This window comes from Myxococcus sp. AS-1-15, assembly GCF_020037055.1.
Lineage (GTDB): Bacteria > Myxococcota > Myxococcia > Myxococcales > Myxococcaceae > Myxococcus > Myxococcus fulvus.
Map to the genome: position 1 here is coordinate 1 of NZ_JAIQDF010000011.1, position 57,671 is coordinate 57,671.

A 57,671-nucleotide genomic window follows, 5' to 3' on the forward strand; every position below is an offset into this window, starting at 1 on the left:
GGCCTGGGCCTCGAAGAGGGAGTGGAGGGTGGCGTCCTCGGGGTAGCGGACGTGCTCGCCCTGGAAGTCGGAGAGCAACTGGACGTGCTCATCCTGGGTGAGCAACGGCAGCTCGGACAGACGGGTGTCCGGGTTGGCGGCCACCGCGCCGAGCAGCGTGTAGAAGTGCCCACGCAGCCGCTGGACCGTCGTCACGTCGAAGAGGTCGGTGTTGTACTCGAGCCAACCGAAGATCTCGTCCGGCCGGTCCTCGCGCAGCTCCAGCAGCAGGTCGAACTTGGCCGAGCCGGGGTCCACGAGCAGATACGTGGACTGGAGCCCCGGCATGGACAGGTCCTGGCGCGGGGTGTTCTGGAAGCTGAACATCACCTGGAACAGCGGGTGACGGCTCAGGTCGCGCGGAGGCTGCAGCTCCTCGACGAGCTTCTCGAACGGCAGCTCCTGGTGCGCGTACGCCGCCATGCACACGTCCTTCGCGCGGCGCAGCAGCTCGCGGAAGGTGGGGTTGCCGCCCAGGTTGTTGCGCAGCACCAGCGTGTTGACGAAGAAGCCGATCAACGACTCCAGCTCCGGCACGTTGCGGCCGGCGATGGGAGAGCCGACGGTGATGTCCGTCTGCCGCGAGTGACGGTGCATCAGCGTCTGGAACGTCGCCAGCAACGTCATGAAGAGGGTGGCGCCCTCCTGCTGGCTCACTTCCTTCAGCGCGCGCGTGAGCGCCACCGGGAGCGTGACGAACTGACGCGAGCCCCGGTACGTCTGGCGCACGGGACGCGGCCTGTCGGTGGGCAGCTCCAGCGGCGCGGGCAGCGTCTTCAGGTGCTGCTTCCAGAAGTCGAGCTCGACGCGCAGCCGCTCGCCCTGCATCCGCTCGCGCTGCCACTCCGCGAAGTCCGAGTACTGGATGGCGAGCTCGGGAATCGCGGGCGATTGTCCCGTGACCTCCGCGGCGTAGAACGCCATCAGCTCGCGCACGAAGACGCCCAGCGACCAGCGGTCCGTCACCAGGTGGTGCATGGTGACGAGCGCCACGTGGTTGTCGGGCCCCAGGCGCAGTACCTTGCCGCGCAGCAGCGGACCCTTCGCCAGGTCGAACAGGCGCTGGGACTCCTCGCTGGTACGGCGCTCCACCTCCGCGTCCTGCTCCTCCTTGGCCAGCGCGGAGATGTCCTCCACGGGGATGCTCAGCGTCAGCTCCGGCAGGACGACCTGCACGGGGAGCCCGTCGTCGCGCGCGGCGAACACCGTGCGCAGCGACTCGTGCCGGCGCACCACCTGGTTCACGCACCGCTCCAGCAGCGGGATGTCCAATGTGCCGGTGAACTGCACGGTGATGTGGACGTTGTAGGCGAACGCCTGGCCGCCCTCGAGTTGGTCCACCACCCACAGCCGCTGCTGCGGGAAGGACGCGGGCGCCGGCTCGGTGCTGGCGCGACGCGGAATGGTCCGCTCGAGTGCCTGGGCCGACGAGGCCTGCAGCTGGCCCTTCTTCTCCTTGAGGAGCAACTCGTACAGCGCGCGCTGCTTGGGAGTGAGCTTGTCGAGGTTCTTGGAACTACCGCTCATTGCTGGACTCCGGGTCCTCCGGTGGCTGGGGATGCCCAGGGCGGAGGGAAGTTCGAGGGGACCGGACGAGCAGGGCTCTCCGGTCCATGAAAGGTTCAGGGCCGGCTATCGCGAGCGACGCGCGAGCTCGGCTTCGATTTCTTCGTCACTGAGGTTGGCCAGCTCATCGAGCGCGGCCTGACTGGCGGCCTCTTCCAGCGCCGCCTGATGGTCCGCCACCAGCTTCGCCAGCGAGGCCACCGTGGCGGCCTCGAAGAGCTTCGCCAGGGGAATGTCCAGGTCGAACTGGGTGCGCAGCCGTCCCGCCACGCGCGTGGCCAGGAGCGAGTGGCCACCCAGGTCGAAGAAGTTGTCGTTGAGGCCCACGGAGTCGACGCCGAGGACCTCCTGCCAGAGCGCCGCGAGCTGCTTCTCCAGCTCGGAGCCGGGCGCGACGAAGGGCGTCTTCGAGCGACGCGGCTTGCCGGCCGCGCGGGCTCCCGCGGTGGGCTGCGACGTCTCCCGCTGAATCCACAGGCGCCAGCGCTGCGCCAGGTCACCGGTGGCGACCACCACCTGACCATCCACGCCGAGCGTCACCAGCCGGCGCACGGCCTCCGCGCCCTCCGCGGGCGTCATGGCGTACTGGTCCATGCTGGTGCGCACGTTCGTGTGCTTCGTCTCCTCGGGCCACGGGTCCCACGACGCGCTCACCCAGCGCGTCCCCGTGCGGCCCGCGCGCGCCTGCGCGAAGGCATCCATGAACAGGTTCGAGGACGCGTACGTCAGGTAGCCCAGGCCGCCGAGCACCGCGGCGTTGGACGAGAAGAGCAGCACGAAGTCCGCCGAGCGCCGGCTCAGCACCTGCTCCAGGGCATAGGTGCCATGGACCTTGGGGCCGAACTGCGTCTCGGACTCGCTCCGGCCGATGTCCGTCAGCGGGTTGTAGAGCGACGGGCCCTGCGTGACGCCCGCGCAGTGGAGCACGCCGTTCAACGCGCCGAAGCGGGCCTCCACCTTGGCGACGGCCGCCTCCAACCGCGCCGCGTCCGCGACGTCCGCGTGCACCACCATCACCTGGGCGCCCGCCTGCTCCAGCTCTCGCACGCGGAGGATGCGGCGCGCCACGGCATCGTCCTCGGGATGCGTGGCCAGGTAGGAATCCCACTCGGAGGGCGCGGGCAGCGCCGTGCGACCCAAGAGTGCGATGCGCGCGTGGAGCGTGCGCGCCAGATGCTCGGCCAGCATCAGGCCGACCCCGCCGAGGCCGCCCGTGATGAGGTACACGCCCTGCTCACGCAGCGGCGTGGGAGCCTCGCCGGCGGGCTCCAGGCGCAGCGGCGAGTGCGTCTGCGCGTAGCGGAGGCTGCCGCGCCATGCGACCACGGCGTCACGCGAGCGCTGGCTCAGCTCGGCGAGCAGTCGCTCCGCGAGCTTCTCCACCGCCGGGCTTCCGGGCGCGGGGGCGACGACGTCGAGGCAGCGCGTGGAGACGTGCTCCTGCTCCTGCGGAATCACCTTGCAGGGCCCCAGCAGCGTGGCCTTCTCGGGGAGCGCCGTGCCCTCGCCCGCGACGTCCTGCACGCGGTCCGTCACGACTTCAACGCGCACCGGGCGCGACGTGTCGCCCTTCGCGAGCGCCTGCCCCAGGTGCAACAGGCTGTAGTAGCCCGTGTCCTGGACCTTGCGGAACAGCTCGGGGCTGGACGGCTCGTCGCCCGAGGAGCCCAGGCTCCACAGGTGCACCACCACCGAGGGGCTCAGGTCCTGGTCGGCCAGGTCCTTCCACAGCGTCGCGTAGTCACCACGCAGCCGGGCATCCAGCGCGTAGCGCTTCGCCGCGTCGCGCATGAAGGCGCCGCCCTGGCGCACGCGCACCACGTCCTGCCCGGCCTCCTCCAGTCGACGGGCCAGCGCCTCGCCGACGCCCAGGCCGTCCACGAAGAGCACCCAGCACCGGCGCTCCTGCAGCGCCTTGCGGTCCAGGGCGATGGGCGCCGTGCGGTGCCACGCGGGGACATGGAACCAGTCCGCGACGTCCGCGAGCTTTCCTTGCGGCGTCTGGGACGACACGGCCTGCGTGGACTCGGCGCGCGCGGCCGGGGCCACCCAGTAGCGCTGTCGCTCGAAGGGGTAGGTGGGCAGCGGCACGCGGCGAAGGCCACGGTCCTCGTTCACGTCGTCCCAGTCCACCTCCACGCCGTCCAACCAGAGCTGGCCCAGGGTGTTCAGCACCGAGGCCAGCGCGGGCAGCGAGTCCGCGAGGCTGGTCCTGATCGCGCGCGTGCCCGTGGTGCCGGCCAACGCACGGGCGCGCTCGACCAGCGCCCCCGGGGTCCCCATCGTGAGGACGACGCGGGTGGGCTCCTTCACCAGCTCGCGCAGCGCATCGTCCAGGCGGGACGTGTTGCTCGCCGCGTCCAGCCAGGTCTCCGGGCGCACGGCCTCGGCGTCCGTGACGAAGGCGCCTGTCGCGGAGGAGAGCAGCGGCGTCTCGGGAGCCTTCAGCCCCGAGCCCGTCAGGCCCGCACGCTGACTGCTCGGGTCCCCGAGCAGCGCCATCGTCAGGGCCTTCTCCAGCGGGAGTGCTCCCGAGAGCGCCGCCGCGACCCACGCGCCGGTGCCCTCTCCGAGCACGGACTCGGGCACCAGGCCCCAGGCCATCCACAGCCGCGCCAGCGCGTACTGCTCGACGAAGCGCGCCATCGTGCCCAGCGGGGCGGGGAGCGAGGGACGGCTGCCGTCCTCGGGATACATCGCGGCGCTCAGGTCCAGGTCCAACGGCGAGCGCAGCAGCTTCGCGCACGCGTCCACCTCCGCGCGGAACACCGGCTCCGAGCGGTAGAGCGACTCCAGCGGCGTGCCCGCGCCGGCATCGGAGAAGAGGAACGACACGGGCCGCTGGCTCGTCTCGTGCGTCGCCGTGAGGACGCGCTGGGGCTCGGCCATGCGCAGCACGCGCACGGCGTCCTGGACGTCACGGGCGACGAGGACCCGGCGATGCGAGTGCGCCTTGCGACCCACCTGGAGCGTGTGGGCCACGTCCGCCAGTGACAGCTCGGGATGGGACTCCAGGTGCTGCGCGAGCCGCGCGGTCGCCGTGTCGAGCGCCGTGTGGCTGCGCGCCGACAGCACGAGCAATTCCCACGGACGGCTCGCGGACGACGCGGGCGTGGCGGGTGCCTCCTCGAGGATGACGTGTGCGTTGGTGCCGCCGATGCCGAACGAGCTCACGCCCGCGCGCCGGGGCGTGCGCCCACGGGGCCACGGCTGGAGCGTGGTGTTCACGTAGAAGGGGCCGCTGTCGAAGTCGATCTGCGGGTTGGGTGACTCGAAGTGGAGGCTGGGCGGGAGCTGCTGGTGCTTCATCGCCAGGATGGCCTTGAGCAGGCTCGCGCTGCCGGCCGCCGCGTCCAGGTGTCCCACGTTCGTCTTCACCGAGCCGATGGGGATGGTGCGGCGCCCCTTCGTCTTGTTGCCGAAGGCCTTCGTCAGCGCGCGGATCTCGATGGGGTCGCCCAGCGCGGTGCCGGTGCCGTGCGCCTCCACGTAGTGGATGCTGTCGGCGGACACCTCGGCGGCGGCGAGCGCGTCCTTGATGACGGTGGCCTGGCCCTGCACGCTGGGCGCGGTGAAGCTGGCCTTCACGGCGCCGTCGTTGTTGATGGCGGAGCCCTTGATGACGGCGTGGATGGTGTCACCGTCGGCGAGCGCGTCCTCCAGCCGCTTGAGGACGACGAGGCCGATGCCGCTGCCGAAGATGGTGCCCGCCGCCTTCGCGTCGAACGCGCGGCAGTGGCCGTCCGGCGAGACGATGCCGCCGTACTGGTACAGGTAGCCCACGTTCTGCGGGACGTTGATGGCCACGCCGCCCGCGACGGCCATCCGGCACTCGTCGGCGAGCAGCGCCTGTCCGGCCAGGTGCAGGGCGACGAGCGCGGTGGAGCACGCGGTGTGCACCGAGTACGCGGGGCCGCGCAGGTTGAGCCGGTGCGCCACGCGCGTGGTGAGGAAGGCCAGGTCGTTGCCCAGGCCGATCTCGAACGGGTCCAACCCGCCCAGCGCGGCGGGGTTCGAGAAGAGGTTGAAGACGTACGTGTCCGTGCGCGCGCCGGCGTACACGCCGATGCGGCCCTTGAAGCGCTCGGTGTCGTAGCCCGCGTGCTCCAGGGCCTCCACGGCGCACTCCAGGAACACGCGCTGCTGCGGGTCCATCACCTCCGCTTCCTTGGGGGTGACGCCGAAGTAGCCCGCGTCGAACAGGTCCGCGTCCTCGAGGACGGCTGCGGCCTTCACGTAGTTCGGGTCCGAGCGAACGGCGGCGGTGTCGAGCGCGCTGGGCTCCAGGTCCGCGTCCTCCAGGAACCGGATGGACTCCACGCCGTCGCGCAGGTTCTTCCAGAAGGCCTCCAGGTCGCGCGCCCCCGGGAACCGCCCCGCCATGCCGATGACGGCGATCTCCAGTCCGGTGGTGTCCGCGTTGGACGAATCCGTGGCCATGTCTCTCTCCCGAGTCCCGCTCAAGTGTCGACCTTCCTCGCCCGCTGCTGCTTCAGCGCGCTCCTGCGCCGCTGACGCCGCCCCTCGTCTTCCGCGTCCTCATCGCCCTCGTCCCCGCTCACCGGGTCCGAGGCGAGCCCCACCCGACGGACCAGGTCCTCGATGTGGTGACGCGCCTTCGTCGTTCCGTGCTCTTCGCGGAGCTGCTCGCCCAGCCGCGCCGCCGAGGCGCGCGGGCCCGTGTCCTCGTGCGCCGCGCGCAGCGCCGCCGCGAGTCGCTCCACGCTCAGCTCGCCGATGGGAATCGCCGGTCCACCGCAGCCGCGCTCCTGGACGACCTCGCCCCAGGTGAACTGGTCATACGTGTGCGGCACGACGACCTGGGGGACGCCCGCGCGGAACGCCGCGCCCGTGGTCCCCGCGCCGCCGTGGTGCACCACGCACGACACCCGCGAGAACAGCCACGAGTGCGGCACCTGTCCCAGCGCGTGCGCCGTCGGAGGCAGGGCGCGCTGGCCCAGGCCGCTCCAGCCGTGCTGGATGAGGGCCCGTCGTCCCGCGCGCTTGGCGGCGGCCACCAGCGTGTCCGTCAGCGCCGCCGGGTCCGCGTGCGTCATGCTGCCGAAGGTGATGCACACCGGCGGCTCGCCCTCCGCCAGGAACGCGGCCAGCTTCGGGTCCGGCGTGAAGTCCGGCTCGTCGAGCAGGCAGTAGCCGACGGTGTGGTGGTGCGCCGGCGCGTCCGAGGGGGGCGGACGCACGTGCCGGCTCAGCGCGGTGAGGACCAGCTGCGGTGACAGTCCATCCACCAGCGGATTGTCGAGCGGAGGCAGTCGCAGTGACTCGCGCAGCGGGTTCACCAGTCCGCGCACCGCGGCCTGGAACGCCGGGCTCCCGCCACCGCTGCCGCTGTGCTCCACGAGCACCGTCACGAAGGGCAGGTGCGTGAGGTCGTGCACCATGCGGGCGGCGGGCTGCACGCGTCCGCTGACGAGGACATCCGCGTTGCGGCATGCCGCGCGCAGGTCCTCCAGCATGAGGGGCACGGCCTCGGCGAGCGGCTGGAAGAGCTGGAGCATGCCTCCGGCGGAGTGGGCGACCGCGGGGTTGCCCATCATCGCCTGGGTGATGCCGCTCTGTGCGTCCCTCAGGTCGGGACCCACCGGGGCGAACTCCAGGCCGTGGTGCCGCGCCAGCGCCTCGTACGAGGGCGCTGCGGCGAGCACCGGCTGATGGGCGTGGCGCTTGAGCTCGACGGCCAGGGCCACGAAGGGCTGGACGTCACCGAGAGACCCGAAGTTGGTGAGGATGACTCGCATGGTGCGCGGGCAGGGTCGACTGCGGGCCGACTCAGCCCTCGTCCTCCACTTCCTCGTCGTCGGAGCGCCGCCGGGAGCGCTGCCGCTGGAGGTTCTGCTTGCGGCGCTGCACCGTGGACTCGCGCTCGTCCGTCTCCGACTGCACCGTGCCCGCCTCGGGAGGCTGGAGCAGGGCGGCCAGGGCCTTCACCGTGACGCCTTCGTAGAGGCTGGAGGCGGGCACGCTGATGTCCAGGCGCCGCTTGAGCCGATCACTGAGCTGCACGGCGATGAGGGAGTCACCGCCCAGCTCGAAGAAGTTGTCCTGGATGCCGATGGGCGCGACACCGAGCGTCTGCTGCCAGAGCTCCGTGAGCGTGCGCTCCATCTCCGTCGTGGGCGCGACATAGGCGCTGCGCAGGTTCGATGGCCGGGGATGCTGAGGCCGCGCGGCCGGGGTGGCGGAGTCCACCGCCTCGACGGCGCGGGGGCGGGCCTGTCGCGCCACCGGGTCGTGCGTGGACACCACCCACCAGCTGCCCTCGGACTGCGAGAGCACGCGCGCGAGGGCCTCGGCGCCCTGCTCGGGAGCGATGGCCAGCCGGTCCAGGGCCTCTCCGCGTGCACCCGGATGCGCGCCGTAGTCCTCCACGCGCACCACGTCCCAATCCAGGCTCACCCAACGCCGCCCCGCGCGAGTCGTCGCCTGGGCGAACGTGTCCTGCCACGCGCTCGCCGCGGTGTGCGCGACGGTGGCCATGCCGCCCAGCACGGAGGAGATGGAGGACGCCACCACGCGGAAGTCCAGGGGACGCTCGCCGAGCACCTGGTCGAGCAGCGCCAGTCCCCGCACGCGCGCATCGAAGTGCCACGCGCTCTCCTCGGGCCCCGTCTCGGAGACGAGCCGCGCCACCTGCTCGCGCGGCAGCCAGGCCCCGTACACCACGCCGTGCGCGGCACCGAAGCGCGCCAGCACGGTCTCCACCGCTTCGCGCAGGGATTCCTGCCTCGTCACGTCGACGGAGATGACGGTGACCTCGGCGCCCAGGCTCTCCAGCTGACGAGCCCGACGGATGCGCTGCGAAGAGGGATGCGCCTCGCCGTGCTGGGACAGGTGCGTGTCCCAGTGCTCGCGTGACGGCAGGTCCGCGGGCTCCAGGCAGACCAGCTTCGCGCCGGGCGAGATGCCCGCGAGGGCGCGGGCGTTCATCGCGCCCACGCCGCTGAGGCCATGCACCAGCAGGTACATGCCACCCGGGCGCGAGAGGACCTTCGCGCCCGTCGCGTCGGGCAGCGGCAGCGGCTCCAGCGTGCGGACCCAGCGGTGCGGACCTCGCAACGCGACCACCGTGTCCAGGGCCGTCGAGCGCAGCTCCGCGCGCAGGGACTGGAGGCTCGCGGGGGGCAGCTTGAAGTCCGCGTCCGTCACCACGTCGATGTGGCGCAAGCGCAGGAACGGCTGCTCCTGCGAGACGACCTGGCAGGGGCCCAGCACCGTGGCCTTGTCCGGCGAGAGGGCTTCGTCGCCCGTCACCTCGTGGACTTGGTTGGTCACCACCCAGATGGAGCAGGGCTTCTCGGGGGCGTGCTCGACGAGGGCACGCGCGAGGGCGACGAGCGAGTGGTACCCGCTCGCCTGCGCCTGCGCGAAGGACGTGGGCAGCCCGGGCGTGAGGCTCCACAGGTGCAGCACGGCGTCGGGCAGCAGGCCCACGTCACGCAGCGCGCCGAGCAGCGCGCGGAAGTCCGACAGCGAGCCGGGCGCGATGGTGAACTCGGAGTCCCCCGTGCGACTGAAGGCCGTACCCGGGCGCACGCGGAGGACTCGTCGCTCGTCACCAGGGGCGGCAGCCAGGAGCGCGTCGGTGGGAGAGGTCTCGTCCTCGAACACCAGCCAGACGCGAGGCGTGACCCCTCGCGCGACGAGCGAGGACGACAGCGGGGCGCGCTTCCAGGACGGCACATGGAACCAGCGCTCCATCGGCTCCTGGACGAGCGCGGTCTCCGTGGCGGCGGGCGCGCTCTTCGCTTCGGAGGACGGCGTGTTCCGCGTCTCCGGCTCCACCCAGAAGCGCTGACGCTCGAACGGGTAGGTGGGGAGGGGGAGCCGCTGGCGTCGCTCCTCGCCGTGGAAGCCCTTCCAGTCGACGGTGACGCCCGCGAGCCAGAGGTCGCCCAGCGTCGAATACGCGATCGGTGGTGCGCCCGGTGCGACGGTGTCCTGCGACGTCGGCATGGACGCGAGCACCGGGCGCGACGCGACTGTGTCCGGATGTCTCCGCGCGAGCCTGCTGAGCACCTGTCCCGGGCCGCATTCGAGCAACACGCGCTTCGGGTCCGACAGCAGGGCGTGGAGCCCATCGGCGAAGCGCACCGCGCCGCGCAGGTGCTGTGCCCAGTAACGCGGGCTCGTCGCCTGCTCGGTGGTGATCCACGTCCCGGTGACGTTGGAGACGAAGGGCAGGGTGGGCGGCCGCAGCGGCATGGCCGCCGCGCGAGCGGTGAAGGCGTCGAGGATGGGGTCCATCATCGTCGAGTGGAACGCATGCGACGTGGCGAGCACGTGGCTGCGCACGCCGGCCTCCTCGAGCAGGCGGCGCACGCGCTCCACCGCCTCATGCGGCCCGGAGACGACACACTGCATGGGCGAGTTCACCGCGGCGAGGCTCAGCTCGGTGCCGAGGTAGGGTCGCACCTCGTCCTCGCTCAGCGGCACGGCCAGCATCGCCCCGGACGGGAGCGACTGCATCAGCCGTCCACGCGCCGCCACCAGTTGGAGCGCGTGCTCCAACGAGAAGACACCCGCGAGGCACGCGGCCACGTACTCACCGATGCTGTGGCCGAGCATCGCGGCGGGCTTCACGCCCCAGGTCATCCACAGCCGCGCGGTGGCGTACTCGAGGACGAAGAGCGCGGGCTGGGTGAGCTCCGTCCTCGCCAGCGTGCGCTCGTTCTCCTCCGGTGTGCCGGCCTTCGGATACAGCACGTCGCGCAGGTCCTTGCCGCCCAGGTGCGGAACCAGCAGCGCCGCGCACCGGTCCACCTCGGCCCGGAACACGGGCTCCGCGTCGTACAGCGCGCGGCCCATGCCCACGTGCTGCGAGCCCTGGCCGGGGAACAGGAACGCCACCGGCCGGTCCACGCTGTCCTGGGCTTCGGGGGCTGACGGCTCGGTGGGAGTCCGGGTCAACGCCTCCACCGCGTCGCCCGCATCGCGCGCGAGGATGAAGCGGCGGTGCGAGAAGCGCTGACGACCCGCCTGGAGCGTCCACGCCACGTCCGCGAGCTTCGCGTCGGGGAGATTCTTCAGCGCCTCCGCCAACCGCTGCGTGCTGGTCTCCAGCGCGGAGGGCGTGCGGGCCGACACCGGGAGCAACTGCCACGCACGGCGCGGAGTCGCGCTGTCGAGCGGACGCGGCGGCTGCTCCAGGACGACGTGCGCGTTGGTGCCGCCCACGCCGAACGAGCTCACCCCGGCGCGGCGAGGCATGGCGGTGGCGGGCCATGGCTTGAGCGTCGCGTTGACGTAGAATGGGCTGTTGTCGAAGTCGATGGCCGGGTTGGGCCGCTCATAGTGGAGGCTGGGCGGCAGCTCGCCGTGCTTCACCGCCATCGCCGCCTTGATGAGGCCCGTCACGCCGGCCGCCGCGTCCAGGTGGCCCAGGTTGCCCTTCACCGAGCCGAGCGCGCAGTAGCGCCGTCGCTGCGTGGACGCGCGGAAGGCGCGGGTGAGCGCCTCCACCTCGATGGGGTCACCCAGCGGCGTCGCGGTGCCGTGTGCCTCCACGTAGCCGATGTCGTCGGCCTCCAGCCCCGAGGCCGCCAGCGCCTCGGCCACCACCTGGGCCTGACCCTCGACGCCCGGCGCGGTGTAGCCCGCCTTGAGCGAGCCGTCGTTGTTGATGGCCGAGCCCTTGATGACCGCGTGCACGGTGTCGCCATCGCGCACCGCGGCCTTCAGCTTCTTGAGCACCACCACGCCCGCGCCGCTGCCGAACAGCGTGCCTCGCGCCTTCGCGTCGAAGGGCCGGCAGCGTCCATCCGGAGACGCCATGCCGCCCTCCACGTGCCGATAGCCATGGAGGAAGCTCACGTTGACGGAGGCGCCGCCCGCGAGCGCCATGTCGCACTCGCCGTTGAGCAGGCTCTGGCAGGCCAGGTGCACCGCCACCAGCGACGTCGAGCACGCGCTCTGCACCGCGTGGCTCGCGCCCCGGAGGTTCAGCTTGTACGAGACGCGGGTGGCCAGGAAGTCCGTGCCGTTGCCGATGTTCACCTGCACCGGCTCCACCGACTCCAGCAGGCGCGGGTTGCGCGCCAGGTTCATCAGCAGGTACGTGTTGAGCGTGGCGCCGCCGTACACGGAGATGGCGCCCGGGAAGTCGCGCGGCGAGTAGCCCGCGTGCTCCAGCGCCTCCCAGCAGACCTCCAGGAAGACGCGGTGCTGCGGGTCCGTCAGCTCCGCCTCACGGGGCGGCATGTCGAAGAACGCGGCGTCGAAGGACTCGGGCTCGGGCATCACCGCGGCGGCGCGCACGAAGTCCGGGTCCTCCACCTGCTCCGGAGCGACGCCCGCGGCGAGGCTCTCCTCGGGCGTGAAGAAGCGGATGGACTCCACGCCGCCGCGCAGGTTCGCCCACAGCTCGGTCGTGCTCCGCGCGCCAGGGAAGCGCCCGGACATGCCGATGATGGCGAGGTCCGCGTCGTCGATGTCTGACGGCTGCTTCACGTCCACGGCGTCCGCTCCTTCACTCACGGCGGCTGCGCCGCTCGCGTCGCGCGGCTCCACGGTTCTGACTCGACTCGAACCCGGGCGGGTCCGAAGGGGCGCCGAGCGCTCCCAGCTTCTTCGCCAGCGCGGCCACCGTGGGCGCCTCGAAGACGGAGGTGAGGGGAACCTCGCGCCCCAGCTCCCGCTTCAGCCGTCCGACGATCTTGAGCCACAGGAGCGAGTTGCCGCCCAGGTCGAAGAAGTTGTCATGGATGCCCAGCCGCGACAGCCCGAGCTGCTCCTGCCACACCTTCGTCAGGGCCAGCTCCAGGTCGCCGGTGGGCGCCACGTACTCGGTGCCCAGCTGCGGCCGCTCGTGCGTCGCGCCGCCCGAGGTGTCCTGGTTCTTCTGCCCACCCTCACGCTTCAACCAGCGCGCCACGCGCGCCTCCAGGTCTCCGGTGGAGACCACCACCTGCCCGCCCAGAGAGGACTCCGCGACGCGGCGGAAGGCCTCCACGGCCTCGTCCTCCGTCATGGCGAATGCGTCCAGGCTCGTCTTCGTCTCACGGGACTCCTCGTCCACCGAGGGCCACCCATCCCAGTTCGTGCTCACCCAGCGCGTCAGCCCCTGCTTCGAGCGCGAGGTCGCGAACGCGTCGAGGAAGGCATTCGCCGCGCCGTACGCCGCGAGCCCCAGGCCCCCGAGCACCGAGGCGTTGGACGACACCAGCATCACGAAGTCGAGCTCACGGCCCGCCAGCGCCAGCTCCAGCGCGTACGTGCCCTGCACCTTCGCGCGGAAGTGGGGCTCGCACGCGGCGGCATCCAATCCGGAGAGCAGCGCCACGGCGCCTTCACCCGCGAGGCCCGCGGCGTGGATGACGCCGTGCACCTCGCCGAACTGCATCGCCCCTTGGGTGATGGCGACGCTGAGCAGCATGTCATCCGCCACGTCCGCGCGAGCCAGCAGCACCTCGGCGCCCGCCGCCTCCAGCTCCCTCACCGCGCGGCGCTTGTGGCCGCCGCGGTCCATCTCCAGACCCCACCGGCTCACGAGCACGAGCCGCGCCTGATGCTGGCGCGCCAGGTAGCGGGCGATCATCAGGCCCACGCCGCCCAGGCCGCCGGTGATGACGTAGACGCCCCGGTGACGGAAGGGCCGCGCGGGCTGGGTGTCCGCCTCCAGCCGCACCGGCTCATGCGTCTGCACCAGCCGAGTCGTCCCGCGCCAGGCGACGACGGGCTCGCGAGCCTCGGTGGCCGTGCTCGTCACCTCCTGCAGCAGCGCCCGTGTGTCGAGCGCCACCGGGCCACGGCCCAGGTCCACGTAGCGGCAGGAGAGGAAGTCGTGCTCCTGCGGGATGACCTTGCACAGGGCCGGAAGCGTGGCGCGCTCGGGGGCGACTTCATCCGAGCTCTCCACGTCGAGCGCCTGACGACCGACGACCGTCAGCTCCACGGGGCCGGGGAGCTCCGCCTCCGTGAGCGCCCGCGTCAGGCGGAGGAGCGGATGGAACCCTCGCGCCTGGGCCTGCTCGAAGCGCTCGTTGCCGAAGGCGTCCTGCTCGCCCTCGCGAGAATCCAGGCTCCACAGGTGGACGATGTTCTCCACCTTGAAGTCCTTCGACTTCAGCGCGAGCAGCAGGAAGCCCGGCTCGTCTGCATCCGCCGGGTCCAGGCTGAAGTGGTTCTCGCCCAGCTCCTCGAGCCTCGCGCCCGGAGTCACCCGCGCGACGCGATGTCCCTGCTCCTCCATCGCCATCGCCAGGGCCGAGCCCACGCCGGTGGAGTCCAGGAACACGACCCAGTCCTTCGGCGTGACGGCCCCGGCGCGCGGCGGCGCCAGCGGGGCGCGCTTCCAGGACGGCAGATAGAACCAGTTGGAGACATCCGCGCTCTTGTTCGCCGCGGACCGCCGACGCGCGGAAGGGGCCTGGGGCGCGAGCCAGTAGTCCTGTCCCTCGAAGGGGTACGTCGGCAGCGGGACGCGCAGCCGCCGCGCCTTGCCGCGCACGGCCGACCAGTTCACCTCGACGCCCGCGGCCCAGAGTCGCCCGAGCGTCGCGGTGAGGTGCTCCTCGTCCGCCACCGGGTCCTGCGGATGGCGCAGGGACGAGAGCACCGCCGGCGCGGAGGGGCCGTTGACCTGGAGCCGCGCGAGCGTGCTGAGCGTCCGGCCCGGACCGACCTCCAGGTAGACGCGCGCGGGGTCCTTGGCCAGCTCGCGGATTCCGTCGCCGAAGCGCACCGTCTGCCGCAGATGCTTCACCCAGTACGACGGGTCCAGCGCGTCATCCAGGTCGATCCACGTGCCGGTGAGGTTCGACAGGAACAGCACGTTCGTCGGCGGGTTGAGCTTGATGGTGCGGATGAAGTCGCTGAAGCGGTCGAGGATCGGGTTCACCACGTACGAGTGCGCGGCGACGTCGATGGGGATGTGACGGAACTCCACCTCGCGGCGGGTCAGCTCCGTGGCCAGGGCTTCCACGGCCTCCACCGTGCCCGCGACCACGCACTGCGCGGGGCCATTCACCGCCGCCAGGGACAGCGTCTCCCCGAGCAGAGGACGGACCTCCGACTCGGGCAGCGGCACGCTGAGCATGCCGCCACCGGGCAGCTCCTCGAAGAGCTTGCCGCGCATCACCACCAGCGCGAGCGCGTCCTCGAGCGAGAAGATTCCCGCCAGGTGCGCCGCCATGTACTCACCCAGGCTGTGGCCGATGACCGCTTCCGGCTTCACACCCCAGGACTCCCACAGCTTCACCGTCGCGTACTCGATGGTGAACAGCGCCGGCAGCGCCAGGGAGGTGCGCTTGAGGCGCTGGCCCGCGCTCTCCGCCGAGGCCGCGTCCGGGTACATCACGGGCTTCAGGTCGAAGCCCAGCTTGGGCCGCAAGAGCTTGCAGCAGTGGTCCACCGCCTCGCGGAACGCGGGCTCGGCGTCGTAGAGGCCACGGCCCATGTCCGGGTATTGCGCGCCGCCCCCGGGGAACATGAAGACCAGCGACACCGACGTCGTGCCGGGCGAGTGCGTGAAGAACCGCTGTGGATCCCGCGTCTCCAGGACCCGCACCGCGTCCTCCCGGTCCTTGCACACGATGACCCGGCGCAGTTCCAGGGCCTTGCGGCCGGTCTGCAGCGTCCACGCCACGTCCGCGAGCTGCTGCTCGGGATGCGCCTTCAGGTGCGTGAGCAGCGCCGAGGTCTGGGCCTCCAGCGCCGTCTGCGTCCGCGCGGAGAGCACGAGCGACTGCCAGGCGCGAGAAGCGTCGCCCGGCTGGGTGAACGGCGGCTCCTCCACGATGAGGTGCGCGTTGGTGCCGCCGATGCCGAACGAGCTCACGCCTGCGCGGCGCGGCGTCGGCCCCTCGGGCCAGGGCGTGAGCTTCGTGTTGACGTAGAAGGGGCTGTTCGCGAAGTCGATGCGCGGATTGGGCTTCTCGTAGTGGAGGCTCGCGGGCAGCTCCGCGTGCTCCAGCGCGAGCACCGTCTTCACCAGGCCCGTCACGCCGGCCGCCGCGTCCAGGTGTCCGACGTTCGTCTTCACCGAGCCGAGCCCGCAGAAGCCGCGCTTGTCGGTGCTCCGGCGGAACACCATGTCGAGCGCCTGCACCTCGATGGGGTCGCCCAGCGGCGTGGCCGTGCCGTGCGCCTCCACGTAGGTGATGGAGTCCGCCGGCGTCTCCGCGAGGCTCTGCGCCCGGGCGATGACCTCCGCCTGTCCGCTCAAGCCCGGCGCGGTGAAGCCGACCTTGAGGGCTCCGTCGTTGTTGATGGCCGAGCCACGGATGACGGCGTGGATGGTGTCGCCGTCCGCCAGCGCGTCCGCCAGGCGCTTGAGGACCACCACGCCCGCGCCGCTGCCGAACAGGGTGCCCTGGCCCCGCTCGTCGAACGCGCGGCAGTGCCCGTCCGGAGAGGTGATGCCGCCTTCCTGATAGTGGTAGCCCGTGCGCTGCGGCATGTGCACGGAGACGCCGCCGGCCACGGCCATGTCGCACTGGTAGCCGAGCAGCGACTGGCAGGCCAGGTGCGTGGCCACCAGCGACGTGGAGCAGCCCGTCTGCACCGTCAGCGCCGGGCCGCGCAGGTCCAGGTGGTAGGCGACGCGCGTGGCGAGGAAGTCCTTGTCGTTGGCCACCATGGCCGGGAAGGTGTCTTCGGCCCGTTGGAACTCCTCGCGCGACAGCAGGTTGAAGAGCAGGTAGCTGCTGAGGCTCGAGCCCGCGAAGACGCCCGTGGAGGTGCCCGGGAGCCGTCCCGTGGAGTAGCCGGCGTGCTCCATCGCCGTCCACACGCACTCGAGGAAGACGCGGTGCTGCGGGTCCAGCAGCTCCGCTTCCCGAGGGGCGTAGCCGAAGAGGCCCGCATCGAAGCGGCCCGGGCGCTCCAGCACGGCCCCGGCGCGCACGAAGTTCGGGTTGGCCAGGAACGACGGGTCGACCCCGAGGGACTTCAGCGCGTCGTCGGAGAAGAGGGTGATGCCCTCCACTCCGTCGCGCAGCATCCGCCAGAACGCGTCCACGTCCGCGGCGCCGGGCACACGCACGGCCATGCCGACGATGGCCACCGCCAGCCCCGAGTCACCCTCGTACACCTTGTGACGACGACCCATGACGGACCTATCCCTGTTTCCTTGCCCGTTGCTGCTGTCGCTTCAGGCTCTCGAGCTGGCGTTTCGCGCGGTCCTGCGCCGTCTCCACCGGATTGGCCTGCGGCGTGGTGGCGCCCTGGCGCAGGTGACGCGCGAGCGCGCTGACGGTGGGGTATTCCAGCAGCTTCAGCAGCGGCAGCTCCCCACCGAGCACCGCCCTGAGCCGCGCGTGGACCTGGACCATGAGCAGTGAGTGCCCACCCAGGTCGAAGAAGTTGTCGTTCACGCCGACCTGCTCGACCTTGAGCACCTGCTTCCAGATGTCGGCGATCTGCTGCTCGAGCTGACCCTGCGGCGCCACGAAGGCCGCGCGTGAGCTCCGCGTCGCGCTGGGGGCGGGCAGGGCCTTGCGGTCCACCTTGCCGTTGGGCGTGAGCGGCAGCGCCGGCAGGTCCACCACCACGGAGGGCACCATGTGCTCGGGCAGCTTCTGCGCCACCGCGTCGCGCAGCGCCGTCGCGTCCACCGTCTGCCCGTCGCGCGCCACCACGTAGGCCACCAGCCGCACGTCGCCCGGTGAGTCCTCGCGGGCCACGACGACCGCCTCGCGCACCTCGGGGCGTGCGCTGAGCACCGCCTCGATTTCACCCGCCTCGATGCGGAAGCCGCGCACCTTGAGCTGGTGGTCCACGCGGCCCAGGAACTCCACCGTGCCGTCGTCGCGCCAGCGGGCCCGGTCTCCGGTGCGGTACAGCCGGGCGCCCGGCTCGGAGGAGAACAGGTCCGGCACGAAGCGCTCGGCCGTCAGCTCCGGACGCGACAGGTAGCCGCGCACCACGCCCGCGCCGCCGATGTAGAGCTCGCCCGGCACGCCCACGGGCACGGGCCGCAGCCGCGCGTCGAGCAGATAGAAGCGGGTCCGGAGGAACGGCGTGCCGATGGACACCACCGGCCCCGACTCGCCGCGCACGTCGTGCGTGGAGGACCAGATGGTCGTCTCCGTGGGGCCGTACATGTTGAGCAGCCGCGCGTCCTCGGGGAGCACCTGTCGCAGCGACGTCGCCAGGGAGGAGGGGAGGGCCTCGCCGCCCACCATCCACCGCTTCAGGCCACGCAGGGCCTCGGTGGACTCGGAGTCCGCGAGGAGGGCGCGCGCCAGCGAGGGCGTGCACTGCAGATGCGTCACGGCGTGCTCACGCAGGTTGAGCGGGATGGAGCGCGCGGTGCGCTGGCGCGCGCCGTCACGGTCCGCCTGGCACTTCACCTCGTGCAGCAGCGGCAGGCTGGCCAGCACGGTGTCCGCGGGGATGCCGAAGTCGATGAGGCAGCCCACCTCGTCCACGCCCAGGGCGCGCAGCTGCTCCATCCGCTCGCGCACGGAGCGCGGCGTGCCGAACAGTCCGCTCGTCTCGAAGTAGCGCTCGAAGGCCTGCGCGGCCAGCCGGTCCAGGTCCGCCTCGGTGGCGGTGTCCAGGTCCACGCCCAGCGTGCGGCCGAGTCCGCGCATCAGGTCCGCGGAGCTGCGCAGGTAGTTCCGGAAGGGCTTCTCCACCACCGAGCGCACCGTCGCGGCGTCCTCACCGATGAACGTGTGCAGCATCAACGTGACGTGTCCGTCGCCCGCGTGTCCCGCCGCGCGCCAGGCCTCACGGTAGAGGGCCAGCTTCTTCTCCAGGTCCTCCCACGTCTGCCCCAGCAGGTGGGTGAGGACGTTGCAGCCCAGGCGCCCCGCGGTGACGAACGTGTCGGGGTTGCCCGCCGCCGTGAGCCACACCGGCAGCTCCTGCTGCACCGGCCGCGGCCGCAGGGTGACGTCCACCTGGGCACCCGCGCCGCCCGGGAAGCGCAGCGTGTCGCCGCGCCACAGGCGGCGCACCGTGTCCAGCCCCTCCAGCATCAGCTCGCGGCGCTGCTCGTAGCGCTCGGGCGCGAAGACGAAGTCGTTCGCGTGCCAGCCGGAGGCGACGGAGATGCCCACGCGGCCTCGCGACAGGTTGTCCACCAGCGCCCACTCCTCCGCGACGCGCACCGGGTGGTGCAGCGGCAGCACCACGCTGCCCGCGCGGATGGCCACGCGCTCCGTCACCGCGGCGATTGCCGCGCCCGCCACGGACGGGCTGGGATACAGCCCACCGAAGGCATGGAAGTGACGCTCCGGCGTCCACACCGCCGCGAAGCCGTGACGGTCCGCGAACTTCGCGCCCTCCAGCAGCAGCTTGTAACGGTCGCCGGCCGAGGCCTCCGCGTCGTCCGCGAAGTAGAAGAGGCTCATCTGCATCGGCGTGGCACGCGCGGCCGAGGCCCGGGCCGGCGCCTTGATGGACGCGCCCTCGCCCTGGACCACCACCTTGAAGCCGCGCGTGAGCGTCCACAGCAGCTCCAACACGGAGATGTCGAAGGAGATGCTCGTCACGGCCAGCCACGTGCCCGAGGGCGGATGGCCGATGCGCGTGTCCATGGCCGAGAAGAAGTTGGCCACCCCTCCGTGCGGCACCATGACGCCCTTGGGGCGGCCCGTGGAGCCGGACGTGTAGATGACATACGCCAGGTGCCCCGCGCCCGTGGTCGACGGCGGAGGCGTGTCCCGCTGCGTGCCCTCCGTCAGGGACAGGTCCTCCAACGCGACGACGCGCGCGCTGCCCGTGGGGATGGCGCCGCGCAGGTGCGTCTGCGTGAGCAACACCGGCGCGCCCGAGTCCTCCAGCATGTACGCCAGTCGCTCGCGGGGATACTCGGGGTCCAACGGCACGTATGCGCCGCCGGCCTTGAGCACCCCCAGCATCGCCACCACCATGGCGGCCGAGCGCTCCACGCACAGCCCCACGCGCGTCTCGGTGCCGACGCCCTGGGCGCGCAGGTGCCACGCCAGCGCGTTGGAGCGCGCGTCCAGCTCCGCGTACGTCAGCGTCGCGTCGTCACCTGCCACCGCCACCGCGTCGGGAGTCCTGGCCACCTGCGCCCGGAACTGCGCGTGGATGGAGGTGTGCTCGGTGCTCGCGGGCGTGAGGTCGTTCCAGTCCACCAGCAGCTGTCGCGACTCGTCCGCGCCGAGCAGCGGCAGGTCGTCCACCCGCGTCTCCACGGTGTCGACGACCGCGCGCAGCAGCGTCTCCAGCTGTCGGGCCAGCCGCGCCACGGTGGCGGGGGTGAACAAGTCGGTGCGGTACTCGAGCGCGCCGGTGAGGCCGTCCGCGCCCTCCGCGAGCGAGAGCTGGAGGTCGAACTTCGACGTGCCCTCCACCGCGCCATCCGGCACCGGCAGCACCGGACGCCACTGCATGCCGGGCACCGACAGGTTCGTCGGGGGCAGCGCCTCCAGCAGCAGGGCCGTCTGGAACAGCGGATTGTCCGCGCCGCCCCTCGGCGCACGGGCCGCGCCCACGACTTCCTCGAAGGGGAGGTCCGCGTGCGCCAGCGCCTCGTGGAACGTCTGCCGCGTGCGGGAGAGCAGCTCGCGGAAGCTCGGCGTGCCGGAGAGGTTCGCGCGCAGCACCAGCGTGTGCGCGAAGAAGCCCACCACGCCGCGCAGCTCCGGACGCTCGCGGTTCGCCACCACGGTGCCCACGGCGAAGTCGGCCTGTCCGCTGTAGCGGTGCAGCAGCGCCGTCCACGCGGCCGTCAGCGTGACGAAGAGCGTGCAGCCCTCGCGACGCCCCAGCGCGCGCAGGGATTCGACGAGCGAGCGCTCCAGCGCGAGGTGATGCAGCGCGCCCTGGAACCCGGGCTCGCGCGGACGCGGGAAGTCGGTGGGCAGCTCCAGCCTTGGCAGCCCCGCAAGCTGCTTGCCCCAGTATGCGCGCTGCGCGTCGAGCAGCGGCCCCAGGCCCTGCTGCCACCGGGCGAAGTCCGTGTACTGGAGCTTCACGGCGGGCAGCTCGGTGGCCGCGCCCGTCACCTGCGCGCGGTACAGCGCCGCCAGCTCATGCGCGAGCACGCCGATGGACCAGCCGTCGGTGGCGATGTGGTGCTGCGTCATCAGCAGCACATGCTCGTGTTCGCCCAGCGTCACCAGGGACGCGCGCACCGCGGGGCCCTCGGCCAGCCGGAAGGGCTCACGCGCCTGCTCCAGCGACAGACGGCGCAGCTCCGCGTCACGCGCCTCGGACGCGATGGGGCGCAGGTCCACGACGGGGAACGACAGCTTCACGCTGGCGCGCACCAGCAGCCGGGGCTGTCCGTCGACCTCCGGGAACGCCGCGCCCAGCACGGGGTGACGCTCGACGAGCGCATCCAGGCTCCGCGCCAGGGCCCCGGTGTCCAGCGCACCGGTGAGCCGGAGCTGGAAGTGGAGGTTGTACAGCGCGCTGTCGGGGACCAGGCGGTCCAGGAACCACAGGCGGAGCTGACCGGAGGAGAGGGGATGCTCGCCCTCGCGAGGTCCCGCGCTCAGCGGCGGCGCCACCAGCGAGTGCTCGGGCCGGACGCCACGCCACGCCTCCAGGAGCCGCAGGGCCGCGGCCTCCAGCGTGGGGCTCACCCAGAGGAATGCAGCGGGCAGCGCCACGCCCAGCTCCGACTCCAGCTGGCCGTGCACCTCCAGCACCATCAACGAGTCGAGCCCCAGGCCCGCGAGCTCCGTGTCGCCCGGGAGCGCCGAGGCATCCAGCCGCAGCGCGCGCGCCACGGCCCGGCGCAGGAAGTCCTCCACCAGCGCGAGCCGCTGGCCGTCCTCCGCCGTGGCCAGCTGCTCCTTGAGCGGGATGGTGGACTCGGGGACGCTCGGCGAGGGCTCCGCGGCGGCGACCGAGGCCTCGACGATTTCGAGCTCACCCGCGAGCCAGGCCGCCTTCGTGGCGCGGCGCTGAATCTTCCCGCTCGACGTCTTCGGGATGCTGCGCGCCTGGAGCAGGACGACGGCGTGCGCGTGGACGGCATGCTGCTCCGCCAGCGCCTTGCGCACGGCGGCCACGACGATGCTCGCGTCGAAGCCGTCGCGCACGTCGACCTCGGCCGCGACCACCAGCCGCTCCTCGCCCTCCACCTCCACGCTGAAGGCGGCGCAGCAGCCCGCGCGGATGGCGCGATGCGCGCGCTCGGTCTCCAGCTCCAGGTCCTGGGGATACAGGTTGCGGCCGCGGATGATGAGCAGGTCCTTCAGCCGGCCGGTGACGAACAGCTGCCCCGCCTCCGACAGGAAGGCCAGGTCACCGGTGCGCAGGAACGGCCCCTCGCCCGACGCGAGCCGCGCGTCGAACGCGTGCGCGGTCTCCTCGGGACGCTCCCAGTAGCCCGTCGCCACGCTGGGCCCGCGCACCCAGACCTCGCCCACCTGGTTCGCGCCGAGCCGCTCGCGCGTCTCCGGCTGGACGATGAGCACCTCCTGGTCCACCGCGCTCACGCCCGAGCCCACCAGCGTCCGCGCCCGCGTGTCTCCGCTCTCTGGCGCCGCCGCGCGACCCTGCTCCAGCGCGTCCGCGGAGAAGTCGCCGTGGACGAACGCCTCGCCCTGCGTGCCGCCGGTGACGATGAGCGTGGCCTCCGCCAGACCGTAACAGGGGTAGAATGCCGTGCGCTTGAAACCACAAGGCGCGAAGGCTTCCGCGAAGCGCTCCAATGTCTCTCGCCGCACCGGCTCCGCGCCGTTGAACGCCAGCTCCCAGCTGCCCAGCTTCAGCTTCGCGCGGTCCTCGTCGGTGGCCTTCCGGACGCACAGGTCGTACGCGAAGTTGGGCCCGCCGCTGCACGTCGCCTGGAAGTGGGAGATGGCCTCCAGCCAGCGCAGCGGACGCTGGAGGAACGAGATGGGCGACATCAGCGTGCACGGGAAGCCCAGATACAGCGGCTGGAGCACCTTCCCGATGAGCCCCATGTCGTGGAACATGGGCAGCCACCCCATCCCCGACGAGCGCGACGCCTCCAGCCCGAAGCCCCGGGTGATGAGCGCCTCGTTGTGCAGGATGTTGGCGTGGCTGACCATCACCCCCTTGGGGTTGCCCGTCGAGCCGGAGGTGTACTGGAGGAACGCCGTCGTGCCGCCCGTCAGCTCCGGCCGCCGCCAGTCCGCCGCCATCGACTCCGGCACCGCGTCGCTGGCCAGCCACTGCAGCGCGGCGAGCTCCGGCGCCTGCGGCTTGAACAGCTCCGACATCTCCAGGATGAAGCTCGTGGTGAGCACGTAGCGCGCGCCACAGTCCTGCGCGATGGCCCGCAGGCGGGGCAGGGTGCGCTCCAGCCGCGTCGGGTCCGGCGGATAGCACGGCACCGCGACGACGCCCGCGTACAGGCAGCCCATGAAGCCCGCCACGAACTCCATCCCCGGCGGATACAGCAGCAGCGCACGGTCTCCCGGTGAGCCCGAGGCCCGCAGCAGCGCGCCCAGCGCCCGCGCTCGCGCGTCCAGCCGGGCGTAGCTCCACTCCTCCACCGGGCCGTCCACGTCTCCCGTTTCGAGAAAGCGATACAGCAGCGCGTCGCCCTGGGTGCCCGCCCGATGGCACAGCAGGTCCACGAGATGGTGGAAGTCCCCCGCGGACGTCTCATGGTGCTGTTTCATGCGTGCTCCCCGGCGGACGACTCGCGATGGTGGTACCGCGGGCCCGGGCGTGGCCGTCCCGGTACCGCTTCACGTCCTGGTGGCTGGTGGGGGTCTGGCGTCTAACAGCGACGACACGAAACGCCGCGGCGCCTCAGGGGGGACGCTGTCCCGATCCGCCCCTGGCTCTGCCGCGAGTGGCCCGCTACCGCACGCCGGCACGGCACCGTCGTCCGGAGCCGTGAGTGAGGAAAATTAGGTCGAAGGTGAAGCATGCCCTCTGCCTTCATCCCTTGTTTTATCTGGAATGTCTAGTCAGCCACGAACCGCTCTAACTCCTTGGTTTGTCAGGGGGTCAGGCTCTTCTGATAAACTGGAGAACTTCGCTCGCGAGACCTCATGGCATCGCCTCAAGCACCTTCGTCCGCCCCCGGCCCCCGGGGTCTTCCCGTCTGGCTCAATGTCCTGCGTCAGGAGCACGACCCGCTGGGTTACTTCACCCAGGGTTTCCGCAAGTATGGGGACGTGGTCCGCTTCGACACGGGCGCCTCGGCGACCTACATGGTGAGTCATCCGGATCAGATCCGGTACTTCCTCACCGAGAACGCGCCCAACTACTCGAAGCAGGAGCTGTCCGAGGACCCCTTCCTGGGCAACGGGCTGTTCGTGAGCGAGGGGAACTACTGGCGGCGCCAGCGCCGGCTCGTCCAGCCCTCGTTCCACCGGGACCGCCTGGCGGGCCTGCTGGCGGGCATGGTGGACCTGGTCCAGCGGACGCTCACCGCGTGGGAGGCGGATGCCACCGCGCGGCCGTTCGACATGGCCGCGCAGATGGGGAGCCTGTCGCTGCGGATGACCACGCGCGCGCTGTACTCGGAGGAGCCGGACGCGGCGGCGGCGGCGGCCGTCGGGCGGATGATGTGGATCATGAACGACCGGGGGACGTTCATGTCGCGGCTGCTGCGGCTGGAGCGGCTGCCCATCTACAAGAAGAAGTGGGCGGACTTCTTCGGCACCCTCCGGATGCTCAACGTCAAGGCGAAGGAGGTCATCGCCCAGCGCAAGGCCGGCGGTCCCCAGGACGACATCATGGCGATGCTGGTGGCGGCGAAGGACCGCGACACCGGCGAGTCGATGACGGACAAGGAGCTGCGTGACGAGTTCATGAACCTGTTCTCCGGCCACGAGGGGCCGGGTGTGGCGCTCTCCTGGGCCTGGCACCTCCTGTCGCGGCACCCGGACATCGAGGCACGCCTCGCGTCGGAGTGCGCCGCGGTGCTCGGTGGCCGCGCCCCGACGCTCGAGGACCTGCCCCGGCTGCGCTACGCGACGCAGGTGTTCGAGGAGACCCTCCGCCTGTATCCCCCCGCGTGGCGGTTGCTTCGCACGGCGAAGGACGCGGACACGCTGGGGGGGTACACCGTGGAGCCGGGCGCGTCCGTGCTCGCCGTGCCCTACGTCTTCCACCGGCATCCGGAGTTCTGGCCGCGTCCGGACGTGTTCGACCCGGAGCGCTTCACGCCGGAGCAGAAGGCCGCGCGGCACAAGTTCGCCTACCTGCCGTTCGGCGCGGGCCAGCACATCTGCATCGGCAACAACCTGGCGCTGATGTTCGGCGCGCTGGTGCTGGCCATGGTCTCCCAGCGCTACCGCTTCCACGCCATCCCTGGCCGGCGCGTGGACATCTACCCGGGCATCGCCCTGTTGCCCAAGGGCGGCATGCCCATGCGTCCGGAGCGGCGCGGCTGAAGCGCCTCGAAGCAACGCCGCGCGCGGCTCAACCCACGGCGCGCGTGGCGTCCTGCTCCTTGGCGGCGTAGAGCGCCTGGATGTTGGCGCCGCCGAAGCCGCGCGCCTGGTGGCGCTGGATGACCTCGAAGAACAGCGTGCGCCGCGCGTGCTGTGAGCGGGTGAAGACCTGGAGCAGCACCCCCCACGCATCGCGGTCCATCAGGATGTTGCGCGACTGGAGTTGCTCGCGGGGGAATGGCCCCAGCGAGCCGAGCCGCGCCTCCAGCGCCTCGTAGTAGCCCCGAGGCGCGTCGAGCAGGCCCACGCCGCGCTGCCCCAGCGAGTCCACCGCGCGGACGATGTCGTCCGCCAGGAAGGCCAGGTGCTGCACGCCCGCGCCACCGTGGGCGTCCACGAAGTCCTCCAGCTGTCCCCGACGCGTGCCGGAGACGGGCTCCTGCAGCGGGAAGCAGATGCGTCCGCCCGCCGCCTGCACCACGCGCGAGCTCATGCCGCTGTACTCGGTGCGCACGTCCTCCTGGTGGGTCTCTTCGAAGCCGAGCACGTCCACGTAGAAGGCCACCGTGTCCAGCAGCGTGCCCGCCCGCAGCGCGAAGGCGAGGTGGTCCACGTCGCGAAACAGTGACGCGCCTCCGGACGGCCCTGCGTCCACGGGCAGGTAGACGCCCGGAAGGAACGCGCCCCCGGGCGTGTCCCGCTGGATGAGCGAGTGCACCCAGCCTCCGGGCCCGGCGAGCGTGGCCTTCACCACGCGCTGGCCTGCCGCCTCGAAGACCGCGGGCCGTGCCACCGGACGCGCGCCCCGGCGCACCGCCTGGTCGAACGTGGCGACGACGTCGGGCGTGCCCAGCGCGATGTCCCGCACGCTGTCACCGTGTGCACGGACATACTCCGCGACCTCACCTTCGGCACCCAGCGCCGAGGTGACGACGAGCCGGGCTGCGCCTTGCTCCAACACGAAGGAGCGCTGTCCCGCGAGCCCCGACTCCGGCCCGCCGCTCGCCACCATCCGGAAGCCCAGCGCATGGCAGAAGTAGTAGGCGGAGAGGACCGCGTCGCCCACATACAGCTCCGCATGCTCCACGTTCGTGAGCACCACTCGCAGAACCTCGATTCAGGGGACCTGAGCGAACCGAGCTCAGTCCGGTGCACGTGTCAGGCGGTCACTCCGTTACAAAAACCATTATCACGGATTGCCACTGAAAGCGTGACACTCAGGTATCCGAGTGATGTGTCGGAGTCTGTATCACCCTGTCTTCATGCGGGCACGGCCGCCACCAGGGGCGTGGAGGAGGGCACGAGCTGCCCGGCCTCGAGCTTGAGCACCCGGTCCGCCAGGTGGAAGTAGCGGTCGTCATGGCTGATGACGAAGACGAGCTTGCCCTGGTCCCTGAGCGCCGGGAGCATCTCGCGGTAGAAGAGCTCGCGGAACACCGGGTCCTGGTCCGCGGCCCACTCGTCGAAGACGTAGATGGGGCGGTCCTCCAGGAACGACGTGAGCAGGGCCAGGCGCTTGCGCTGCCCCTGGGACAGCGCCACGGTGGACAGCTTGCCGTCCTCCACCCGGACCTTCTTCTCGAGCTGCAGGCGGGTGAGGTACTGGCGGGCCTTGTCCTCCATGCCAGGGTGGTCCAGGCCGAGCATCCGCTCGAAGAGGTGGAAGTCGAAGAAGACGGCGGAGAACAGCTGACGGTAGGCGCGCCGGGTGGCGGCGGTGACGGGGACGCCGTCCACGCGCAGCTCGCCCTGCTCGGGGGCGTAGAGGCCCGTGAAAAGCTTGGCCAGCGTCGTCTTGCCGCTGCCGTTGCCACCCACCAGGAACACCAGCTCCCCGCGCCGCAGCGTCGCGTCGATGGGGCCCAGCGTGAAGCTGGCGCCGTCCAGCTCCCGCCGGTAGGTGTGGCCGAGGCCGACCAGCTCGATGCGCTGGAAGTCGCGCGGCATGCCGTCGTCGGACGCGGAGGGCTCCGGGTCCTCCAGCGACAGGCCCAGCTTCTCCAGCTTCTTCATCGCCACGTGGCTGCGCGACAGGTTGGGCCACTGGTTCATCAGCCCGTCGAGCGGCTGCTGCAGGTACAGCACCACCAGCGCGTACGCCGCCAGCGTGGACATCTCCACGTCCTGGAAGCGCGGCACGCCGAAGAGGATGAAGCCGATGACGGCCATCACCATGAAGCCGCCCCAGCTGCCGGTGATGATGAAGAGCTTGCTCGTCGTCAGGGAGATGCGCGAGACCTCCTCCGCCGTCGGCTTCAAGTCCCGGTTGAAGAAGTCCTCGCTGCGCGCGTGGTGGAGCTGCAGCTCCTTCGAGCCGTCGATGAGCGTGCGAAAGCCGCTGTACATCGCGTCATGGGTTTCACGCCGCTTGAAGAACTGCGCGTAGGCATAGCGGTTGGGCAGCGCCACGCTCGCCATCACCACCGCGATGACGCCCAGGATGAGCCCCAGGAGGGGACCGGACAGCCACGCCAGATACACGAGACAGCCGACCAGCGTCGCCAGACAGATGATGACCCCGGGGATGACGGCGATGGTGCTGTTGATGACGCTGATGTCCTCGGTCAGCGCGGCGAGCAGCTTGTGCGGCCCGGCTTCCTCCAGCTTGCGCAGGGGCGCCTCGAGGATGCGTCGACACAGCGACAGCCGCAGGTCCAGCAGCGCCTCCTGCTGCATCGAGGCCAGCTGGAGCTGGGAGATGATTCGCAGCACCAGCACGGCCACCGCCAGCCCCACGAAGACGGGCATCAGCGGCATCGCGTCCGCCACCGTCCGGGACGTCAGGGCCTGGTTCATCGCCGCGACGAGCGCCGCGCTACAGGCTCCCGTGAGGATGCCCAGCAACGCGGCGAGGATGATGGGCAGCTTCGACTTCTTGAAGAGCAGGGCGAGCAATGACACGACGGCTCCAGGAGACCCGGAGGGCTCTGATAACCGAGCCCTCCCGGCTCTCATATGTCATCGCCGCGCGAAGTGATACCCGGGGGCAGGCGGCTTCTCCGGAGAACCGGGCGGGCCCGACGGGCGGGGTGGCGGTGGACGGCGGGGCAAGGAATACTGGGGACATGCGATTCTCCTCGGGGGCTTCCAATGTCATCACCGGGCTCGTCGTCCTGGGCGGCACCGGCTGGGCCGCGCTCGCGCTCGCGCTGACGGGAGCGGGGCCGGAGGGGCCGCACTGGGTGCGGGCCCTGGGCGCGCTGCTGGTGGCGGGGCTGGCCGTCTTCGTCTGGAAGAAGGGCTCGAAGCTGGGCGCGGTGGGCGTGGTGGTGGTGGCGGGCGCGGGCCTGCACTTCTGGGCCTTCTCCCACGCGCCGTCCAACCAGCGGGAATGGGCGCCGGACCTGGCGCGGATGGCCCGGGCCGATGTGGAAGGCTCGCGCGTGACGATTCACGACGTGCGCGACTTCCGCTACCGCAGCACGACGGACTGGGATGCCTCCTGGTACACGGCCACCTACGACGCGAAGGAGCTGACGGGGGCCTGGTTCATCGTCGAGCCGTTCTCCGGCTTCTACGGCGCCGCGCACACCATGGTGAGCTTCGGCTTCTCGGACGGGCGCTACGTCGTCTTCTCCGTGGAGGTGCGCCGCGAGAAGGGCGAGACGTTCTCCGCCGTGGGCGGGCTGTTCCGCCAGTTCGAGCTGGTCTACGTGGTGGGTGACGAGCGGGACTTGGTCCAGCTGCGCGCAAACCACCGCCGCGACGACGTGTACCTCTACCCGGTGAACGCGTCGAAGGAGCGCATCTCCGACTTCTTCCTGGACATGGTGGCGCGGATGAACGCGCTGCACGAGCACCCGGAGTTCTACAACTCCGTCTACAACAACTGCACCACCAACCTGGTGCGTCACTTCGAGAAGGTGAGCGCGCTGAAGGTGCCGTACGACCACCGCACGCTCCTGCCGGCCTTCTCCGACGAGCTCGCGTACGAGCTGGACCTCATCGACCGCGACGCGCCCCTGGCCGACGTGCGCGCCCGGCACCTCATCAACGCGCGCGCCCTGGAGGCCGCGGGGCAGGCCGACTTCTCGCAGCGCATCCGCGAGGGCGCGGCCCGCGCGACGACCTCAAGCCCCTGAGGCGGCCTTCATCTCCGGGGGTGGGGCCGGCGTCGTCAGGTGGCGCGCGTAGTGCGCCTCCAGCGTCGTGAAGTAGCCGCGCTCCTCCCAGAGGAGGGCGAGCAGGCGCTCCGACAGCGACTTCACCTCGGTGCCCTCGCCGGGCTCCGGCGTGCGGGGACCGACGTTGCCCGGGTTCCGGAACACGCGCGTGGCCTCGGCCATCAGCACGCGGCTGCTCGCGAAGAGCCGGCGCAGGGCCTGGTTGATGGGCCGGGCGTCCACCTCCGCGCAGGCCGCGACGATGGCCGCGTGCACCGCCGCGGGCTTGTCGCCCTGCAGGCTCAGCGCGTCCAGGTCGCCTCGCTCCAGCGCGTGGTGCAGCAGGTAGCCGTGGTGCAGGGACACCGAGGCCACGTCCACGCAGTCCTTCACCCACAACACGAAGAAGACCTTGCGGAACACCTTCTTCACCGGCAGCAGCATCAACCCCTTGAGGTAGCTGGCCAGCCGTCCGCCCAAGGTCCTCCCCAGGCTGGAGCCCGCCAGCGCCTCCACCGCCTGGGTCGAGGCGCGCAGGCCGCGCTCCTCCAGGAGCGAGCGCACCAGCTGCTCGCGCACCTGGTAGAGCGCGTAGTCATCCAGGAACGGCACCGGGATGAGGGGCGTGAGCCCCGCGGCGACGGCGTGGAGCGCCACGCGCCCCAGGGGGGCGGACGACGGGGCACCGGGCGGTAGACGGGGGTTCGGCTCGCTCATCGCTCTCCTCTATGCGCGAAAGGGCGAATCATTGCATCCGGACCGGACCGCGCGCCTGCTCGCCCGGGGGGCTGCCGGGACGTCACTTCTGGCGCGCGCCCTTCGCGTGCGGCAGCAGCACGGAGTACAGCGTGCTCATCACGGGCGTGGGGACGCCGAGCGCGTGGCCGCGCCGCGCCACCGTGCCCTGGAGGTACTCGACCTCCAGCGGCTTGCCCGCGTCGAAGTCCACCATCATCGAGGGGCGCACCTCCGCGGGGACGCCGTCCATGTAGTTCATCACGTCGTCCGCCCGCGTGGTGGTGGTGACACCCTCGGCGGCGGCGACCCGGAGCACCTCGGCCGCGGCCTCCCGGAACGTCTCCCGGAAGAAGGGGCCTTCCCGCAGCGGCCCCACCGGGGTCCTCGCGGCGGTGCAGAAGCCCGCCATGGGGGCCAGGAAGGCGAGCTTCTCCCACAGCGGAGCGCGGACGTCCGCCACCGCCTCCGCGTTGAGCCCCGCCTGCGCGAGCACGTCCCGCACGACCTGCACCCGCCGCGAGACGCGCGAGGTGTCACCGAAGGCCTCGCCCAGCACGATGCGGTGCTGCGTGCCCGTCTGCTTGATGACGCCCGGCTCGCTGATGGCGGTGGAGATGTACGTGGTGCCGCCGATGACCGCCGCCTCGCCCACGGCCGCGGCGACCTCGGACGGACTGTCCACGCCGTTCTGCAGCGTGACGACCCCCGCGGTGGCGCCGCCCAGCGCGGGCTCCCTGGACGCGGCCAGCAGCGTCTTCACCTGGGGAAGCACGCTGGCGACGTCGTAGTTCTTCACGCCCAGGATGACGACGTCCACGGGGCCCAGCAGGGCGGCGTCCTCCTCGGCGCGCACGGGGACGGTGAAGTCGCCCTCCGGGCTGAGGATGGTGAGGCCCTTCTTCCGCAGGGCGGCCAGGTGCGCACCCCTGGCGAGGAAGCCCACCTCATGACCCGCGCGAACCAACCGCGCGCCGTAGTAGCCGCCCACTCCTCCCGAACCGACGATGGCGAATCGCATGGTCCGGGAGGATAGCGAAGGCTCGCGCCCGCGCCACGACGCTTTCTGGGCGCCGGTCAGCCCGCGAGCGGCCGGATGCGCGTGCCGGTGTCCCAGCCCAGCACGCCCGTGGCCGCCAGCACCTCCGCGCTCGGGCGGCTCGCGTTCATCACGAACTCCGCGGTGGCCTCGGGAGAGGCGCACGCGCCCAGGATGCGCTCGGGAATCATGAACGCGCTGACGATGGCGTCCGCCACCCGGCTGTCGCGGCTGCCCGCCACCAGCAGGTCGATGACGTGCGCGGGAGGCGGCTCGAGCAGCGCGTTGGTCCACGTGGTGGCCGGCGCCACGGCGGCCCACATCCGGGCCTCGGTGTCGCGGCAGAACGTCTCGTCGAAGGGGCGCTCCGACAACAGCGTGTCGTGGATGGCCACCGCCAGCGTGAAGGCGGACGCGGACGCCGCGTTGGCGCCCTGGCCCGCGATGGGGTCGTTCGTCACGTGCGTGTCGCCCACCGCCATCGCATAGCGCCCCTCGCCCAGCTCGGCCCACGCGCGGCGCACCGTCGGCGCGAAGCCGCCCTGCAGGAAGTCCAGCGGACCGCGCACGCCGAACTCCGTCGGGTCGATGCGCTCGTACGTCGCGGGCGCGAAGCGGCGGAAGATGTCCAGCAGGCCCGCGTCGAACGCGGCCGGGTCGTCGTCCCGCTTGCGGGAGATCAGCGCCGCCAGCTCCGTGCCGGGGAGCGCCTCGATGAGCGTGCTGGGCACGCGGCCCTGGCGGGTGATCATCTGCGACTCGAAGACCTCGCCCTGGCCGGGCACCAGGTTGACGTGCATGCCGAGCGGCTCCGGCATGCGCAGGCCCTTGAGGATGGCCGCGAACAACACCCGCGGAGGCTTGGTGTGCGGGGACAGCTCCGGCACGCGCGGGAACAGCGCGTTGAGGCCGTTGCGGCCGGTGGCCACCACCATCAGCGTGTGACGGCGCGACAGCGCCTCCAGCTCCCTGGCGTCCACCGGGCGGACCTCCAGGTGGCCCCCGCGCTCCACGAAGGCCTCGGCCAGGCGCGGCTGGTACAGCCGGTAGTCCACGCACAGGCTGGGCTCGCCCACCCGTCCCCTCAGGCTGATGAGCTCCGGCCCGTGGACGTGGATGGCGCAGCGGTTCATCGCCAGCTCCGGCGCGCCCCAGAAGTCCACCCACAGCTCCCGCTCGCGCGTCCGCGTGGGCGCGTGGTGCGTCACCGTGTTCATCAGGCGACCCGAGCGCAGCGCGTCCGGCTCCTGCTCCGCGTAGATGCTGACCGGGATGCCCTGCGAGAGAAGCTTCAGACCCAGGTGCAGACCGGCAGTGCCGGCGCCGACGATACCGATGCTCGCCATCTGTCTCTCCTTCACTTTTCCCGAGCCGGAAGCTTCGAGGTCGGGAAGGCCCCCCCAGGGGATGTGGGGTTCCCCGGGTGTTCCGGGGTGTGCAGGGCTCCATATCACAATGCGAATGGAGTTCTTCAGATTGGACATACCCAGAGTCTTAGAGCCAAGGGGGTCTGGGGGGCCCCGTTCGCGAATGGACCGTTGGGTCGGACCTTGGGCCAACCCGTCCGGAGCCCTACAGTCCGAGGGATGAGCGCGGCTCTCGACGTGGTGCTGGAAGTGGGGGACGTCACCGAGGCGACCGCCGACGTCGTCTTGTTCAAGTTTGCACAGAAGCTGTACGGCGCGGCCGGGAAGGCGGTGCGTCTGCTGGAGGTGGTGGGGGTGCCACCGACGCAGGTGTCGGTGCTGCCCGGGGAGCACCGCTTCGTGGAGACGCACGGCGCGCTGGGCTCACCGTTGGCGCTCTTCGTGGGCACGGTGCGGCTGGGCGAGTTCGGCTACCACGAGATCCGCCAGTTCGCGCTGCGCGCGCTCAAGGCGATGGAGTCCAGGCCCGGGCTCAAGCACGTGGCGAGCACGGTGCACGGGCCCAACTACGGGCTGGACGAGGACGAGGCGGTGCTCGCCTTCGTGGGCGGGCTCATCGAGGCGTTCCAGCGGGGCTCGGGGCCCAAGGAGCTGGAGCGCTTCACGGTGGTGGAGGTGGACGAGCGGCGCGCGCTGCGGCTGCGCAGGGCGCTGGAGCGCGGGCTGGGGGGCACGCCCGGCGTGGAGCCCCTGCCCGGCGGTGGTTTCCGCGTGCGCCGCGAGCGCGGCTTCGTGCAGGCGCCTTCCATGGCGAGCGCGGGCACGGTGTCCAGCGCGAAGCCCCACGCCTTCGTGGCGATGCCCTTCACGCCGGAGCTGGAGGACACGTTCCACTACGGCATCCAGGGGCCGGTGAAGGCCGCGGGCATGCTGTGCGAGCGCGTGGACCAGGACGTGTTCGACGGGCCCATCATCCAGCGCATCAAGGAGCGCATCGACACGGCGAAGGTCGTCATCGCGGACCTGTCGCTGGCCAACCCCAACGTGTACCTGGAGGTCGGCTACGCGTGGGGCAAGGGGCGGCCCACGCTGCTGCTGGTGCGCGACGTGCGCGAGCTGCGCTTCGACGTCGCGTCGTACCGCTGCATCGTCTACCGGAACATCCGCGAGCTGGAGACGCTGCTGACGCGGGAGCTGGAGCGGCTGGACGTCGTGCGCGTGCCGGGCTGATTCACCAGCCGCGCGCCGCGACCTCCCAGGTCTCCATCACGGTGTCCTTGCTGAGGACGTGCAGCCGCTCGTGCAGGTTGACGGCGGCGCAGACGTGGTTGGGCACCACGCGCACGCGCTCGCCCACGCGCGGCCGCCACGACGTGGACGAGACGTCGAGCAGGCCGTGCTCCTCGGAGACGCTGCGCACCACCAGCTCCGGCCTGTCCAGCAGCGCACCGTAGCCGCCCGAGGGCGCGAGGCCCTCCTCCTTGGCCAGGGCCTTGGAGCCCGCGTCGAGCACCACCTGGCCGGGCACGGCGGTGCTCACCACGGTGGCGAGCACCGAGAAGGCGCAGTCGCTCCAGGCGCACGCGCCCAGCGAGGCCGTGTTGCGGTCATTGAGCACGTTGATTCCGGGGCGTATCTCCGTCAGGCCCGGCACCTCGTGCGAGCGCCACAGCATGGGCGTCGAGCCGCCGCTCACCACCTCGGGCTCGAGCCCCTCGGCCCAGAGCGCGTCCAGGAAGGCGCCCAGTCGCGCGCGCTGGTCCGCGAGCGCCGCGTCCTGCTGCTCCACCGGTGCGCGCACCTGGCCCGGATAGAAGATGACGCCGCGATACGCCACGGACTTCGTCTCCGCCACCGCGCGCGCCAGCGCCACCGCGTCCGCCGGCGTCTGTACGCCCACCCGCCGCATTCCCAAGTCCAGCTCCACCAGCACGCCCACGGAGCGCCCGGCCTCTCGCGCCGCGCGGCCGAGCCCATCGAGCGCCTCGGCGGAGTCGAGCGCCACGGTGAGGCGCGTGCGCGAGGGCAGGGCCATCAGCCGCGACAGTCGCGCCGGGCCCACGGGTGGGTAGGCGAGCAGCACGTCGTCCGCGACGGTGGCCATGACCTCGGCCTCGCGCACGGTGGCCACCGTGGCGCCCACGGCCCCCGAGGCGAGCTGCAGCCGCGTGAGCTCCGCCGTCTTGTGGGTCTTCGTGTGCGGCCGCCAGTGGAGCTTGTGCTGGCGCGTGTAGTCCGCCACGCGGCGCAGGTTGGCTTCCACGCGGTCCAGGTCCACGAGGGCGGCGGGCGTGGTGAGGGCGTCGAGCGGGGTGGGGGACATGCCGCGCATGGTGGCACGCGTGCCCGTGGCCACTCCAGGCGACAGTGCACCCCGGACATGACGAGGCCCGCGCACGTGTCCGGAAGAACAGTCCCGGACCCGCGGCGGGCCCTGTGCACGACGACGCTGTGACTACTGCGGCTTCGGCGCGGCCACCTTCTTCGCGGGCGGCAGGTACTTCACGCCCAGCTGGCTGAAGATGAACGAGTACGCGTCCACCTCCTCCTCGATGCGCGCGTTGAGCGGCGTGCCGGCGCCGTGGCCCGTCTCCGCGTCGGCGCGCAGGAGGATGGGGTTCTTCGTCGACGTGGCCGCCTGCATCCGCGCCACCATCTTGCGCGAGTGGAACGGGTCCACGCGCGGGTCATTGGCGCCGGAGGTGAAGAGCACGGACGGGTACTTCGCGCCGTCCTTCACGTTGTGCACGGGCGAGTAGGCCAAGAGCGCCTTGAACTGCTCGGGGTCCTTCACCGAGCCGTACTCGGTGACGTTGAACTGGCCGTTGGACGTGCGCTCCGAGCGGAGCATGTCGTAGAGGCCCACGCGGGCCACCACGGCGCCGTACGCCTCCGGGTGCTGCGTGACGACGGCGCCCATGAGCAGCCCGCCGTTGCTGCCTCCCTGGATGGCCAGCTTCCTGGGCTGCGTGTACTTCTGGTCCACCAGCAGCTTCGCGCACGCGTGGAAGTCGTCGAACACGTTCTGCTTCTTCGTCAGCGAGCCCTCGGCGTGCCACTTCTCGCCGAACTCCGAGCCGCCGCGCAGGTTGGCCACCGCGTAGACGCCGCCCTGCTCCAGCCACAGGCCCGCCAGCGCGTTGAAGCCCGGGGAGATGGAGATGTTGAAGCCGCCGTAGCCGGTGAGCAGCGTCGGGTTCTTCCCGTCCAGCTTGGTGCCCTTCTTCTTCAGGATGGAGAGCGGAACCTTGGTGCCGTCCTTGGACGTGGCCTCGGTGCGCACCACCTCCACGTCGCTCATGTCCAGCGGCGCCGTGCGCGCCAGCGCCGTCTTCGTCACCTGGCCGTCCTTGGCGGAGAAGCGGTACCAGGCCTGCGGCTGCACGAAGCTGACGTTGCTGAAGTACACGTCGTCACCACCGGCGCTCACCAGGCCGCCGGTGGAGGACACGGGCGGCGTGGGCACCAGGCCCAGGTCCTTGCCCTTCAGGTCCACCATGCGGACCTGCGACGGGCCACCCAGTTGCTCGTTGATGTACAGGCGCGTCTTCGCGGGGAAGAAGCCCTGGATGCTGGCCTCGCCCTCGGGCACCAGCACCGTGGCCTTGTCCAGCGTCGGCGTGGCCAGGGGCAGGCGCAGCACCTTGCCGCGCGGCGCGTCCTGGCGGCTGAGCAGGTAGAGGGCACCGTCGTGGCCGAAGCGGCTGCGGATGACCTTGTCCGCGAACTTCGTCACCTGCGCCCACTTCCCGTCGGGGCCGTGCAGGTAGAGCATGTACTCGCCGCCGTCGCCGTTGGCGACCATGGCCGCGATGTGCTTGCCGTCCGGAGACGTCTCCAGCTCCGTCATGGCGATGCGCGGGAAGTCCTTGCCCAGCGCGTACGTGTCCTGCTCGGTGGGCGTGCCCAGCTTGTGGAAGTAGATCTGCTGGAAGAAGTCGCGGTCCGCGGCCGGACGCTCCTCGCCGCGCGGATAGCGCGTGTAGAAGAAGCCCGTCCCGTCCGCGTTCCACGCGAGCCCGCCGCCGGCCGTGCCGCCGTTCACGCGCGGCACCACCTCGTTGGGCAGCGGCTTGCCGGTGGCCACGTCATAGACGGAGACGTCGCCGCTCTCCGTGCCGTTCTTCGACAGCGACACCGCCAGCTTCTTGCCGTCCAGCGTGGGCTCGAAGAAGTCGATGGTGGTGTGCCCCTTGGGGTCCAGCACCATCGGGTCCAGGAGCACGCGCTCCTTGGACGGGTCCTCCACCGAGCCGAGCACCGCCAGGTACGGCTGCTGGCGCGGCGGCTGGAACTTGATGACGAAGAGCGTGCCGCCCGCCTCGGTCAGCGCGCCGTAGCCCGGGGACTTCCACCCGAGCAGCTCGGAGATGCGCTGGCGCAGCGGCTCACGGCCGGGCAGCTTGTCGAGGATGGCGCGCGTGTGGGCGTTCTGCGCGTCGTTCCACTGCTTCACCTTCGCGTCGTCGGTGGCCTCCAGCCACTGGTACGGGTCCTTGACCTCCGTGCCGTGGTAGGTGTCGACGACGTCCTTCTTCTCCGTGGCGGGCGGCTTGGAGGGGCCCTTGGCCGCGGCCAGGGACGCCAGGGGCAGCATCAGCGCCGCCGCGGCCATCGCGGTTCTCAGCTTCATGTTCACACCTCGGAAGGGGGATTTGGCGGGCCGCAGCCTGCCATGTCCTCCCACCTCCTGGGGTGGGTTCCCGCCAGGGGAATGCCGCGAGGGGCCGGGTGTTGCCTCGGATTGCCTCCAGGCGCGCGGCGCGTCAAGCGCGCCGGGAATACCGGCCGTTCCCGCCTTCTATGGCGCGCGCAGCGGCAGCTCCACGAGGGCCGCGGCGAAGCGGTCGAACGCCTCGTTGGCGGGCAGCGCGGTGGCCTCGTCCATGTTGCCCAGCATCAGCGCGAAGACGACGCGCGGGTGCTCGGCGTCCCCGGGGCGCTCCACCACGCCCGCGAAGCACTTCTGCCCGGACAGGGTGCCCGTCTTGGCGCGGATGCGGCCTGCGGTGACGGGCGTCACCGGGCGGTTGGCGAGCGTGCCGTCCACGCCCGCCACGGGCAGGCTGTCGACCAGCGCCGCGCCATACGGCTCGCGCAGGCTGGTGAAGAGCACGCGCGCCAGGCCCCGCGCGGTGGCGAGGTTGTAGCGCGACAGGCCGCTGCCATCGACGGGGCGCAAATCACGGGCGGGGATGCCTCGGCGGGTGAGCTCCTCGGCCAGCGCGGTGCGCAGGTTCGCGTAACCCTCCGCGCCGCCGCGCTCACGGGCGAAGCGCAGGCCCAGCCGCTCCGCGTAGAGGTTGAGCGACTCCTTGTTGGTGACCTTCACCAGCTCGGACAGGGGCGGGCTGGCCAGCGTGACGAGCGGCTCGGGGACGGGCGGACGCAAGGGGGCGGGGGCCTCCAGCGTGAAGGGCAGGCGCGGCACGCCTCGCTTGAGCAGGGCCTCCTCGACACACGCGGCGAAGAGCACCTGGGGCTCGTCCACGGAGAGCCGCACGTTGGCCGTGCGCGGACACTGGTTGACGGGCGAGCGCCACACACAGCGAACGCCCGGAGCGCCGCGCTGACGGGTGCAGGAGAGGTTGGCGCGCTCCGCGTTCGGGTCCACGCGCACGACGGTGGAGAGCGTGGCGAAGGCGGGCGTGAGCTGGACGTGGGGCGGCTGCGCGCAGTCCGCGCCCTCGGGACGGGAGAGCGCGAGGTCCACCACGTTCTCGCGGAAGACGAAGGGCGTGGGCGCCGCGCTGTAGGCGTACGCGACATCATCCCAGGCCCAGCCGGGGCCGAAGGGAACGTCGTCGTCGATGCCGCGCACGCGCACCTGTCCCTTCCACTGCCGCACGCCCTTCGCCTGGAGCGCGTCGGCCACCTGCTCACAGGCGAGCGCTGTCTCGGGGAAGCGCCACGAGCCCAGGGACGGGTCTCCCGACGAGTCCACCACGAGGTCGCCGAGGAACAGCCCGTCGGTCAGCGTGCCCTCCAGCGTCACCGGCGTCTGGAAGCGATAGTCCGCGCCCAGGGCGGAGAGGACGGACGCGGTGGAGACGACCTTCATCGTCGACGCGGGGAGCAGCCGCACGTGCTCGCGGTGGGCATACAACGGCTCGCCCGTCGTCGCGTCCAGCACGAAGGCGCTCGCCAGCGCACCCTCGTCCTCCAGCGTGGCGAAGAGCGAGCTCGCCACCGAGCTCACGGTGGGTGTCGCGGGATGTCGGGTGTGACGGCAGCCGACGGGCAGGGCGGCGGCGGCCAGGACGAGACAGAAGGAGAGGGCGCGGCTCATCACGGGCGCCACGCTAACGCCCACGACCTGGAGTGTCATGTGGCGCGACGGGCCCCGCGGGTCGCTGCGGCACCCCGGCCGTCCGGTATCCGACCCGGCCCGGTGACCTGTCGGGCGGACGCGTCCGGCGCCGAGCAGTCGACGAAGGGGGTCACCCGCCACCGGCTCGAGGACGGCGTCTACTCCGAGCTCGAGCCGGTGGGCGCCGCCGCCGCGTCCGAGTGACTACGAGGCGGGCCAGGGCGACAGCTTCTCCGCCTCGTACTTCAGGAGCAGCGCGTGCGTCTCGCGCGCGGCGGACTCGACCTCCCCGGGTGAGAGCCCGGGGGGCAGCTTGGGGACGAGGGTAGGGAACGGGCCGTCGAAGACGAGCAGGTTCTCCAGCTCCAGCGCGTCATTCTGCAAGTCATACAGCTCCCACTGGTCCGCGTGCTCGCCCGACGGGTCGAACGTCCGCGACAGCTTCCAGCGCGGCGTGCGCACGCAGCGCACGTGGTTGGGCTGGCACACCGGCCCCGGCGCGAGCCACGGCAGATGCCCCGCGCGCGTGGTGCCTTCGCGAAGCGCCTCCACCGAGCGCACGAACACCGAGTAGATGGCCTCGTCGTGAATCTGGTGCGGGTCGCCGGTGCGCGGCAGGGGCTCGGTGATTTCGTCGTCCGTGATGAAGAGCACGCCCTGACGGGCCGTCCCGTCCTGCTCCGTCACCGTGTCCGCGGTGCCCTGCACCAGCGGGCTCAGGTCCGCGCCGACGAACGGCGGCACGGGGTGATGCAGGCGCAGGTCCGTGCGGATGGCGTCGACCTCTCCCGATGACAGGCCCGCGAGCCCCAGCAGCGTGGGCAGCACGTCCACGTGGCTGGTGAGCGCCTCGTGCTGACGCGTCTGGGGACGCTCCTTCTCCAGCGGCATCCGCACCACGAGCGGCACGTGCAGCGCCTCCTGATAGGCGGTGTGCCACTTCTCCATCATGTAGCCGTGGGAGCCGGCGTACTCACCGTGGTCCGAGAGGAAGACGACGATTGTGTTCTTCGCGAGGCCACATTCATCGAGCGTGCGCAGCACGCGCTCGATGTGTCCGTCCACCAGGTGGATGAGCCAGGTGTAGTACTGGTTGAAGCGCAGCGTGGACTCGTCCGGGGCGGCGGTGAGCTGGAAGGGGATGCCCGAGTTGAGCGTGACGGCGACGGGGTCGATGGACTCCTTCGCCTGGTGCATCGCGAGCCCCGTCTTCGCCGCGAGCGCGAGCCCCATCTTGTACGCGTAGTCGCGCTGACAGGTGGGCTTGTTGGCCAGCGAGTCATGCACGTTGGGCGGCAGGTGCGAGTTCTCCTGCGGGAAGCCCATCGGGTTGAGCGGGAGCGTCCAGCTGCCCGCGACGGGCGTCGCCGACTGGCTGTGCTGACCGGGCACGAGCAGGGGGCCCACGGGACGCGCGTCCGGGTCCATCTGCCTGGGGAGGATGGGATACGTCGCGATGTCGTGCGGGTTGGTGAACGACGCGACGGCGAACCACGGCTGCGGCGTCGTCGACGGTCCGTCGGCGCGGGGCGCCGCATAGGCCTGCTCGGCCAGCGCGCGGTTGTAGGGCTGCCCCAGGCCCATCCTGCGCAGGAAGGTGCACGCGAGGTCCGCGAAGCCCACGTCCCGGAAGGTGCCCAGGTTGTTGACCGAGGACCCGTGGGGCTCCGGATAGGACAGCTCCCAGTCGTCGAAGCCGAGCCGCTTCAGCGAGTGCTCGGGCGGATTGGCGAAGTGACACTTGCCGAAGTAGTGCGTGTGATAGCCGGCCTTCTGGAACCAGTGGCCGATGGTGGGAATCCCCTCCGGCACGAGCCACGGAAAGGCCGCCGCGTCGCCGCTCTTGAAGAGGCCGTCCGTCTGGGTGACGCCCGTGCGCGTGCCGTACTGGCCCGTGTAGATGGCGGCGCGACTGGGGATGCAGGCCGAGGCGGCGATGGTGTGGTTGCGGAAGATGGACGCGTTGCGCCGCAGCGCCGCGAAGCCCGGGAAGAACTTCCGATAGGGATTGTCCTCGCCCCCCTCGTCGATGAACCCCAGGAGGTCCTTGATGCCGGGAAGGAATCCTCCCCCCGCGCCATAGGCGAAGCGCGGGAACATGAGCTGGTCCACCGTCAGCAGCAGGATGTTGGGGCGTGTGGGGTTGTCCATCCCGACGGCGATTGCAGCCACCGTGCCCGGTTGTCCCGGTGCACGCGGGGGCTCGGGAGGACAACCCCGTCGATGCGCCATCGCGCGTCGCAATGGTACGCGTCTGCGTTCATCGCGGACGCGAGGCGGTGCCTGGGAGAGGGGGTGGGAGCCGGACCCGCGAGGCGTCACGACTCCCGCCCCCTCCTTCACGCTCCCGTCATGGCGTGCGCGTCAACTCGTAGCCGATGTCGACGTTGAAGACCTCCGGCTGGCACATGAAGTCCCGCGTGCCGAGCGACGCCTGCCAGCACAGGCTCTGGCCCTGGAAGGTCGAGACATCCATCACCGTCTCCGTCACGCCCGTCGCCAGGGGCGCATGCAGCCAGGTGGGCGTCGGGTTGGGCACGCAGGTGCCCGCCGAGCACACCCTGCAGTCGGGGGAGATGGCGTAGGAGGCGTAGACCTCGCTCGTGGAGGCGCAGTAGGGGCCGAACGCGTCCGACTTCGCCACCCTCACGCGCGAGACGAAGCAGCGCGGGTCCAGGTCCTGGGGCAGGGCGCCGAGCGAGGCGGCGCGCGCGAGGCCCGTGGGCTCCGCCTGCAACTGGAACACGACGTTGGCGAAGTCCCGGTCGCCGCCGCCATTGAGGTCCTCCCAGCCCATCAACCAGCGCCGCGGGTACGCGGGTGTCGAGGCCAGGGCCAGGTGCGGCATGGCGCCGTTCGACGCGGCGGGGACGACCAGCCGCTCCGAGGGGAGCATCATGGCGCCGTACTCGGGCCTGCGCAGCGTGTGCATGCCCAGGTCATCCAGCCAGCCACACATCGGCCGCCCGTTGCCCGGCAGGGCGCACGCGGTGGGCGTCGTGGGGTGCACGCGGTCGCAGGTGTCGCGATAGGTGCAGCCCTGGTTGAACTCGGCCGCGGGGCTGGTGCCTCGCGTGTCCATGTCCAGGTTCCAGGCGGCCTTGGAGAAGAACACGGAGACGGGGGACTGGAGGAACAGGGCGCACCTGCCATCCGGCGACTTCTTCAAGCAGGGGAACGTGATGCCCGTGTCGGCGGGCGCGTGCTTGCTCTCGTAGTAGGTGACGAGGAAGAAGACGATCTCCCGGTGACGGTCGATGGTGCCCAGGGTCATCTTCCGGTCGCGCGGCGTGATGCCGGGGTCGGGGTTCTGGGGATTCGGCAGGCCCTGGGCCGTGTACGCGGAGACGTCATAGTCGGGGATGCCATCCGGCAAGGCCAGCCGGCCGTCCTGGACGGGCCCCATCTGATTGTAGGTGGTCGCGTCCTCGTCGTCGTCCGTGAGGAGGACGGCGAGCCGGCCCAGCCCCTTGAAGTCGTTGTCCGGCAGCGCGGGCTCGAGCAGGTTGGGGATGCGCGCGAAGCGGCCTCGGTCCGAGTAGCCGTTCGGGTGGGCGTCGACGGTCCACTGCCCCACGATGTCCGTGGTGTACGCGGTGTTCCCCTGTCCCGGACGGGGATCCGCCAGCGGCTGACGCCGGAAGGTCGAAAGACAGGTGGACCTCATCGCGAGGTCCGGCTCGCTGTACGCGAAGCCCCCCGAGACGAAACTCCGCGGGCACCGGGGATTCACGCCGATGTAGGGCCGCGCCTGGGGACCGCTGTGCGGCGCGACGTTGTAGAGGTCCTCGTGCAGGTCGGCGATGCCATTGGCATTGGTGTCGAGTAGCTCGTCGTTGGCTCCGACGTACCCGCGCGCCACGAGCTCGTCGTGGTACATCCACCCGAGCGTGTGGCTGGCGACGGCGCTCTTGCGCACCATCTGGAGCGACAGGAACACCGGCTCCTCGAAGATGATGCGCTCCGCGCTCATCGGCCTGTGCGACAGCGCGAGCCGCAGCGAGCCGCTCTCGGAGAGGGTGACGCCGTCCAGGTGACTGAACTGCGAGGCGGCGAAGGGCTTCTGGTAGTCGAGGTACAGGTCACCGCCGACGTTGAAGGTGAAGGCCACCTCGGACGTGAGGCCGTGGCCGTTGGTGATGGCCACCTTCACCGGCGCGCTGCTGGGAGGAAGGCAGTCCGGCGCGGTCCAGGTGACCTCGCTCGTGGTGGCGCCGTGGACGGGCGGCGCCAGGGCTCCCTCCGTGGAGGTCCACGTGAAGGTGAGCGGCGAGCCCTGTGGGTCGCTCGCCGTCACGCCGAGCACCGACGTGCCTCGCGACGGGACCTGCTCGGCGGACTGGGTGGTGCTCTCGACTCGCGGTGGCAGCAGCGCGAGCGAGGCGGGGTCCGCGTGTGCGCTCGTGGCGGCGAGAGACAATAGACAGCCCAGGGCCATCCACCTTGGGGCGGGGCGGGATTGCTGTGGCATGTGCGTCCTGTGGGGTGGCGTGGACCGCCAGGCGCCGTCCACGCGTTGGGGCTGTCACGCCCGGACAGGGGTGACAGCCCGCAGACGCGGGCTTCATCAGAAAATTCTAGAAAGCATGAGAATCCCGGAGAGGGTCCGTCCGAGGAGAGCACCAGGAGTGCCTTGACGAGGTCGCCCGCGCCCCCCATCCTGCCGCGCCCCATGCCAGTCCTACGTGGTGCCGTCACCTTCTCGCGCTTCCGGGTCGAACCGTCGAAGGAAGCGCCTTCCGACATCAAGCGTTCGCTCCCGCGGGGCCTCAAGGCGAACGCGTTCGAGCCCATCGACCGCCGCTCCGAGGATGACCGGGCCGCGGGCTTCGTGGAGCTGGAGAACGCGGACGCCGTCGACTTCTCCGTCGGGCGCGTCTTCTATGGCGAGTACGCGCTGTTCTCGTTCCGCATCGACTCGCTGAAGGTCCCCGCCGCCGCGATGAAGGCGGAGCTGGCGAAGTGGACCACCCAGTTCGAGGCGGAGAACGACCGCCCCGCGTCGCGCGCGGAGAAGACGCAGGCCAAGGCGCAGATCAAGCAGATGCTGCGCACGCGCACCACGCCCCGCACCAACGTGCTGGACGTGAGCTGGAACCAGAACACCCAGCAGCTGCAGATCTGGGCCGCGTCGCGCAAGGTGGTGGAGGAGATCCTCATCGCGCTGGAGAACGCGCTCGGGCTGAAGCTCGTCGCGCTGACGCCGGCGGCCATCGCGCAGGCGTCGGGCATCGACGAGGGGGCCCTGGGGCCCACCGCGGAGCTCATCGGGATGGACCTGCCGGCGGGTGCCGGGGCGGAGGTGGTGCATGGCGAGGCGTGAGCAGGCGCGGGCGGATGCCGCCTTCGCGCGAGGAGACATCGGGGTCGACGGCGCCTCCACGGAGGAGACGAAGGACGTCGCCGAGGTGGAGAAGGGTCAGGCGCGCGAGCAGCTCCTGCGCGGCCGCGCGTACCTGGGCCGCGAGCTCTTGACGTGGATGCTCTGGCGCTCGGAGTCGGGTGACGCGCTGGTGGAGCTGGAGGGCACGGGCGTCAACGTGCTCTTCATGGGTCGCATCATCCTGCGCGGCGTGGCGGGCGACGTCACGGAGCTGAGCGCGAAGGGCACGCTGGCGCCGTACTCGGAGCAGGTGAAGCACGCGCTGGACAAGGGCCTGCTGGTGGCCCAGGCGCGCATCCGCTTCACCCATGGCGAGAAGGAGTACGAGGCCACCATCGACTCGGAGTTCCTCGACATCCGCGCCGCGAAGCTGCCCGCGCTGATGAGCGAGGAGGAGGATGACCAGCTCAGCGAGCGGCTGTTCCTCACCGAGCAGCTCTCCGCGATGGTGGACGCGCTGGTGAACGACTTCCTCAAGGTCCGCGTCGGCAAGACGTGGAGCAAGCAGGTCGTCCCGGCGATGAAGGAGTGGATGCGCGGGGACGAGCAGGGCGCGGATGCGCTCTCCAAGGCCGCGCGTGCCCGGGGCCGCGAGGCCCGTGCCCCCCGGCACTGAGTCCGTCTGAAGTCGGCTTCGTGAGCTCGCCCCGGACCGGCGGGCTCACGGAGCGGGCGGCGCGAGCGCGCGGAAGCCCTCCGCCAGCGCCAGCCCGATGTTCCCCATCAAGTCCTGTCGCGCGTTGACGACGTACAGGTGCGGCGTGAGCGCCCACACCTCGCGGACGATGCGCCGGGGTGGGGGAGGCGGCTGGACGCTCAGCTCCGCTTGCAGCAGCGGCAGCACCTTGTCGGAGAGCCGCAGCGCGGTGTCCATGACGAAGACGCTGACGTGGGGGCGCAGGGCGCGGACGCGGCGGAAGAACGCGCCCACCTCGTCCGGCGCCAGGTGCTTGGGCGGCGAGGACTTCATCTCCAGGTAGACGAGGCGGCCCTCCGCGCTCGCCACCACGTCCAGGTCTCCGCCGACGTCGGGCGCGTGGAACTTCACGCCCGCGGCCACATCGAAGCGCAGTCGCTCGCGCAGCTCGTGCGCGACGTACCACTCCAGCGTGCCGCCGAAGCTCAGGGCGGGGTGGGTGAGGCGGTAGCGGCCGGCCTCCTCGCGCGTGGCGAGGTCCATGGACACCAGGTCCTCGGCGAAGGCGGTGGCGCGGTCCTCCTCGAGGTAGCGGGTGGCCTCCTGGGGCGTGAAGCTGCCGCGCCGGAGGATGGCGCCGCGCAGGAAGAGTCGGAACGCGTAGTGGCCCAGGCGCTCCACCATCCGCTCCGCGCGGCTCGGGTCCAGGTCGGCGGGGAAGGGCAGGTCGAGCGGCGCGACGGTGGCCTGGAAGCCTCGGCGCGCGAGCATGGCGAGCGGCTCGTTGCCGGGGGGAAGCAGCAGGCGCGACGTGGGCGTGGCGCTGGCCTCGTCGTGCTCCAGCTCACGGGCCGTGGGAAGCTCATCCTCGGAGGGTGGCTGCACCGTCATGACGCCACCCTAGCCCGTATCGGGGCGACAGGTGCGTCAGCCTACTGCACGGGCACGGGGCAGTAGCGCAGGAACTCCGTCACCGGAGGCTGGCAGAGCTGGAGCAGGCGCGCGTCGTCGCCGAAGCTCTTGCCTCGCGCCTGGAGATAGCATGCGGCCGGGTCGTCCTCATCGGTGGCGAACTGGCAGAGCTGGAGCGCCTGCGCCTGCGTCAGCGAGCCCTGTTCCTGCACGCGCAGGAAGCACTTCGCCGGCGCGGAGGAGCGCGCGCCGCGACACAGCTGGGTGGCCGCGGAGTCGTCCGTCAGCCCGCCCTGGCTCGCGGCCGTGTAGCAGGCGACCTGGGGCGCCACCGCCTCCTCGTCATCATCGTCCTGTGCCAGCCCGCTCGTGGGCGCGAGGGTGAGCAGCCACGCTGTCAGGCCACCCAGGCCAGCGAGCGTGCGGACGAAACGGAACCGGCAGTGGGCTGGTGTCATCGCGTGTCCTCTCGGCCCTCAATCTAGGGAGTGCGCGCGTCGTGCTGTCCCACCGTGCCTCCCGGCCGCTCCAGGACGGTGCGAGCGACGGGGCGCCACGCGCCACGCACGCAGACGCGGATTCGGTAGAGTGGCCCGCGCACGCGACAGCGATGGGGGCATGGTGGACGTCGCTTCATCCAGCCTGGATCCGGAGTGGCGAGCGTGGCTCGCCGAGAACGTCGCGCGAGGCGTGGCCCCGACGCGACTGGTGGACACCCTGGTGTCCGCGGGAGTGCCGCTGTCCGAGGCGCACGCTCACGTCGAGGCCGTCCAGCAGCATCCCGCCGTGTCGATGGGACGTGGCCACCTCACCCGACACGAAGACGTCCTCTCGCTCCTCGACACCCGCGTCGCGCTCCATCGTCAATCCGGTCGACACCGCCACCTGGCGCGTCACACGGACCTCTCCATCCCGGCGCTGATGGAGCGCCACTACCTGGCCCACGAGCCCGTGCACCTCCAGGGCTTCATGCGCGACTGGCCCCTGATGGAGCACTGGCGCCCAGCGTCCCTGGCCCGGCGCTACGGCCACGTGGACGTGGAGGTCATGGCCGGCCGGGAGGCGCGCGTGGACCACGACCTGGACCCGGACGCGTGCCGCGCGGTGATGCGCTTCGAGGAGTTCCTCCGTCGCCTGGAGGAGGGCGGGCCGTCGAACGACCTCTACCTCACGGCGCGCAACTTCGCGCTGGAGCGCGAGGAGCTGCGCGGCCTGCTCGACGACGTGCGCTACCCGTCAGGCCTCCTGCGCGCCTCCGACCGGCCGGGCGCGGTGAAGCTCTGGGTGGGCCCCGCCGGCACGCTGACGCAGCTGCATCACGACCTGGGCACCGTCCTGTTCGGACAGGTGCATGGACGCAAGCGCTTCCGCCTCATCCCCTCGTTCCACACCCACCACGTCTACAGCCACCTGGAGGTGTGGAGCCAGGTCGACGCCGAGCACCCCGACCTCACGCGCTTCCCCCTGTATCGCGAGGCCGACGTGCTCGAAGTCGTGGTGGAGCCCGGTGACATGCTGCTGATTCCCGCGGGCTGGTGGCACTGGGTGCACGCGCTCGACGTCAGCGTGTCCGTCACCTTCCAGGAGTTCGACGTCCCGGGAGGCAACACGTGGTGGAGGCTCGGATGAGGCCCGCGGGCGTCGTCACTTCTTCAGCGGCGGCGTGGTCGGCGGCTCGGTGGGCGTCGTCCTCTCCACGGAGGGAGCGGAATGCCCTCCCGGGTTGGGGACGATGCGCGGCGCCTGCCGCGTGGCCGGGTTGGGCGGAGGATTCGGAACGATTCTTGGAGCAGGTTCCTTGGACGTCGTCATGCCATCCCCAGTGCAACGTGGTTGCCTTCGTGGGTGGTATATCGCACCGCGCGAAACATGACTCGTGACGACAGCGAGACCCTGCCGGCGTCCCTGCGTTCCTGGCTCGCGGAAAACTTGACCGCGGGGGTGGGGTCCGCCCGGCTCGTCGAGGTGCTGCTCACGCTGGGGCTGTCCGAGCCCCGGGCCCACGAGGCCGTGCGCACCATCGCCGAGCACCCCGCGGTGCGTCACGGGCAGCGCTCCGCGCCCCTGCGCGACGAGCTGGAGGCCTTGTTGACGGCGCGCGCCGCGCTGCACGCCCAGCGCCACCCGGGGCCCACGCCCGCGGCGGTGGAGCGGTGTCACGGGCTTCCGGCCGAGGACTTCTTCGAGCGCTACTACGCGCGCAACCAGCCCGTCGTCATCGAGGGGCTCCTGGACGAATGGCCCGCACGGACGCGGTGGACGCCGGAGTGGTTGGAGGAGCGCTTCGGTGACGAGCCGGTCGAGGTGATGGCGGGCCGGGACGCGGAGGCGGACCCGGACTTCCACGCCGAGCGCCTGCGCCGCACGTGGCTCCTGCGAGAGCTGGTGACGCACGTGCGCGGGACGCGAGGCTCCGACGACGTCTACCTGGTGGCGCGCAACAGCCTGCTCCTGCGCCCCGCGTTCCGACCGTTGCTCCAGGACCTTCGTCCTCCCGCGGGCTACATCCATCCGGACCTGAGCGCGCCGGACAGCGTGCACCTGTGGTTCGGTCCCGCGGGCACGGTGTCCAACCTCCACCACGACCACCTCAACGTCCTGTTCTGCCAGGTGCTGGGGCGCAAGCGCTTCTGGCTCCTGCCGCCCTGCGAGACGCCCCGCCTCTACAACGACCGGGGGCTCTACAGCGCGGTGGACATCCGCGCCCCGGACCTGATGCGCTACCCCGGCTTCGCGCGCGCCACACTGCATTCGTGTGTGGTGGGGCCGGGAGACACGCTGCTGATTCCGGTGGGCTGGTGGCACGCGGTGGAGGCGCTGGACGTGAGCATGTCGGTGACGTTCGTCAGCTTCGACAGACCCCAGCGCAACGTGGAGTGGCGCGACTACTGGATTGGCCCCAGGCCGGAGAGGGCTCCCCGATGACGGAGGCAGGCAAGCCGGACGTGCTCGCGCCGGAGTGGCGGCGCTGGGTGGTGGAGAACCTGCTGCGAGGCTCCGAGGTCGAGGACCTGGTGGCCGTGCTCTCGCGCGCCGGAGTCGACCCGGAGCTCGCGCGCGCCGCGGTGCACGCGGAGGCGGAGGACCCGTGCTTCCAGGGCGCCGCGCGGGCCGTGGCGATGCAGCGCAAGCTGGAGGGACTGCTCGACCTCTATGGAGACCTCCATCGGCAGTCGGAGGGACACGCGCGCATCGACCGACACGAGCACTTGTCGCCCGGGGACTTCTTCGAGCGCTACTACTTCCAGAACCTCCCCGTGGTGACGCGCTCATCCGTGGGACTGGTTGCCCCGGAGTCCCCCTCGGTCGAGTGGCGGGACGCGCCGGGCGCCGCGCGCGCGTTGACGCCCGTGCGCCGCAACACCTTGCTGTGTCAGGTCCAGGGTCGCGCATGTCTGGAGTTGCTCCCCGCGTATGCGTTGCACCGCGTGTGGGGCGCCAGGTCGGTGCCGGAAGGGGTGCCGCGTCTGGAGGTGGATCTCCTGCCCGGTGAGCTGCTGCTCCTTCCCGTGGGCTGGTGGTTCACCCATCACTCCCCGGAAGGCGGTGCCGCCACGGTCCACGAGTCCTTCGCCGTGCCCGGGCCCGACGTGTCGTGGACTCCCCGGCCGGAGTCCCGGGAGCCTACGCCGGTTCCTCTCCGCCGCCCCGGTTGAGCAGCCGTCGCGCCATCGCCTTCAGGGCGGGGGAGCCGGGCTCGCGGTCGAGCCGCTCCAGCACGTCCTGGGCACGGTCGATGCGTCCCGCCTGCTCGAGGATCTTCAGCGCCTTGAGCTGGAGCAGCTCCTCCGGTGGCATCGAGTGCGTCGCCGGTGTCTGTCCCCGCATGGGCAGTCGGCCCTTCTGGTTCAGCAGCTCCACCAGCGCGCTCACGTCCTCGCCCTCCAGGGGCGCCGCCGCGAGGGGCTTCGCGGCGTCCTCCAGCTCCTCCAAGGCCTCCATCAGCTCTGCCCAGGCGAAGCCTCGCGGCGGGACGTCGCGCTCCGTCACCATCCGCCTGAGCTGCTCGCGTATCGTCGGCATGACAACTCCTAGCGTGTCCACATGATGTCTATCTCTGGGACCTGCTCCGTCCCGACGGTGATGCCGAACGCGTTGCGCTCCAGGTCCACCTCCCAGAGTCGCCCCTGGGCTCGCAGCGTTCCCATGAGGAACGGCAGGGTGGGGTGCAGGTAGCGACGACGCAGCGAGGAGTCCTTCCCCAGTCGGACGGGCCTGCCGTCCGCGGGAGGCAGCGGCATGTCCAGCTCCACCGGCTCGCTGCGGAAGCAGGCGTCGTAGAGGTAGAGCCGGCCGGAGTCCTCCAGGAAGTTCAGGCAGTGGCCGTCATCCCAGCCCGCCATGAAGGCATAGCGGGACTCCACGCGGCCCAGCAGCTCCACCGGCTCGTCCGGCGCGAAGGGGTAGTGCGCGCAGTCCTGGAAGCGGCCGTGCAACCGCGTCAGCCGGCTGGGCTCGGGTTGGTTGATGCCCGGCGCCACCGCCACCATCGCCTCCCAGCGCACCTCGTCCGTGCGCGCGTCCTCGCGAGGCCTCAGGTGCAGCGTGCGCCCCTCCAGCCTGACGCCCTGGATGTTGGCCAGTTGCTGGAGCAGCTGATACCAGCCGCCGCACATGCCGCCGCCGACCGCCAGCATGTGCCGCACCGTCCACGCCGGCACGCCGTAGCGCAGCCCCGTCTCCGGGAGCCCCCGGAGCACGGCGTCGCAGATGTCCTTGCGCGACTCCAGCCCCGCGCACCAGCGCGAGGACCAGCGCACCAGCGGCACGTAGGCCCCCGAGACGGGCGCCCCTGTCTCTCCGTGGCGCATCGGCGCGCCCGTGGTGAAGAGCTCGTGCTGGCTGTCCCCGAGGAAGAGGGTGCGCGGGCTGCCGTCCGCGTCCGTCCACTCCGCCACCCATTGGAGCTCCAGCGCGTGGGTCCCGATGTGGTTGGGCAGCGGCCGGTTGAAGGGCACCGGCTCCGCGAGCGTGCTCCAGCCCGCCGTGCGCTCCAGGCTCACCGGATGGGGACCGAGCCAGCGGATGCGCGTGCCCGGACTGCCCGGCGTGGAGAGGGCGGGGCCGAAGGCGCTCAGCTCGAAGGAGGAGGGGACGAAGTGGTTGGCGAGCAGGGACACCCGGACGGAGGGGCGCGCGCCTCGCACGTACGCGACGGGCTCGGCGCGATGGTTTCGAATCCACTCCGGCAGCTCGCCCAATCGGGTGTCCGTGACGGGATTCCAGAGTGGAATCGTGCCACTGTCCGCGTCACCTCGGTCGAAGTGCAGGCTGTAGATGGCCAGCGGTTCCGCGTGGTGCATGTCCACCTCCCCCTCGCGCGTGCTCCCGGGCACGGCTCTGCTTCACCAGCACCCGCGGCCTCCCCGAAGGCCGTGGGTGGCGCTACTCGTACAGCAAGACCTGGCTCACCCAGGGCGCGCCCTTGACCTCGCGCAGCCAGCGCAGCCGCTCCGCGCGCAAGGCCACTGCCGGCGTGGCGCCGCCGTGGATGCGCTCTCGCACGCCCTGGAAGAAGCGCCCCGCGGAGTCCGGGATGTCCACCGTCGCCGCGAACACCGCGCGCGCTCCGGCGCCCACGAAGGCCTGGGGCAGCGACGACGTCTGATGCAGCAAGGGTGGCAGTCGCGCCGCGCTGCACGCGCCCAGCAGCACCACCGGCGAGCCCTCCAGCTTCACCTGCCGCAGCGCCTCCGAGGTGAGCGCGTAGCGCCCGTCGTACTCGGGGGCCAGCGCGATGACCGGTGCCTCGGACAGGCTGCGGTCCACCACGCCGTGAGCGTGGAACTCGATGTCGGTGGCGCGCGCCATGGCCTCCAGCACGCGCGAGGGCGTGGCCTGCGCGCCCGACAGCTCCATCGACTGACCGACGGGCGCGGGCGTCGACTCCCACGAGGACAGGCGCGCGAGTCCCAGCCCCGCGGGGGTCTCCACGTTGGCCACCACCACGTGCAGCGGAGCCGCGGGCTTCCTGTCGGGCGCGATGGCGGTCCGCGTCGCCACGCGGTAGCTCCACGCCATCTCGGGCGGCAGCAACCCGGCGCGGCTGTCGAGCGGCGGCGCGGCGAGCACGTCCACCTGGGGACAGGGCCTCAGCAGGGCCAGGAGCGACTCCGGCACGAGCCCCGACAGGTCCTCGCCCAGCGGCTCCTTGCGCGAGGCATCCAGGTGTCCCAGCACCTGACCCCGGGGCCCCAGCGCCACCGCCACCGTGCGCTCGGCCTCCATCGCGGCGATGAGCGCGCACTGCTGGGGCCGTGTCACGCCGAGCTGCCTGGCCACTACGTCCGGCACCTCCTTGAAGGCCCCGGCCTCGCCCGCGGTGACGGCCATCGTCTGGTAGGCCACCGCCGCCGCGTCGCGCGCGTCCGCATCGGTGGAGAGGTACGGCTCCGCGTCGCGGATGACGGCGGCGAGCTTCTGGTTGCCGACGCTCCGGTTCAGGAGCAGCTCGAAGCGCGCCTCCACGAGCCGGGCCAGCATCCTTCGCCCGGGTGTCTCGCGGGCCGCGAGGGCCCGGGCCAGCTCCGCGCGAATCTGCTGTTCGTCCTGGGGCTTGCGGTCCAGCCGCATCAGGTCCGTGAGCGTCCACGCGCCGACGAGCCCGACGGTGGGTCCACACTCCTGCGCGCGCACCAGGGCTCGGCGCGCCTCCTGGGGCCGCAGCCGCATCAGCTCCAGGGCCGCCACGTTGCGGTGGACGTAGTTCTTCACGTCACAGGTGTCGGGCGCCCGGGCCAGGTACTCAGCGAGGTAGGCGCGAGCGGCGGCCACGCGGAACTGGAAGCGCGCGGCCTGCGAGAGCGCGCGCAGCGCGGCGGACTCCAGCTCCCACTCGCCCATGGACTGCGCCTCGCGCCAGCTCGCGCGCGCCGCCTCGTCGGCCTCCAGCAGGCGATTGGCGGACGTGGCCCGGTGGCTCACCTTGCGCAAGAGGTCCGCGCAGCGCGGGCGCAGCCGCTTCTCCCGGCACAGCGTGAGCGCGGCCTTGAGCCGCTGGTCCGCCTGCCACGCCTCACCCGCGAGTCCCTCCTGCATCGCGAGCGCGTCCTGGACGAGCAGCTCCACCCAGGGGTCATTCCACTTCCGGGCCAGCGACTCCCATTCGTCGGGAGGGCTCGGCGCGTCGGGGGAACGCAGCTTCGCGCCGAGCAGCAGATCGGCCTCCCCCGAGGCGCGCAGCCGCGTGAGGAGGTCCGCGGAGGCGGCAGCACGCGTCTCGAGGAGCCTGGCGTACTCGGCGGCCAGCGGCGCGCGACGGGTGAAGTCCCGCGCGGCGGTGGCGCGCGTGTACTCGGCCAGCGCCGTGCCGCCGTGGATGCCGTCGAGCAGCTCGGCCAGGGGCAGCAGCGCCGTCACCCGCGCGGAGGAAGGGGCGGTGCGGACGGCGTCATAGAACAGCCCGCGCGCGATGCCGGGATGCTGGCGAGCCTCCTCCAGCGGCACGGGCGCGCGTGCGTCCGTGCTCAGCCGCGTCATGGCCGCGTGGGTGCGCTTCCAGGACTCCATCCGCTGCGTCACGGAGCGCCGCAGCGCGGCCGCCTGCTCGCGGGCCTCCTTGCTCCAGCCCGCCTCGCCCAGCGCGGCCACCTCGTCGAAGACCGAGGCCGACACCAGGTGCAGCCCCATCTCCCGCAGGACGAGCGCCCGGTTCCACAGGGCCTGGGGATGGCGCCCGGATGCCTCCAGCAGCGTGTCGAGTCGCTCCAGCGCGTCGTCATGCCGCCCGAGCAGGAGCAGCGCCACGGCTTGGTCATTGTCCCGGTTCAGGGACGGCTGTGCGTGCTGCAGGTGCGCGAGCCCCTGCTGCGGGTCGCCATGCACCAGATAGGACGCGGCGATGCCGGCGCGGTCTGCCTGCTCCTCCAGCCGCGCCAGCTCTCGCAGTGGCACGGCGACCGAGGCGCGCTCCTCGCGGGGACGCGAGTAGGGACGGTGCACATCCGCGGCGGGGACGGAGAGGCGCGCTTCCAGCGGCCGGGTGCGTGCGTCGGTCAGCCAGAGCAATTCCTGGCGGCGGTGGGCCAGCGGCCCCGAGCGGGCGATGAGGATGGCCGGGAACACGAGCAGCGGGATGAGGTGCCACGCACGCAGGCGAGGGGCGCGTCGCCCTCGAGTGGACTTCCCTGGTGCATCCAGCTCGGCGGCCATCCGCTGGACCCTCCCCGTCACTTCGCGTCCCGGGGCGCGAAGCCAGCACTGCGTTCGTGTGTCTTAAGCCAAAGACGCGGATGTCGACAAACCGTGGAAAATAGAGGCGCGAATCGCACACCGCCTCGCGGATGACGCTGCGGGTCAACCCTGACGTGCCGCGCGCGGTAGGCTGCGGTCCCATGTTCATCGTCGTCCTGGGTGGTGGTGTGTCAGGTCTGACCTGCGGCATCCGCTTGCTGGAGGCGGGGCACACCGTCGAGGTGTGGGCGCGGGAGGTGTCACCGCACACGACGTCGGATGTCGCGGCGGCCGTCTGGTATCCCTACCGCGCCTGGCCGCAGGAGCGCGTCAACGCCTGGGCCAGGAGGACATACACCGTGCTGGCCTCGCTCGCGCACGAGCACCCCGAGGCGGGCATCCTGCAAGTCTCCGGCGTCGAGCTGTTCCGTCGCCACGTGGAGGACCCGTGGTGGCGCGACAGCGTGCCCGACTTCCGCCGCGCGAGGCCGGAGGAGCTGCCGCCAGGATTGTTGGAGGGTTATCACTTCACCGCGCCCGTCATCGAGATGCCGCGCTACCTGCCGTTCCTGATGTCACGGCTGCGCGCGCTGGGCGGAAGGATTGTCCAGCGCGAGGTGCGCTCGCTCGACGAGGCCTGGGCGCGCGCGTCGCTGGTGGTCAACTGCACGGGGCTGGGAGCGCGCGAGGTGGTGGGGGACTCGACGCTCTATCCGGTGCGGGGCGAGGTGCTGCGCGTGTCGCCGCCGCCCACGGACCGCTTCCTCTTCGACGACGAGCACGAGGGCGGCATCGCCTACGTGATTCCTCGCTCGGCCGACTGCATCCTCGGCGGCACGGTGGAGGAGGGGAACGGCTCACTCACTCCGGACCCGGCCGCGGCGCGCGGCATCCTGGCTCGCAACGCGCCGCTGTTGCCGCCGGGCGCGGTGTTCGACGTGGTGGAGCACAAGGTGGGGCTGCGCCCCGGACGACCCACCGTGAGGCTGGAGGCGGAGGTCATCGCGGGGCGCTGGGTGGTGCATGACTACGGACACGGAGGCGCGGGCGTCACGCTTTCGTGGGGTTGCGCGGAGGAGGTGGTGGCGTTGGTCGCCGCTCACCAGACGCAGCTGACGTAGCCCGTCTTGCCGTTGGTGACCTTGAGGTCCGTCCAGCCGGTGGCGTCGTTCTTGGTGAGCGTCACGCCGTCCTCGTAGCCGCCGGTGAAGTCACCGAAGACGCCGCGCAGCAGGCCCACGGTGGAGGCGCCGTTGCACATCTGCACGGTGGCGTTGCCCTCCCACGAGCCATCCGCCACGCCGCCGCCGGGGAAGTCCACGCAGTGCGCGGTGCCGCCCATGTTGGCCGGCTCGCTCGCGTCGTCGGACGACCAGCCCTTGAGCACCCACGCGTCGTAGGACGCGCCGCCGTTGGGCGGGAAGATGGTCTGCTTGCTGACGAGCAGACCCGGCTTGGAGTCACCCTGGTAGTGGAACGTCATGCCGGCGCGCGACCAGATGCTGGTGATGAAGCAGCGGCGATTCGTGTTCACCGGCACGTAGGGGAAGGCACAGCTGAAGGACGTGCACTCCGACCAGCTCATGGACACGCGGTTGGCGGTGTTGGCGATACAGGTCGCCTCGCCCACCACGCCCGTGCCGATGCCGTCGCGCGTCTTGAGCTTCCAGCGGCCGCCCTCCTCGTACACGCCGACGCTGGAGATGGGGTTGTAGGGGTGGGCGGACTGGCCCTTGAGGTTTCCGCGCACGCCCGTGAGGAAGCACGTCTGGGTGTTGGAGGGACCCAGGTCCAGGTCCGGGCCGCTGTTGCCCGGCGTGCCCCAGCCCCAGCGTCCGGTGACGACGAGGCCCTGCTTCGCCTCGCCCAGTTCCTCCATCGCCGGGGTGTTCTCCGGCGTCTGCGCCACCTCCATGCCCTCGCCGCAGGCCACGGCGAGCAGGGTGAGCGGCAGGGTCCACAGCAGGTTCGTTCCACGCGTCATGATTCAGTGCCTTTCCAGTCGAGTGCTTCGCCGGGGGTTCAATCCCGGTGTCGCTGGCTGGAACGGACCTTCGCGCGGATATTCCCGCGGCATTTTCCGCCGTCAGGCGTTGGCGCGCAGCACGCCGCCGAAGCCCCGCTCGCGGCCGAGCGCCGGGGACACCGCGCCGTCACTCACCGCCTCGCGGCCGGAGATGAGCACGCTCTTCACGGCGGCGTCGTTGCGGCGCACCAGGCGCACGAAGCCGCCGAAGTTCTCCATGGGCGCCTCCGCGATGGCGTCGAGCTTCGCGTCCAGGCCCTCGGGATTGACGATGACTAGGTCCGCGCGCTTGCCCTCGGCGAGCACACCCGCGTCCATGCCCAGCCACTCGCCAATCTCACCCGTGAGCCGGTGCACCGCGCGCTCCACCGTCATGAACGGCTCGCCGCGCTTGTCGGCCTCGCGCACCAGTCGGAGCAGGCGCAGCGGGAAGTTGTAGTGCGCCATGTTGCGCAGGTGCGCGCCCGCGTCCGAGAAGCCGATGAGGATGTCCGGGTGCTTGCAGATGTACTCCAGCTCCTGCAACCGGTCGTTCGCCATCACCGTGTACCAGCGCAGCGCGTCCCCGTGCGTGGCGATGAGGTCCAGGAACACGTCCACCGCGTCGCGGTCCTGCTCCTTCGCCACCTGCGCGAAGGACTTGCCCACCACGCTTTTGTCCGGGCACTTGAGGATCTGCGATTGATTGAAGTCGCGGTGGAAGGCGCGCGGCAGGAAGCGGTTGGTCCACTGGCTTCGGAATTGCGCGCGGTAGACGGGGTCCTTGAGCAGGCCCGCGCGGGAAGTGGCGTCCTGCAGGTGCAGCGCCGCGGCGCCCGCGCCGAACTCCTCGAAGACGACCAGGTCGATGCCGTCCGCCCACAGGTCGAAGATCTCGGGCAGGGCCTGCCAGCGGAAGTTGGCGCCCAGCAGCGTGTTGGCCGCGCGCGAGAGCACGCCGATGAGGCGGTGGATGCCTCGGCTGGCGCGCGGGTCCATCATCGAGATGACCGTGGTCTTCAGCGTCTTGCGCCACAGGCCCATGCTCTCCAGCAGGAACAGCACCACGTTCACCTTGGTGCTGATGTTGGGCACGCCCTGGAAGACGCGGCCGCGCTCGCGCAAGAGCTTCGTGAGCCGACGGTACTCGCTCCAACGCGCGTAGGTGGAGGGCAGGGGGCGGCTGCGGATGTCTCGCGAGCCGCCCATCTTGTCCCACTTGAGCGTCATGATGGACAGGCCCAGGTAGCCCAGGTCCAAGCCGTCGCGCACGAGCGACTCCATGCGGCGCAGCTCGTCCTCGCTGGGGCGCACCGTGGAGTCCAGGCTGCGGTGCAGTCCCATGGCGTGGGCGCGCAGCGCGGAGTGTCCCAGGAAGGACGCGACATGGGGACCCAGCGGGAGCTGGTCCAGGTGCTCCATGTAGCCGCCCAGCGTGTCCCAGGACTTGCGCTCCTCGAGCAGCGAGCGGACGGTGTCGTAGGGGATGGCCTCGACGCGGCAGAACATGTCCGCCAGGTCCTCGGGCTTGCCCACCGCGAGGCTCAGCGAGCAGCTGCCCACGACGACGGTGGTGACGCCGTGGCGCACGGACTCGGAGAGCGACGGGGCCAGCTCGACTTCGGCGTCGTAGTGGGTGTGGAAGTCGATGAAGCCCGGCGTCACCCAGTGCCCCGCGGCGTCGATGACCCGGGTGCCCGGGCCGCGCTCGATGGGGCCCTCGGAGAGGCGCGCCACCTTGCCTGCCTGGATGCCCACGTGGAGCTTGCGGGGTGGGTTGCCCAGACCATCGAACACGAGTCCGTTCTCGACGATGAGGTCCATGGCGGGAGCCTAGGGCCGCTGTTCTGTCGAGTTCCAGGAAGAAGCCGTGTCGGGGATGGATGTGCTTGCGCGCGGGCGCACTGCGTCATGGTGATGGATTGCCCCTGGGACGAGGGGGAGGGGGCTCGGCTGAGTGCCCGCTGTCAGGGGTGGGGGTGCCTAGCTTGGTCGGCGGAAGAAACGAACGCGACGAGCACGGGAGGCGAGATGGCACGGACACGATGGAAGTGGCTCACGCTGCTGGGCTTGGGGACGTCCCTGGTGGCCTTCGCGGGGTGCGAGGACGGGGAGGTGCGCGAGAACTCGCGGCAG

35 protein-coding genes (1 of these 35 running past the window's edge) are annotated in these 57,671 nt (G+C 71.3%); 11 read left to right on the top strand and 24 right to left on the bottom strand.

Annotated elements, in window-relative coordinates; translation table 11 throughout:
• The 6 genes from K8625_RS26920 to K8625_RS26945 form a co-directional block, all read right to left on the bottom strand.
• Positions 1–1,566, bottom strand: a 1,566-nt coding sequence (locus K8625_RS26920) for a condensation domain-containing protein (RefSeq protein WP_223784305.1), incomplete at its 3' end; no start/stop codon positions are given.
• Between the two features lie 105 nt (positions 1,567–1,671).
• Positions 1,672–6,045: a type I polyketide synthase gene (locus K8625_RS26925; protein WP_223784306.1), complete on the bottom strand. Its 4,374-nt coding sequence runs from the start codon at positions 6,043–6,045 to the stop codon at positions 1,672–1,674.
• Positions 6,046–6,065: 20 nt separating this feature from the next.
• Positions 6,066–7,364 carry a glycosyltransferase gene (locus tag K8625_RS26930; protein WP_223784307.1) on the bottom strand — a complete coding sequence of 433 codons (1,299 nt, stop codon included), beginning with the start codon at positions 7,362–7,364 and terminating at the stop codon, positions 6,066–6,068.
• A 31-nt stretch (positions 7,365–7,395) separates the two neighbouring features.
• Positions 7,396–12,072 (bottom strand): beta-ketoacyl synthase N-terminal-like domain-containing protein, encoded by a 4,677-nt coding sequence (locus K8625_RS44570; RefSeq protein WP_370641989.1) that lies wholly within the window; start codon positions 12,070–12,072, stop codon positions 7,396–7,398.
• A gap of 19 nt (positions 12,073–12,091) precedes the next feature.
• Positions 12,092–16,672: a type I polyketide synthase gene (locus tag K8625_RS26940; protein WP_223784309.1), complete on the bottom strand. Its 4,581-nt coding sequence runs from the start codon at positions 16,670–16,672 to the stop codon at positions 12,092–12,094.
• A 7-nt stretch (positions 16,673–16,679) separates the two neighbouring features.
• Positions 16,680–23,144 (bottom strand): MupA/Atu3671 family FMN-dependent luciferase-like monooxygenase, encoded by a 6,465-nt coding sequence (locus K8625_RS26945; RefSeq protein WP_223784310.1) that lies wholly within the window; start codon positions 23,142–23,144, stop codon positions 16,680–16,682.
• A 378-nt stretch (positions 23,145–23,522) separates the two neighbouring features.
• Here K8625_RS26945 and K8625_RS26950 point away from each other — a divergent pair, with 378 nt between their 5' ends.
• Positions 23,523–24,872: a cytochrome P450 gene (locus K8625_RS26950; protein WP_223784311.1), complete on the top strand. Its 1,350-nt coding sequence runs from the start codon at positions 23,523–23,525 to the stop codon at positions 24,870–24,872.
• Between the two features lie 28 nt (positions 24,873–24,900).
• Here the strand turns inward: K8625_RS26950 and hppD are convergent, their stop codons facing one another.
• Positions 24,901–25,974 carry a 4-hydroxyphenylpyruvate dioxygenase gene (hppD, locus tag K8625_RS26955; protein WP_223784312.1) on the bottom strand — a complete coding sequence of 358 codons (1,074 nt, stop codon included), beginning with the start codon at positions 25,972–25,974 and terminating at the stop codon, positions 24,901–24,903.
• Between the two features lie 158 nt (positions 25,975–26,132).
• Positions 26,133–27,773 carry a cyclic peptide export ABC transporter gene (locus tag K8625_RS26960; protein ID WP_141322873.1) on the bottom strand — a complete coding sequence of 547 codons (1,641 nt, stop codon included), beginning with the start codon at positions 27,771–27,773 and terminating at the stop codon, positions 26,133–26,135.
• Between the two features lie 164 nt (positions 27,774–27,937).
• Between K8625_RS26960 and K8625_RS26965 the strand changes: the two genes are divergently transcribed.
• On the top strand, positions 27,938–28,954 hold the full coding sequence (locus K8625_RS26965) for a DUF4105 domain-containing protein (RefSeq protein ID WP_223784313.1): 1,017 nt from the start codon (positions 27,938–27,940) through the stop codon (positions 28,952–28,954).
• On the opposite strand, the gene K8625_RS26970 is transcribed toward K8625_RS26965, so the two are convergent.
• From K8625_RS26970 to K8625_RS26980, 3 genes are all read right to left on the bottom strand, one after another.
• Positions 28,943–29,692 carry a hypothetical protein gene (locus K8625_RS26970; protein ID WP_223751037.1) on the bottom strand — a complete coding sequence of 250 codons (750 nt, stop codon included), beginning with the start codon at positions 29,690–29,692 and terminating at the stop codon, positions 28,943–28,945. The two genes, K8625_RS26965 and K8625_RS26970, sit on opposite strands and share 12 nt — an antisense overlap.
• Before the next feature lie 82 nt (positions 29,693–29,774).
• Positions 29,775–30,731, bottom strand: a complete 957-nt coding sequence (locus K8625_RS26975; protein ID WP_223751038.1) for a ketopantoate reductase family protein — start codon at positions 30,729–30,731, stop codon at positions 29,775–29,777.
• A 56-nt stretch (positions 30,732–30,787) separates the two neighbouring features.
• Positions 30,788–32,095 carry a styrene monooxygenase/indole monooxygenase family protein gene (locus K8625_RS26980; RefSeq protein ID WP_223751039.1) on the bottom strand — a complete coding sequence of 436 codons (1,308 nt, stop codon included), beginning with the start codon at positions 32,093–32,095 and terminating at the stop codon, positions 30,788–30,790.
• 240 nt (positions 32,096–32,335) lie between these two features.
• On the opposite strand from K8625_RS26980, the gene K8625_RS26985 reads away from it, so the two are divergent.
• Positions 32,336–33,346, top strand: a complete 1,011-nt coding sequence (locus K8625_RS26985) for a nucleoside 2-deoxyribosyltransferase (protein ID WP_223751040.1) — start codon at positions 32,336–32,338, stop codon at positions 33,344–33,346.
• 1 nt (position 33,347) lies between these two features.
• Here K8625_RS26985 and K8625_RS26990 read toward each other — a convergent pair whose 3' ends face one another.
• From K8625_RS26990 to dacB, 3 genes are all read right to left on the bottom strand, one after another.
• Positions 33,348–34,448, bottom strand: coding sequence for a D-TA family PLP-dependent enzyme (locus tag K8625_RS26990; protein WP_223751041.1), 1,101 nt, complete (start codon positions 34,446–34,448; stop codon positions 33,348–33,350).
• A 123-nt stretch (positions 34,449–34,571) separates the two neighbouring features.
• Complete coding sequence (locus K8625_RS26995) at positions 34,572–36,749, bottom strand: prolyl oligopeptidase family protein (RefSeq protein ID WP_223784314.1); 2,178 nt, start codon at positions 36,747–36,749, stop codon at positions 34,572–34,574.
• Positions 36,750–36,917: 168 nt separating this feature from the next.
• Positions 36,918–38,405, bottom strand: a complete 1,488-nt coding sequence (dacB, locus tag K8625_RS27000) for a D-alanyl-D-alanine carboxypeptidase/D-alanyl-D-alanine-endopeptidase (protein WP_223751042.1) — start codon at positions 38,403–38,405, stop codon at positions 36,918–36,920.
• A 102-nt stretch (positions 38,406–38,507) separates the two neighbouring features.
• Between dacB and K8625_RS43885 the strand changes: the two genes are divergently transcribed.
• Positions 38,508–38,630: a hypothetical protein gene (locus K8625_RS43885; protein WP_255653719.1), complete on the top strand. Its 123-nt coding sequence runs from the start codon at positions 38,508–38,510 to the stop codon at positions 38,628–38,630.
• Here the strand turns inward: K8625_RS43885 and K8625_RS27005 are convergent, their stop codons facing one another.
• On the bottom strand, positions 38,631–40,577 hold the full coding sequence (locus tag K8625_RS27005) for a sulfatase-like hydrolase/transferase (RefSeq protein ID WP_223751043.1): 1,947 nt from the start codon (positions 40,575–40,577) through the stop codon (positions 38,631–38,633).
• Positions 40,578–40,776: 199 nt separating this feature from the next.
• Positions 40,777–42,897 carry a DUF4114 domain-containing protein gene (locus K8625_RS27010; RefSeq protein ID WP_223751044.1) on the bottom strand — a complete coding sequence of 707 codons (2,121 nt, stop codon included), beginning with the start codon at positions 42,895–42,897 and terminating at the stop codon, positions 40,777–40,779.
• Between the two features lie 201 nt (positions 42,898–43,098).
• Between K8625_RS27010 and rdgC the strand changes: the two genes are divergently transcribed.
• Together rdgC and K8625_RS27020 are read left to right on the top strand one after the other, a co-directional pair.
• On the top strand, positions 43,099–43,749 hold the full coding sequence (rdgC, locus tag K8625_RS27015; protein WP_141322884.1) for a recombination-associated protein RdgC: 651 nt from the start codon (positions 43,099–43,101) through the stop codon (positions 43,747–43,749).
• Positions 43,736–44,425 carry a hypothetical protein gene (locus tag K8625_RS27020; protein WP_141322863.1) on the top strand — a complete coding sequence of 230 codons (690 nt, stop codon included), beginning with the start codon at positions 43,736–43,738 and terminating at the stop codon, positions 44,423–44,425. Before rdgC ends, K8625_RS27020 begins: the two co-directional genes overlap by 14 nt.
• 45 nt (positions 44,426–44,470) lie before the next feature.
• Here K8625_RS27020 and K8625_RS27025 read toward each other — a convergent pair whose 3' ends face one another.
• On the bottom strand, positions 44,471–45,337 hold the full coding sequence (locus K8625_RS27025; protein WP_223784315.1) for a hypothetical protein: 867 nt from the start codon (positions 45,335–45,337) through the stop codon (positions 44,471–44,473).
• Positions 45,338–45,378: 41 nt separating this feature from the next.
• On the bottom strand, positions 45,379–45,816 hold the full coding sequence (locus K8625_RS27030) for a hypothetical protein (RefSeq protein ID WP_223784316.1): 438 nt from the start codon (positions 45,814–45,816) through the stop codon (positions 45,379–45,381).
• A gap of 130 nt (positions 45,817–45,946) precedes the next feature.
• On the opposite strand from K8625_RS27030, the gene K8625_RS27035 reads away from it, so the two are divergent.
• Complete coding sequence (locus K8625_RS27035; RefSeq protein ID WP_223784317.1) at positions 45,947–46,987, top strand: cupin-like domain-containing protein; 1,041 nt, start codon at positions 45,947–45,949, stop codon at positions 46,985–46,987.
• Positions 46,988–47,002: 15 nt separating this feature from the next.
• Here the strand turns inward: K8625_RS27035 and K8625_RS27040 are convergent, their stop codons facing one another.
• Positions 47,003–47,170, bottom strand: a complete 168-nt coding sequence (locus K8625_RS27040; RefSeq protein WP_223751048.1) for a hypothetical protein — start codon at positions 47,168–47,170, stop codon at positions 47,003–47,005.
• A 117-nt stretch (positions 47,171–47,287) separates the two neighbouring features.
• Between K8625_RS27040 and K8625_RS27045 the strand changes: the two genes are divergently transcribed.
• Together K8625_RS27045 and K8625_RS27050 are read left to right on the top strand one after the other, a co-directional pair.
• Positions 47,288–48,283 carry a cupin-like domain-containing protein gene (locus K8625_RS27045; protein ID WP_223784318.1) on the top strand — a complete coding sequence of 332 codons (996 nt, stop codon included), beginning with the start codon at positions 47,288–47,290 and terminating at the stop codon, positions 48,281–48,283.
• Positions 48,280–49,014: a hypothetical protein gene (locus tag K8625_RS27050; RefSeq protein WP_223784319.1), complete on the top strand. Its 735-nt coding sequence runs from the start codon at positions 48,280–48,282 to the stop codon at positions 49,012–49,014. Before K8625_RS27045 ends, K8625_RS27050 begins: the two co-directional genes overlap by 4 nt.
• Here K8625_RS27050 and K8625_RS27055 read toward each other — a convergent pair.
• The 3 genes from K8625_RS27055 to K8625_RS27065 all read right to left on the bottom strand — a co-directional run bounded on the left by K8625_RS27055 (position 48,983) and on the right by K8625_RS27065 (position 53,509).
• Positions 48,983–49,381: a hypothetical protein gene (locus K8625_RS27055; protein ID WP_141322857.1), complete on the bottom strand. Its 399-nt coding sequence runs from the start codon at positions 49,379–49,381 to the stop codon at positions 48,983–48,985. The two genes, K8625_RS27050 and K8625_RS27055, sit on opposite strands and share 32 nt — an antisense overlap.
• 8 nt (positions 49,382–49,389) lie before the next feature.
• Positions 49,390–50,661, bottom strand: a complete 1,272-nt coding sequence (locus tag K8625_RS27060) for a hypothetical protein (protein WP_223784320.1) — start codon at positions 50,659–50,661, stop codon at positions 49,390–49,392.
• 82 nt (positions 50,662–50,743) lie between these two features.
• Complete coding sequence (locus tag K8625_RS27065) at positions 50,744–53,509, bottom strand: CHAT domain-containing protein (RefSeq protein WP_223784321.1); 2,766 nt, start codon at positions 53,507–53,509, stop codon at positions 50,744–50,746.
• A gap of 182 nt (positions 53,510–53,691) precedes the next feature.
• On the opposite strand from K8625_RS27065, the gene K8625_RS27070 reads away from it, so the two are divergent.
• On the top strand, positions 53,692–54,651 hold the full coding sequence (locus tag K8625_RS27070) for an FAD-dependent oxidoreductase (RefSeq protein WP_223751054.1): 960 nt from the start codon (positions 53,692–53,694) through the stop codon (positions 54,649–54,651).
• Here the strand turns inward: K8625_RS27070 and K8625_RS27075 are convergent.
• Together K8625_RS27075 and K8625_RS27080 are read right to left on the bottom strand one after the other, a co-directional pair.
• Positions 54,630–55,514: a hypothetical protein gene (locus K8625_RS27075; RefSeq protein ID WP_223751055.1), complete on the bottom strand. Its 885-nt coding sequence runs from the start codon at positions 55,512–55,514 to the stop codon at positions 54,630–54,632. The two genes, K8625_RS27070 and K8625_RS27075, sit on opposite strands and share 22 nt — an antisense overlap.
• A 102-nt stretch (positions 55,515–55,616) precedes the next feature.
• Positions 55,617–57,359 (bottom strand): amidohydrolase family protein, encoded by a 1,743-nt coding sequence (locus K8625_RS27080; protein ID WP_223784322.1) that lies wholly within the window; start codon positions 57,357–57,359, stop codon positions 55,617–55,619.
• 207 nt (positions 57,360–57,566) lie between these two features.
• On the opposite strand from K8625_RS27080, the gene K8625_RS27085 reads away from it, so the two are divergent.
• A protein-coding gene (locus tag K8625_RS27085) for a hypothetical protein (RefSeq protein ID WP_223751062.1) crosses the window boundary here: on the top strand, positions 57,567–57,671 show its start. Its footprint extends 213 nt past the window's final position; 105 of the gene's 318 nt are visible here — the first part of the coding sequence; it begins with the start codon at positions 57,567–57,569; the stop codon falls past the right edge of the window.

Coding starts and splice junctions, on each gene's coding strand:
- K8625_RS27025 (WP_223784315.1), bottom strand. CDS start 45,337: ATGACGGTGCAGCCACCCTCCGAGGATGAGCTTCCCACGGCCCGTGAG.
- K8625_RS27075 (WP_223751055.1), bottom strand. CDS start 55,514: ATGACGCGTGGAACGAACCTGCTGTGGACCCTGCCGCTCACCCTGCTC.
- K8625_RS26930 (WP_223784307.1), bottom strand. CDS start 7,364: ATGCGAGTCATCCTCACCAACTTCGGGTCTCTCGGTGACGTCCAGCCC.
- K8625_RS26970 (WP_223751037.1), bottom strand. CDS start 29,692: ATGAGCGAGCCGAACCCCCGTCTACCGCCCGGTGCCCCGTCGTCCGCC.
- K8625_RS26990 (WP_223751041.1), bottom strand. CDS start 34,448: ATGCGCGGCATGTCCCCCACCCCGCTCGACGCCCTCACCACGCCCGCC.
- K8625_RS27065 (WP_223784321.1), bottom strand. CDS start 53,509: ATGGCCGCCGAGCTGGATGCACCAGGGAAGTCCACTCGAGGGCGACGC.
- K8625_RS26945 (WP_223784310.1), bottom strand. CDS start 23,144: ATGAAACAGCACCATGAGACGTCCGCGGGGGACTTCCACCATCTCGTG.
- K8625_RS27070 (WP_223751054.1), top strand. CDS start 53,692: ATGTTCATCGTCGTCCTGGGTGGTGGTGTGTCAGGTCTGACCTGCGGC.
- K8625_RS26925 (WP_223784306.1), bottom strand. CDS start 6,045: ATGGCCACGGATTCGTCCAACGCGGACACCACCGGACTGGAGATCGCC.
- rdgC (WP_141322884.1), top strand. CDS start 43,099: ATGCCAGTCCTACGTGGTGCCGTCACCTTCTCGCGCTTCCGGGTCGAA.
- K8625_RS27080 (WP_223784322.1), bottom strand. CDS start 57,359: ATGGACCTCATCGTCGAGAACGGACTCGTGTTCGATGGTCTGGGCAAC.
- K8625_RS26995 (WP_223784314.1), bottom strand. CDS start 36,749: ATGAAGCTGAGAACCGCGATGGCCGCGGCGGCGCTGATGCTGCCCCTG.
- K8625_RS27020 (WP_141322863.1), top strand. CDS start 43,736: ATGGCGAGGCGTGAGCAGGCGCGGGCGGATGCCGCCTTCGCGCGAGGA.
- K8625_RS27050 (WP_223784319.1), top strand. CDS start 48,280: ATGACGGAGGCAGGCAAGCCGGACGTGCTCGCGCCGGAGTGGCGGCGC.
- K8625_RS26985 (WP_223751040.1), top strand. CDS start 32,336: ATGAGCGCGGCTCTCGACGTGGTGCTGGAAGTGGGGGACGTCACCGAG.
- K8625_RS27040 (WP_223751048.1), bottom strand. CDS start 47,170: ATGACGACGTCCAAGGAACCTGCTCCAAGAATCGTTCCGAATCCTCCG.
- K8625_RS26940 (WP_223784309.1), bottom strand. CDS start 16,672: ATGGGTCGTCGTCACAAGGTGTACGAGGGTGACTCGGGGCTGGCGGTG.
- dacB (WP_223751042.1), bottom strand. CDS start 38,405: ATGAGCCGCGCCCTCTCCTTCTGTCTCGTCCTGGCCGCCGCCGCCCTG.
- K8625_RS26965 (WP_223784313.1), top strand. CDS start 27,938: ATGCGATTCTCCTCGGGGGCTTCCAATGTCATCACCGGGCTCGTCGTC.
- K8625_RS26975 (WP_223751038.1), bottom strand. CDS start 30,731: ATGCGATTCGCCATCGTCGGTTCGGGAGGAGTGGGCGGCTACTACGGC.
- K8625_RS27010 (WP_223751044.1), bottom strand. CDS start 42,897: ATGCCACAGCAATCCCGCCCCGCCCCAAGGTGGATGGCCCTGGGCTGT.
- K8625_RS27030 (WP_223784316.1), bottom strand. CDS start 45,816: ATGACACCAGCCCACTGCCGGTTCCGTTTCGTCCGCACGCTCGCTGGC.
- K8625_RS27005 (WP_223751043.1), bottom strand. CDS start 40,577: ATGGACAACCCCACACGCCCCAACATCCTGCTGCTGACGGTGGACCAG.
- K8625_RS27060 (WP_223784320.1), bottom strand. CDS start 50,661: ATGCACCACGCGGAACCGCTGGCCATCTACAGCCTGCACTTCGACCGA.
- K8625_RS26950 (WP_223784311.1), top strand. CDS start 23,523: ATGGCATCGCCTCAAGCACCTTCGTCCGCCCCCGGCCCCCGGGGTCTT.
- K8625_RS26980 (WP_223751039.1), bottom strand. CDS start 32,095: ATGGCGAGCATCGGTATCGTCGGCGCCGGCACTGCCGGTCTGCACCTG.
- K8625_RS27055 (WP_141322857.1), bottom strand. CDS start 49,381: ATGCCGACGATACGCGAGCAGCTCAGGCGGATGGTGACGGAGCGCGAC.